This window comes from Dyadobacter linearis, from assembly GCF_907165045.1.
Lineage (GTDB): Bacteria > Bacteroidota > Bacteroidia > Cytophagales > Spirosomataceae > Dyadobacter > Dyadobacter linearis.
Genome location: NZ_CAJRAU010000003.1, coordinates 230,687 through 288,357, shown reverse-complemented (window position 1 = coordinate 288,357; position 57,671 = coordinate 230,687). Strand labels below are relative to the sequence as shown.

Sequence of the window (57,671 nt, the reverse complement as noted above, 5' to 3'; positions counted from 1 at the left end):
ATGCCGCCGGACTTTCCTGGCAGGAAGGGCATTTGCTGAGCCTGAACGAAAAGTCAGAACGTTTTAACGGTTGTTTTGCAGGGAGCGACTGGTTCCATATTTATAGTGTGCCTCTGCTTGCCGGCACTCCGAAAACTGCATTGAGCGCGCCGGGAAGTCTTTCTATTTCCCGAAAAGTGGCTGAGCATTACTTCGGTACGCCGGCTGCCGCACTTGGAAAATCCATTCAATTTGATAATTCAAAGAACTACCAGGTTACTGCGGTTTTCGAAAACCTGCCAGCCAGTTCTTCCGACCAATACGATTTCCTGTTAAGCTGGGACCAATTTATTGCGCGCGAACCCTGGCTGAAAGAGTGGACCAATGCGGGACCGAAAACGAGATTAATGTTGCGTGAAGAATCAGACAGATCTGTGGTGGATGCGGGGCTGAAATGGTTTCTGAAAGGCAGGAATACTGATTTTGGTAAAACATTTCATATTAATCTCTTCCTTCAACCCGAGACCGAGGCTTACCTCTATTCGAACTTTAAAGACGGATACCTGCACGGTGGCCGGATCGATCACGTAAGGCTGCTTGCCATTGTAGCCGGTTTTCTGCTGCTCATCGCCGTGATCAATTTTATGAACCTGGCAACCGCAAGGGCGGGCCGCAGGGCACGGGAAGTGGGCGTGCGAAAAGTAGTAGGCGCTGGGCGACCTTCGCTGATCGGTCAGTTTATGGGAGAAGCAATGCTGCTCACCTGTCTCGCCATGCTGCTCGCTATTTTGACGATCATACTGGTACTCCCGTCGTTTAATCAATTGACAGACAAAGCATTGGTATTGCCTTTTGAGCAGCCTTATTTCTGGGTGATTTTGGTGGGAATGCTTCTTTTTACGGGCATTCTGGCGGGCAGTTATCCGGCATTATTTCTATCTGCCCTCAATCCGCTCAAAACGCTCAAAGGTATGTTGGCTGTCCCCAGGAGCAACTCCGGGGCGCATTTGTTCAGGCGTGGGTTGGTTGTATTCCAATTTGTAATGTCCATGTTACTCATAGTCGGCACGACGATCGTGTACCAGCAGCTGGAATTTATCCGGAATAAAAATCTGGGATATAATCGTGAAAACCTGATCATTCTTACCTCAGACGGTGAGCTGCCGAAAAATTACCAGACGTTTAAGCAGGAATTATTGAAAACGACAGGTATTCAGTCTGTTACGAATATGTTTACCAATCCGGTAGGCAATGGAAATACGACCGAAGGTATCAAGTGGCCAGGCAAGGATCCGCAGGCGGCGATTTCTTTCAACAATACGGCGGCAGGTTATGATTTTGCGGAAACCATGAAAGTGAAGTTGATCGATGGTCGCGACTTTTCTCCCGAATTTGCTTCTGATTCAAGTAATTACCTCATTAATGAAGCTGCTGCGAAGAGGATCGGGTACAAGAATCCGGTTGGACAGCCGCTGACTATGTGGGACAGGCCCGGTAAGATCGTCGGGTTGTTGCAGGATTTTCACTTCAATTCCCTGCACGAACCTATCCGCCCATTGATTATCCGGCTCGCCCCCGGCCCCTATGGTAATATCCTGATCCGCACCGAGCCGGGGCAGACAACCCAGGCACTGGCAAGCGTGGAGCGGCTTTACAAAAAGATCAATCCGAATTTCCCCTTCAAATACAGTTTTGTTGACAGCGATTATGAGTACGTGTATAAGAGCGAAAACATCGTTGGAATGCTTTCAACGATATTTTCCGGCCTCGCGATATTTATTGCCTGCCTGGGTCTCTTCGGCCTGGCGGCATTCACGGCCGAGCAGCGGATCAAGGAAATTGGGGTCCGCAAAGTGTTGGGCGCGTCGGTAGCCAGTATTGTTGCATTGCTTTCGGGTGATTTTCTCAAACTCGTTTGCGCCGCTATCCTGATCGCCACGCCCGTTTCATGGTTTGTGATGAATGAATGGCTGACTACCTATGCCTACAAAATCGAGATCGGATGGTGGGTATTTGCGCTAGCGGGAGTGCTTTCGCTGGGTATTGCGCTCTTTACGATCAGCTTTCAGAGTATCAAAGCCGCATTGGCGGATCCGGTGAAAAGTCTTAAAAGTGAATGACGAAATTTCAATCATTATTGATTTAATAAGCTGATAAGCAGTGATATGTCTCTAAAAATAACATTGCGGAAGCTGATCAGGCAGCGGGTGTATTCGGCTATCAATATCACCGGCCTGGCCGTGGGAATGGCGGGCGCGATCATTATTTTTCAGCTGGTTTCGTTTCACCTCGGTGTAGACACGTACCATCGCAATGCAGACAGGACATACCGCGTTGTGGTGGACCTGCATCTTGAAGACGGTCAGGTTGAAAAGGAGCGAGGCTCTGCATTTGTGCTCCACCAGACTTTGAAAAAAGAATTCAGCTACGTGGAAAATGCTGCGTATCTGGCCGGTAAGGAGCTCACGATCGACATCAAAAACGCCAGCCAGTCGACCAAGTATCTTGAAAAAGAGCACGTCGCATTTACTAATTCTGATTTCTTCAACATATTTGATTATCAATGGGTTGAAGGAAATGCAGCTACTCTGAACGCGCCTAACCAGGCGGTAATCACCGAAAGTTATGCACTGAAATATTTCGGAAATGCAAATCCGGTCGGGCAATTCCTGCGCGTTGAAAACAAAGAAAATATACGGATTGCGGGCGTAATCCGCGATTATCCGCAACAAACGGATTTTAAGAAAGATCTGTTTATTTCTCTTCCTACCATCCGGAAAATCATTCCGGAATATGGTTACGAAGATTGGGGCTGGATCGACTCGGGACGCGAAACTTACGTGACGCTCCGCTCGGAAAAGGACAGGGAAACTTTTGAAAAGCAGATGCCCGCATTTGCCCAAAAATACTATGGCGCCAACGGAAAGATTTTCCAATATCATTTGCAGCCGCTCTCCGACGTCCATTTCAATATCGATTACAATGGAAAGATCAAATATACCACGATCGCCATCCTGGCTACGGTGGCGCTGCTGATGGTACTGATCGCCTGCTTCAATTTTATCAATCTATCCACCGCGCAGGCATTCAAGCGGAGTAAGGAAGTGGGTATCCGCAAAGTGCTGGGCGTATCGCAAATGCAGGTATTTTGGTCTTTTATCCGCGAAACGGCCGTTCTGACGCTGGTATCCGCATTGTTTGCGCTGGTACTTTCTATTCTGTTCTCTTCAATTCTGAATAACTGGCTTGGATTGCAGATCGAGGTAAATTATCTGGCTGACTATCGCCTTCCTGTTTTTAGTGTTCTGTTGATCCTGCTGATCCTCGTACTGGCGGGCGTATATCCTGCATTGATCGTATCGAATTTCAATCCGCTGCGGGCTATCACGGGTTTATTAAGAGAAAATAACCGGAACCTGTTTTCTGTGAGAAAGGGACTGGTCGTGGTACAATTCAGTATTTCGTTCGTGCTCATCGCGGTCGCATTGCTGATCATGCTGCAATCCGACTACATCAGTAAAAAGGACCTTGGAATGAACCGCGACCTGATCATGCACGTGCGGTTGCCGGCGGCGGAAACCGATAAGATCGCAGTGATCAGAAACGAGATTGGCGCGTTGAATGAAACGGAACATTTTGCCCTTTTACGCGGCGCGCCTTCGTCCCAGGAAGGTTACGGTGGTAGTGTGAAATTTGAAAACCGGGATTGGGAAAAGTTTGCGGCAAGATCGAAGGTGGCAGATGAAAATTACGTTGCAACTTATGGTTTGAAGCTGGTTGCGGGCAGGAATGTTACACAATCGGATACAGTTCACGAACTGCTGATTAATCAGAAAATGGTGCGTGCACTTGGATTGAAATCGGCGGAAGAGGCACTGAATAAGAATCTAATGATTGGAGAAATAAGCAAAACTGGTCGTATTGTGGGTGTTTTGGCCGATTTCAATAACACCGATCTCTATTCCGCAATCGAACCGACTGTGATTTTTCAAAGCAAAGCATTTTACCGGTATGCGGCAGTCAAACTAAATCACCTGGATAAATCGACTGTCAAAAACGTCGCTGCGATCTGGCAGCGGCAGTTCCCTGCCCATGTATTTGAATATAGTTTTTTCGATGAAGAGCTGGCCGGTTTCTATAAAAGGGAGGAACTGGCTTCGGGCCTGATTTCCTTATTTGCCGGCGTTTCGGTGTTTTTGTCTTGCCTTGGACTTTTTGGTTTAGCTATATTTTCTATTGAACAACGCACCAAAGAGATCGGGATCCGCAAAGTATTGGGCGCTTCCGTGGCCGGGATCATTGGCCTGTTGTCTGCCGATTTCCTGAAACTGGTCCTCATCGCCGCGGTAATTGCCACTCCGGCCGCCTATTATTTTATGGATAAGTGGTTACAGGATTTTGCTTACAAAGTGGAGATTCAATGGTGGATATTTGCCTCCGCCGGCCTCACAGCCGCAACCATCGCCCTACTCACGATCAGTTTTCAAAGTGTAAAAGCAGCATTGAAAGATCCGGTAGAAAGTTTGAAGAGCGAATAGGGGAATGGCTTTTAGCTATTGGCTGTTAGCTATTAGCAATAGGCTGTTAGTTACGACTATTGACAATTGGCTATCTTTTTCTAATAATTCGATTTCGTTGATAAATGAAAGAACGACAGCTAACGGCTAAAAGCCAACAGCTAACAACCAATTTAAAAACCTGAGGGAGTAAGCTAGCGTTTTTGCGAAATGCTGCGATAATTATCTGCCGCAAGGTCTTATCTTGCAGTATCTTACTTCATCTTCCGGAAATGCCGTTGCCCAAAACCTTTACGTTTCTTGCTTTACTAATTGTCTGTATAGCTTCCGCCCCTTCCTTCGCGCAGAAAAAACTGATCTCCGGCCTGGAAGCGAAAGCAGAAGTGGGAGGACTTTTTTCATCCAATGAGGACACACCTTTCTGGCTTCGTACCAATCAGTTTGGTATCATTCCCACCGAATCGCCGGCTGGGATTTTATCGGCAGGAGTTCGCAAACGGTACGTTTTCTTTGATAGCTTAAACAACAAACGCCGCAATTTCGACTGGAATGCGTCGGTAAATCCTGTTCTTACCTACAACAAAACCAACTCGGCAAGAGTATTGCTTCCCGAAGCCTACGCGAGTGTCCGGTTCAAAAATGTGGAACTGTATGCGGGCAGGCGAATGGAATTAATGGGCCTGGGCGATTCTACGCTCACTTCCGGCTTTTATTCGGGTTCTGGAAACGCATTGCCTATCCCCAAAATACAGATCGGAACCATCGGATTTACGCCACTCCGTTTCACCAAAAATTTCGTCGCGATACATGCAGCATTTTCTCACGGCTGGTTTGGTACCAATTACCTCGACGGTGTGCGCCTGCATCAGAAATTTATCTATATCAGGCTGGGCAAGCCTAAGTCTGCCAGCAAGTTTTATTTTGGTTTAAATCACAATGTACTCTGGGCGGGCGAGGGAGAGTATTTAAGAGAAAATCCCACGCTGGCGATCAATGGTAAATTGCCTTCTTCCTGGCGCTTTTTTCCTAATGTTGTCCTCGCTTATACTTCTAAAAACTGGTACGAGAAAAACGGTTACGGCGGATTTGACAGTTACAGGCTCGGCAATCACCTCGGGAGCTATGATTTTGGTTTTGAGACAAAAATCCGGGGACACAAACTCTTTGTTTACCACCAGCACCCATTTGAAGATGTTTCCAGTATGATTTTCCTCAATCTTCCTGACGGATTATATGGGGTGAACTTTAAGCCGGCAAGTACAAATAACACAACCGGTCTCAGACTTACACATCTTACACTCGAATTTTTAACGACGAAAGATCAGTCGGGTCCAACGTTCTACATTCCAGGCAGCAAATTCCAGGGTGCTGACAATTACTTCAACCATTCGCAATACATTCAGGGCTGGTCTTACCAGGGCAGCGCAATAGGGACCCCATTCATTGCTCCTGCTGCGGATATGGATCAGAGTAAGTTAAAAAATCCTCGGTTCTATCCCAATACACGGGTGAACGTTTGGTATGCAGGTGCACTGGGAAAATTAGGTAAAAGCTGGGAATTTGGGCTGAGAGGTTCGTTCAGTCGGAATTTCGGAATGCCGGGCGCGCGCTTCAATCCAGTCCGCAGCCAGCTGTCATTAATGGCATCTTCACAATACCAGTTGCCAAAGCTGCAAAAAACGAGCATTATCCTTCGCCTGGGCGGCGATCAGGGCCAGGTTTTCACTGGAAATTTTGGAGGTTACCTTGGGATCAGTAAGCGCTGGTAATAGTGCGTTTATACCTTTAAATGATAATGTCCAAAGGTGGACAAAACTTGTCCGCTTTCGGACATTTTTTGTTTTTACACCAGCTTAATATCCTGTGAATCAAATGGTTCGTCTGGGTGGCATAAATTTGTTATTTCGAGTTTCGACAAGCCTCTCTACTTTCTCCTATGCTAAAAAACTACCTTAAAATCGCCTTTCGAAACATCTGGAAAAACAAGGTTTTTTCAGCCATCAATATAGTCGGGCTTGCCGTGAGCATGGCCGCCTGCATTGTCATTATGCTTTTTGTTTCCTACGAAAAGGGTTTTGATAAAATACACACTAAAAATGTGTATCGCCTCGACGAAGTGCAAAATTACGAAGGCATGGTAGCGCCGCAGAAAGTGGCTCTTTCCATGTTTCCGATGGGGCCGACTTTGAAACAGGATTATCCCGAAGTACTCAATTTCGTTCGTATCAATGCGTGGAACGATATGATGGTCGTAAAGGAGGATAAGAAGGTAGAACTTTCGACGATCCTGTGGGCAGATCAGAGTTTTTTTAACATTTTCGACTTTGAGCTGAGCGAAGGCGACAAAGCAAATGTGCTTAAAGAACCAAACAGCGTCGTTTTATCACGCGAAAGTGCTACGCGTATTTTTGGGCAACAAAACCCTGTGGGAAAAACGATCATGCATTACGGCACTGATACCCTCGCGCTCAAAGTGACCGGAATTATGGAAAATGTGCCGGCCAACTCTCACCTGAAATTTGACGCGCTATTCTCTTTCAGTACCATCACCCGCCCCGACTATATGAATAACTGGGGTGGAAACTGGGTGGTGACCTACCTCGAACTGGCGAAAGGGACTAACGTGGCGGCCCTTGAAAAGAAATTTCCTTCGTTTTTGAAAAAACACATGAAAGGCGACGGCTGGAAGTATTATGAATTGTTCCTGCAACCTATCAAGGATATTCACGCCCGCTCCACCGACATTACGCACGACTATATTAACTATCAGAAATTCGACCAGAAATACACTTATATCTTCTCCATTATCGCAATTATCGTGCTGGTGATCGCTTGCGTTAATTTTATGAATCTTTCTACCGCGCGCTCGGCCGGGAGAGCGAAAGAGGTGGGGATCAGGAAATCTATTGGCGCGCAGCGGTTCCAGTTATCCGCCCAGTTCATCGGCGAATCGATTTTGCTGTGTTTTATTTCTCTGATATTGGCGCTGGTACTGGTACAACTCTTGATCTCGCCCGTGGCCGATTTCAGTCAGCGGAAGCTCGAATTTTCATTGTTCTCCAACCCCTTACTGTTTCTTGTCATCCTGGCGGGCACGGTGCTCATCGGAATTTTCTCAGGCTTATATCCCGCCGCATTTCTTTCTTCTTTCGAGCCTATCAAAGTACTGAAAGGGACTTTACGCACCGGAAAAGGCACATTCAGGAATGTTTTGGTGATTACGCAGTTTACAAGCGCGGTGTTCCTGATCATTGCGACGGGCTTTGCGGTGAGGCAGTTACGTTTTATGATTGATAAAAATCCGGGGTTCGACAAAGAACAGGTGGTGATCATTCCCCTGAATTCTAAATCGGATAAGAAATACGATGCGCTGAAACAGGAATTACTGGCTACACAACAATTCACTGCCGTGACCGGCTCGCAGCAGCGGCTCGGAAACAATTTTCACCAGACTGGAATACTTTTTCAGGGAACAGGCCCGGTTAAGTCGATTGCATCGTCTCAGGTCGTGGTGGATGCAGATTACCTGACTTTGTACAAAATCAAACTGGTAGCCGGGCGGAACTTTACAAATAGTGTAGCGGATAATGCAAAAACGTATATTATTAATCAATCGCTCGCTAAAAAACTGCTTGAAGAAGAGCCGACTTTAACAATGCAAACCCTGATCGGCAAGCGTTTTGGATTTGCCGGCATGGATTCGCTGTCGACTATTATTGGTATATCGGAGGATTTTAATTTCAACTCGCTGCACCACAAGGTCGAAACGCTTTGTCTGTTCAATCAGAAAGACTGGGGTTACTCGGAAATGTCGGTGAAAATCAAAGGCGCGCAGACGAAAGAGTCGGTTGCCCTGATCAAATCTATCTGGGAAAAGACCGTCCCTGATCAGCCGTTCAGCTATTCATTCCTCGACGAGCATTTTGCAGATCTCTACCGCGCCGATAGTCAGGTGAGTGAAATAGTGGGTATCCTGGCTGGCTTGGCCATTTTTATATCCTGTCTTGGACTGTTCGGACTTGCCTCTTATTCTGCCGAAAGAAGGTTTAAGGAGATTGGGGTCAGAAAAGTGATGGGCGCATCCATCGCCGGTATTGTCGCATTATTGTCAAGAGATTTTATCCGGCTTGTAGTGATATCCATTCTAATCGCCTCGCCGATCGCCTGGTGGGCAGTTTCTACCTGGCTGCGGGATTTTGCTTACCGGATCGATATTGAGTGGGGCATTTTCCTGACCGCCGGTTTGCTGGCTATCGCTGTTGCGCTGCTTACGATCAGCTTCCAAAGCATCAAGGCGGCGCTGATGAACCCGGTAAAATCGCTGCGATCAGAATAACACCGACGGTCGCGGCCTTTCCTGTATGCCGGAAATTTTAGTAACAAACTTTAATAAAACGATCTCATGAGCCACATTGCCATTCCTATTCCACCGCTTCCAGGTAAGCAGGAGATTAAAGTTGAGGTGACTATTAATGGAATCAAACAAAACCTGTTCTATCGGGTCGAGCTGTTTTATTGGGAAGACTGCTCAAACCCCGTAGCTCACCGCGCCGATTGTATCAGCGAAATGTTGTCCCACCACGATCCGGATTGGACAGTTTACTATATCGGAGCGCCTACTGATGAGTTTGTTCCGATCACATTTGTAAAAAAAGAAAGCAGAAACTTTTTACGGGAAGCTATCGCCTGACAACTATACTACTGAAAATCTATTAAAATCTTTATTTGCATCATTGTTGCATTTTTAATCTTCGGGATTATATTTGCAACGTTGATGCATTTAAAGATTTTTTTATGAAAAAGTATTTATTAAAAACAATTTTGATCACCGCCTTTGCGGTGACAGCCTGCGACAAGGACAAAGAAAATCCCATTGAACCGGTAGCAGAGCAGGAGTTCACGTTCATTCGTATTCTGGTGAACGATGAGCTCACCAACGAACTTTCACTCATCGATCCGCAGAAGCTTTCCGCTGAAAAGTTTGAAGCTAAATTTCCGAAATCTGCATTGTACGGTACTGAAGCCGGTCGTTTTGGTGCGCTGGTGAACGGAGCAAATAATAATTTGCAGCTATTCGATACCGGCCTGGAAGGACACGGTGACCACGTGGACGTGAAAGGTACCCCGAAGTTCGGCGCGCTGATCGGCGACGGTAACCGGCCGACGCATTTCAAAAGCAAAGGTGACGAGATCATCACATTCAATGATGGGGATGGAACTTTGAGCACAGCAGTGCAGGCGGATTTTCACACTGCCGGCGCGAAAATGAAACTGATCAATGCAGGTAATGTGGCGCACCACGGCGCGATGACCAAATTTGATAACGGTAGTTACGCGATCACCGAAAAAGACGGTTCTGTTGTTGGTACGCTGCCCGAGCGTGTTAAAATTATAGATGCTTCCGGCAAGACAATCCACGCCTCGACCATTCAAACCAAAGGAATTCACGGAAATGCAACGAACGGAAAAGTATCCGTTTTCGGCTCAGCTAGCGGGATTTTAGTGGTCGACCAGAGCGGGACCCAGAAGCTGATCCCGCATCCGGCTGATTTTGGAGATGCGTGGTTCGGGTCTATCCTGGAAGCTGGCGCAGCCGGGAAGTTTGTCGGGTATACAGCAGCCAAAGGAGCGTATGTGATTGATATTGAGAAAAGTACCGTCACTCCGGCTGTGCAGAATACGGATATTATGCAGGCAAAAGTGGATTATGCAGGCAAAAACCTGATCGTGCTAATGCATTCCGGCGAGGTACAGGTGATTGATCTGGTAAGTAATTCTGTGACCACAAAAGGCTCGGTGATTTCAGCGGTAGCAAAAGAAGAAACGCAGAAACCGCAGCTGGAAGCGACTGCCAGGTACATTTACATTACCCAACCAAAATCGGGCGAAGTATTACAGATCAGCACGCAAAACCTTTCCAAAAAGCAAACAATCAAAGTTTCGGCGACGCCTTACCGGCTTGCAATATTGGGTCTGGAATCCAGCGAGGGACATTGATTCACGCAGCATTCTTTCCGGGACTTGTTTCCGGAAAGAATGTTCAAAACCAGTACTTATCAGAGCCAGCGGCAGGCGTCCATTTATTTTTCGGTTCAAAATGCTCCCAGATAATCGCCGAAACCTTCCTGATCACCGAATAGCCTTCATTCTGCCGCTGCCAGCTCTCATCCTTTTGATTTTTGGTAGTAATGCAAAAAACATATTCTCCGTGCGGTGCATGCACAACCACTACTTCCGACCTCGACTGGTTTACCGCCCCGTTTTTCGCGGCGGTACTGATATATGGAGGGATTTGGGAAAGCGCCTCTCCGTCCCAGAACTGCATTCCCAGGTAGCGGTACATTCTTGCGCTCACAATCGGGTCGATCGCTTTTCCGGCGCGGATCATCGCCACCAGTTCGGCCATTTCCCTCGGAGAGGTCTGTCCCCAGCCGTATTTCGCTTGCCCCTCCTTTCGTCCAGGTGTTCTCGAATTGACGCGGGTTATCGCAAATCCATTATTTGAAAGCCACTCGTTGATCGCCGCGCCGCCGCCAGCCATCGCCTGCAACCAGAGGCTGCCCGTGTTGTCGCTGATCGAGATCATCAGGTGTACGATTTTTGGCAGGGCGATCTTGGTGCTGTCGCGGAAAGAGCCCACTATACCATTGTCGTATTTGAGCGAATCCCGGTAGATAAGTTCCTGGTCAAACCTGATGTCTCCCTGATGGATCTTATTGAACAGCCCGCACAGGATAGGGACTTTGATCATGCTGGCGGTAGGGAATATGGAATCCGCATGGACAGCAGCTGAACGGTTTGTTTTCAGATTTCTCACATAAACACCCACATCGCCGTTAAATCCTTCCAGCGCTTTTTCCAGTTTCGCAGTTAGCTTCTTGTCGGTTTTTGTGTTGCCGATAGCGCCGGGTTGTGCTGCTACAAAAGCAGGCAGCGCGAGGAAAAGTAGGAGAGACAGGATAATTTGCTTCATATTGACTCAGTTTTGCAGTGTTTCAAAATCCTTTGACTTGCCGACCGGCTTTGCTTTAAAGTGCAAATAGCCCCAGTATTCAGGGTAATGCATATTGATAATGCCCTGCGGCGACCACACCCAGTTGTATTCAGGAACCACTCTATTCGTTTCTGGATCACGTTTCCGCGCGTACTTTCCGTCGGTAGCAACTGTATGCTGCCAGTTGACACGCGAGAAATTGATCCGCCACTGTGAGCCGTTTTGAGGAATAAGTGCAGGGACGTTTTCTGCTGAAAGACTTGTAAAAGGAATCGCGATCTCCACGGTCCAACGCTTGTCCCGATCTGCTGCATTGTTGATGGTACCGTCGATGCTTACAGCCGATTTCAGCCCCGCGATATCCCACTTGATCTGCGCTTTTCCACCTTTTTTGTAAGTTTTTGGTAAAAAAAGATCGAAGATCGTATTGCGTGCATTGATTTCCAGCTCGTAATAATTTTCAGTATCTCCATCGGGATCAATGAAAATTTCGAAATCATTTTCCAGGTACACGATCTGGTCTTTTTTGTCCTGATACGCCCAGATATGCTCCTCTTCGATCACAGCGGCAACGTAGAGATATTCGCTGTCCCACAGCATTTTAGCGCGCGTCAGCTGCGTAGGTTTTGGTTTTTTATCGCCTTCAATATCTTCGAATGGAGTAGTCCACGCAGCTTTTTTCCAGGAAGCCTCACTCAGTTTCCCGTCGATGGTTATTTTTTTATCGGGCTGATAGCAGATATAGCTTTTGGGCTGCGGCGGGGCTTGTGCGGAAATTTTTCCAAAAGCAATAAAATAAATGAAAAGCAACAGGAACAGATACCTTGAAAAAAGCAAACTGTAACTGCCGTAAATGTGCTGAAATCGGATTGAATAATAATTTTTCAAGGTCAGGAAGGGCTTTTTTTGAATATCCTCAATATAACCCTAACCTGCGAAAATCGAAAAGAAGGTGCTTGAAGTTTGTCAAAGCTGCTTTTCGAAATACAATATCCCTTCGTGCGGATTAAAATTGTACGGGGCCGTTTCCACAAAGCCAAATGATTTGTAAAGCTTCACAGCAGCCGGCATTTTGGGGCCGAGCGTATCCAGCTTAACGGTTTTGTAACCCAGCTCCCGCGCTTTTTCGATCAATGCATTCAACAGTGCTTTTCCTATTCCCGCTCCCTGAAATCCCGGCTGAATATACATGCGCTTCACTTCGCAGGTAGCATCGTCCTCGATCCTGCGCAGACCTGCAACACCAATATATTTGCCTTCCTTTTCAACCAGTAGCAACGCGCCGGTGGGCGGGCCGTACATTTCAGGCAATATCTTTAATTCATCTTCAAAACTCTGGAAAGACAGTGAAAAGTCGAGTGAGGACGCATATTCGTTAAACAACTGTCCGCCGGCGCGGTAATCTTCTTCTGTGGTGGCTTCGGTAATAGTAAACATACTTTTGGTTTAATGCTTTTTCAGCAATTCGCTTGCTCTGGATTGTTTACTTAATAACTCTTCAAAAAGTTTCCACCTGCGCTCCGGCGCGTCGGCCGTTCCTCCCTGCGACTCAATATATTGCTTCACCAGATCCTGTCCATAATTGTAGTTGATCACATAGCTGCGGTATTTTTTGATAAACCGTAAATAGTCGCTTGCGCCTTTGCTGGTGAGCAGACAGTAATCCGTAAGCCAGCGAAGTGCCTCTTTATCATCCATTTTGCTGCTCAGTAAACCACGCGCAACTTCATTTCTGGCATAACCAAGACCGGATTTAATAGCTAATATCCTGAAATATGCGCTGGTTCCGGTTGTATCCAGTCTGGCCAGCGGCAGCAGCGTTTCTTTACAAAACACCTCCTGTTCATTCCCCGGAAAAGCAACCGAAATACCGTAATTTGCGCTGCCTTCCGCGATAAGCGACTGCGGACTAAATAGGGGATAAAGTGAAATCTCCACCCAGCCGCGATCGCGAAAAAGGGTTTTTTCCAGCATTGCATTGTAAACGTGGTGGCCCGGGTACCCCTCATGACAAGCGAGGTCTATCGCGCGCTCGATGAATATCGGCTGGCTTATGTTGATCTGGATCAGGCTGTTATAGTTTCCTTTGTACCAGTTGTAGCCCGACCAGGGTTTGTCTTTCACATATTCAAGCCTGAAAGTTTCATTAGCCGGAAGCTGGTAATGCGCCAGCGTTCGTTTGCGCGCCTCCGCGATCGCGGTTTGGAAAACGGTGTCAATCTTATTTTCAGGAATAATAAACCGGCTCGCCAACTGCTGATAACGTTCAGGCAATGGTCCTTTTCCCGGAAGCAGATGTTCCAGTTTTGCTATCAGTTCTTTGAAATGCTGCTCTGTATAGACAGGAGCGGTAGCGTCAAAAAGTTCTTTCGATTCCTGTTCAAACGGCGCATTCTCCCCAGAAAAAACCCTGATCCTCCTTTCAAATGCAGTCAGTTGGGAATTGAGCCAGTCGGCGCGGGCTTTCGTCGTATCGTTTACCTGGCGGGTGGAAAGTGCTGCAAGTTGTTTTTTTAGGCTATCAGCTTTTGCGAGCAACTCATTTTTGGGAAAAGAATCGGATTTGGAAGCGGCCGGTTTGAGTGAATCCGGACCATAATATGCATCCACAAAGTCACTGTCGTAAACGCCGATTTCTAATCCAAGTCGCACATAATCCTCAGCTATTTTATCAATAGCTTGGGTATTTTCAGTTTGCTCGTCGGCAGTCGAACATGCTAACATAAATAGCGATAGAAGGACGGGGAGCACGTTTTTGCAATACATACTTGTAACCGGTTGGTGCTTAAAACATTGTTTCTCAGTCAGTCCCAGGTTGTGGAAAAGCTTCTGACGGGATGAAGATCCGAAAGTGCGGAATCCCCAATATGTGCTTAAAATACACAAAATTTTTAGCACAAAATACTGGAATGAAATTGATATTCAGAGGCTGTAACCCTAACGAATCGCTGCGCGGTAATTATGACAACGAAGAAAGCCAATGTATTTAAGAAGGCTAAATATGCAGAGCACCAACTGGTTCATCTGCTGAAAAGTAACAATCGCGAGGCATTCGAATTTTTGTACGATAATTATTCACCTTCACTGTACGGGGTTATCCTTAAGGTTGTAAAAAGTGAAGAAACTGCGGCAGATGTTTTGCAGGATACATTTCTGAAAATCTGGAAAAACATCGACACTTACCATTCCGAAAAAGGCACATTGTTCACCTGGATACTGAATGTAGCCCGCAATACGGCAATCGACAAGCTTCGGGTTGAAGTGAAATCGGAAAAGCTTGTCAAGTTGCATTCGATAGACGAAGAAGTATATGCATCCCTGTCATTTTCTCCTGCACACATTACGATGGACCTCAAAACCATTGTAGAGGGGCTGCTTCCTGAGCGCCAGGCGCTGATTGATCTCGTTTATTTTCAGGGATATACGCATGAGGAAGCCGCAGAATATCTCTGCCTGCCGCTCGGCACTGTCAAATCCCGGATCCGCAAGGCATTGCAGGAACTACGGGAAGTTTTCGCTGTTCAGAATCTCAATCTGAATGCAGCCTGATTAAAATAATCTTGTATCAAATTTTTCGTCCAGCCCGCAATCCGCTTCTCATTGAGTTCAAAATTCTGTGTATCAGAAAGTTGAAAAACTAAAATTTAAATCGGGTATTGCACAATAAAACCGTGTAATAGTTGTAGAAGTGGGGATTTTCCGAAAAAAAGATTTGTCGAAATTCTTCAGTGCTAAATTATGGTTCTCCACATCGTATAGTACATAAAAATCCATGTTAATTACAATGCGGATTTGTATTTCCAGCCTGTGTTCTTCGGCCGGTTCAACCAGTCACGCTTGAAATTATTTTACTTCGAATTATCATACTTATTCTTCGCAAACTGTACTGCCGAATCTGCAATGGGGGCGAGCTGGCAGTGACTGTGTATGTTGAGCTCTTAAATCCAGTGAATTAACTCTCATCATAACTGCCTTTCAATGCTGAGTATATCGGATCAGTCTGAGTATTACATTTGAATAGTTATATTGGTAATTGTAGAGATTGAATAGAAGTAAGTAAGCTCTTAAAGAGCAATTATATTTAGTTAAAGTGCTGATTTGTAGCTACTTATTTTTCTAAACTTTATAATAATAACTTCTATCATTTGTGTAATAATAATTCAATTTTTGAAGTAAACCTAGTTGAATTTTCATTGTAATATAAAAATAGTGATATTTTTGAAAGGATAGCAATGGTACATTTGTCGACATTTTATTGACTCACGTATCAAGCTAACCGATTAAAAATCAATCACGTTATGAAAAACTTTACAGTACTGGTTATGTTATTCCTACTAAACCTGGCGGCAGTAAGCCCCGGGTTTGCTATGACCGGGGGAGACTGCGGTTGTACGGATTCCGAAAATGGCCTGAAAAATGGAAGTTTCGAGTCCGGGACTAACAATTGGAGTAAAACCGAGGGGACAGATTTTCAAACTAATAGGTCGTACAATGTATGTGGCGACAAAAACGGAGTGATCAACGGGTCAGGTATCGTCTATCAGGTTGTTGATCTCGCAGGAGGCAGCCAGGTGAACCTGTCCGTATATGGAGGAACGCACAACGCGGCTCGCAATCACCAGTTCAAAATCAATTTCTATACAAGTGACAATCGTTTGATAGAAGGAAGAGATAACCGGGTGGAGATTGATATGAATTACCAGGTGACGGATAGCCGGCTCAGACAATACAATGCTTCGATCACTGCGCCTGCCAATGCAGCGAAAGTTGTGTTTTCTATCGTATCAGGTGGTGATTATTTCAAATTCGATGTGGCTTGTCTAACGATCACGCCGCCCGAACCATCGGATTGCGGCTGCCCCGACGATCAGAATGCGGTCAAAAACGGAAGCTTCGAGTCAGGCACAGACCACTGGTCTAAATCTGAGGGTACCAACTTCATCAGCGAGCCTCCTTATAGTGTATGTGGTCACAAAAACGGTTTGATCACTGGTCACGGTACTATTTTTCAGGAAGTGAACGTAACGCAGGGTAGCGTGGTGAACGTAAAAGTTTTCGGCGGCACGCACGATACTGGTCTCAACCACCAGTTTAAGCTTGAATTTTACAACAGCGCTGGTGCATTGGTTGCAATCGAAATTAACGATGATAATACCAGGCAAATGGATTACCGCGTGACCCAGCTGCATAAGTTGCAGGAATATAACCTGTCGGCTACCGCGCCGCTTGGTGCAGTGAAAGTTCGTTTCTCGGTGATTTCGGGCGGCAATTACTTCAAAATTGATGGTGTTTGTATGGGCATTACGCCTCCTCCAACGCCGGTTTGCGAAACTTGCAACAACAATAAGCTGACGAACGCAAGTTTTGAAGAAGATGCAGCTGGCTGGGAAACTACTGGTAACGTCATTGCAAACAATGCGATCGCAAACTGCGGGGAGAAAAGCCTGATCCTGTCCGGCTCGTCAACTTTCCGTCAGGATGTACCCATGCTGCCGACTTACGGCAATACGGTGACGCTTATTTTCTGGGGAGCTGTGCTTGAAGACAGAGACCAAAAAGTTGAGATCGTATTCCTGGACGGTTCTTCGAAAGTATTGGGTACCCTGACGCAGCAAATCGACAAACTGGTCAATTCTAGTCCCTGGGGATTACAGCGTTACACTTTGAGCGGCGCTGTTCCGCAAGGCACGGAGGTTGTGCGCGTTCAGGGATCTCAGTCGGATAATTACCTGGCCATAGACGGAACCTGTCTTACTTTCGCAGGCCCTCCGCTTCCGGTGACATTGGCTTCTTTCAATGCTAAAAAAGAAGGAAATACTGCTTCATTGGTGTGGACAACGACATTTGAAAGCAATTCTGATCACTTTGATGTGCAGCACAGCGGCGACGGGAAAAACTGGACGGTACTTACCTCTATCCAGGCCCAGGGCGAGAGTGCCGACGATGTTACTTACACCTATACGCACACTAATCCTTTCGCTGTCAATCTGTACAGACTCAAAATGGTGGACGCAGACGGTACGTTCGCTTTCAGCGAGATAAAAAGTCTGAATTTCGATGCAGCTGAGCAAATGAATATCTATCCAAATCCTGCGGTGGATCGCATCAAGTTTGAAGGTGCCCAGCTGATCAACAATGTGAAGGTTTACAACCAAAACGGTGTGTTGATCCTGAATACCAAACCGGATGCAGCCAACGAAGTGGATTTGACCAGACTGGTTCAGGGAACCTACTTTGTGAAAGTGAACGATGGCGCAGTGACCCGGAAAATCCTGGTTGTCAGATAGTCAAAATCGAAGGTTCTTATTTGAAAAACCCTTTGTCCTGCTCGGGCAAAGGGTTTTTTATTATATGTTTATACCTTTTAGTAAAACGGGTTACATTTTGGCAGCAGCTACAACGCATATCTCCGGTATTTCAGAGCAGGATGAAAGTCAATTTTGCCGCGCCGATTTTGGTGCCGAATTTAAGTGGGGAGTCGCTACTGCTGCCTACCAGATCGAAGGCGCTGTGAATACCGACGGGCGGGGCGACTGTATCTGGGATACTTTTGCAAAAAGAAAAGGCAAGATCAAGCTGGGACAAAATGCGACCGAAGCCTGCGATTTCTATCATCGATATGAAAGTGACCTGCAACTCGTCAAAGAACTGGGCTTCAAGCAATTCAGGTTTTCCATTTCCTGGTCACGCATTTTGCCGCAAGGCACCGGCACTGTTAATGAGGCCGGGATTTTATTTTATAATAATCTCATTAATAAATGCCTTGAACTTGGAATAGAACCCTGGATCACACTTTATCACTGGGATCTGCCGCAGGCGCTGGAAAACCGGGGCGGTTGGATGAACAGGGATATTGTGAGCTGGTTTTCGGAATATACTGCCGTTTGTGCCAAAGCATTCGGCGACCGCGTGCGCTGCTGGATCGTATTAAATGAACCGATGGCGGTAGCAGGGCTCGGTTACACAACCGGCCTTCACGCGCCGGGGAAAAAGGGTATCTGGAATTTCCTCCCAGTGATGCACCACCTTGCATTATGTCAGGCGGAAAGCGGGCGTATTTTGCGGGCGGAGGTTACCAATGCATATATTGGAACAGCCGTTTCGTGTTCGTATGTGTATCCGAACAGCAGCAGCGCCGCCGATGTGCGGGCCGCAAAACGGGCGGACGCATTGATGAACCGGCTTTTTGTAGAACCTGCATTGGGGCTGGGATATCCTGTCGATGCATTTCCTTTTTTGGCCAAAGTGAAAAGGTATATGCAGCCCGGCGATCTGGAAAAGCTCAGATTTGATTTTGACTTTATCGGTTTACAAAACTATTTCAGTGTGGTGGTCAAGCACTCTTACCTCGCTCCGGTTCTGTGGCTGAAAGAAGTACCGGCAATTCTGCGGAACGTGCCTGTGACGAGTATGGGCTGGGAAATTGATCCTGACGGAATGTTCAAAATCCTGAAACAATTTGCTGCGTACCCGGGTGTACGAGATATTATAGTCTCTGAAAACGGGGCTGCTTTTGAGGATATTCGGAGAGAGGACAAAGTCGATGATCCCGATCGCACGGTTTATTTTCAGCAGTATTTAAAAGCTATTTTGAGAGCGCGGAAAGAAGGGATCAAAGTAAAAGGCTATTTCGCCTGGACTTTGATGGACAATTTTGAATGGGCAGAAGGTTACCTTGCGCGATTCGGATTGGTATTTGTAGATTTCAAAACCCAGCAACGCATTGTAAAAAGCTCCGGTCGTTGGTTCAGTCGATTTTTGAAATCTTAAATGCTAGTGGCTCATCTACAAGTGATTATTAGTTTTAACCTTACAAATTAAGAATGTCCTTCGCTTCCTTTTCCGAATAATAGGGGGCCAGTTCTGCTTCATCAATAATTTCCTGAACCTGCTCTTCTGTGGCAGGTGTCGCTTTTTCCGCATCGACGTGATCCCCGGTTTTGAGTGTGATCAGTCCCCTTTGTTCGAGTGTTTGCAGGATTTTCCATACAAGATCATTATCGGCCTGGTCGACTACTTCAATCTGATACATATTCATTGGGTTAATAATTGGAATAATGGAAGTTCAAAAACCGTACCTGTACCCGGTAGTCACAGCAGTTCTTATTTGCGGTTTGTACCAAATGTCCGTAATTGAACAAGATGTTATATTTAAATAGCTGATAATCAGTATTAAAACTTCTGGCTTTATTCTTTCTAACTATTTCACGCAACCTAAGCTTTTATTTAAGCATCATTAAAAAAACAAATTCGACCGATCATGAAAACAAGAACTTTACTATTAGCTGCACTGAGCCTGCTGTTGCACACGGCGGTGATTGCCCAGTCCGACGATGAAAAGCCTTACGTTAGCAAGAAATTTACAAATGCATCTTTAAAAGAACTGAAAGTTGAAACATCGGGCGGCTCTATTGCTGTAACAGGCGGCCAAAACGATGGTTTTCGGGTGGATATGTACGTGCGGCCTAATAACTGGAATGGAAAAAAAGAATTGTCGAAAGAGGAAATAGAAGATAGGCTGGAAGATTTCGATATTCTGATCGGGACAGAGGGGAACAGGGTAGTGGCTACCGCAAAGCGTAAAAATGGGGTGAAATGGAATGATAAAAGCGTTTCTATCGGCTTCAAGGTTTTTGCGCCAAGAAATATCGCTACCAATCTTAAAACGAGCGGCGGCAGCATTAAAATCGCTTCATTGACGGGCGAGCAGAATTTTGCTACCAGCGGCGGCAGCTTGAAGGTGGACGATCTGAGCGGGGTGATCCGCGGCCGCACATCTGGCGGGAGCATTGACGTCGCAAATTGCAGGGATGAAATTATCCTGGAAACCAGCGGCGGAAGTATCAAGGCGCTGGAATTGAAAGGGAAAATCGAGCTGAATACCTCCGGTGGCAGCATTCATTTGAATAATATCGACGGGGAAATTATGGCGCATACGAGTGGTGGAAGTGTGAAAGGCGAGAATATCAGCGGCGCATTGGATACCGGCACTTCGGGCGGTTCTGTGCGGCTGGCCAACGTTTCGGGCAGCATAAAGGCAAGTACGAGCGCAGGGAGTGTGGAAGTGGAGTTGACGAAGCTGGGCAAGTATGTTGATATTTCAAGCTCGGCCGGCAGTGTGCGCGTGACGATGCCGATGGACGCAGGTATGGATTTGAATCTGAGAGGAAATAAGGTGAATATCCCTTTGAGAAATTTCAACGGTCGCGCAGAAAAGGAACATGTAAGCGGAACGATGAATGGCGGCGGAATTCCTGTCACTCTTTCAGCCAGCGCAGGCAGCGTTTACGTCAATCAATAAGTTTTTTGAGTACCGGGAAAGCGTTGCGTGCATGCGTGACGCTTTTTTTATTTGCAAAAATCTGATACTAAATCGGGGAAGTGACGTCAAAAGAGAAATTCTCACTCTTTTGACTCATGTACAAAAAACTGACAGCGCTTTTCCAGGACTACTTTGGTGTTTCCAAAAAAGAAGCGCGGGGCGCGTTGGCGCTCATTCTAATTTGTGTGGTGCTGATCTGGACACCTTTTGTGTTCCGTCGTTTCATTTTGCCACTAATGCCGCCTTCCACTGAGCCGCTGACCGCGCAGAAGCTGGATAGTATTGTCGCGGGAATTGAGACCGAAAATGCATTGAAGCGTGAAAATGACCGCGGATTTTCAAAAAGAGGCTTTGAACCGAAAAGCAAAAAGCCGGTCAGGCTTTTCCGTTTTGACCCAAATACTGCCTCTGTGGAACAGCTGACGGAACTTGGTATCCCAGCTTTTCTGGCAAAAAGGATTGACAAGTTCAGGTCAAAGGGCGGCAAGTTCCGTAAGAAGGAAGACCTGCTCAATATCTACGATTTCCCATCCGACCTGTACCAAAAGCTGGAAGGTTACCTAGTACTGCCGGCTTATGAAAATGCGCAAGCCAATACAAAATTTGGTGAAAGTACAAGAAGACCAAATGCGACCGGAGCGTTACCCAAGTACCGGACACCTACAATAACTGCGTTTGATATTAACACTGCGGACACGACGCAATTGGTAAGACTCAGAGGTATTGGAACAAAATTGTCATTAAGAATTTTGAAATTCCGGGATGGACTCGGCGGTTTTCACTCCCAAAATCAGTTCTCTGAGATATTCGGCCTCGATTCGCTGGCTTTGGCGGAACTGAACAAATACACATCGATATCGGTGCCGGTTACGAAAATCAATATCAATGTCGCGACGGCGGAGGAACTGGGCAGACACAGCTATCTGAAAAATAAAAAGCTGGTTTCGATCATTATTAATTACCGAAACCAACATGGGAACTACCGGAATAGCGACGATTTGAAAAAGGTAAAAGCGATCGACGAGGAGTTGCTCCGGAAATTGGAACCTTACCTTTCGTTTGACTAATACCAATCAAAAGTTCGGTTTCAGCAGATATTTTGAATAGAAATTGTCAATTACCTGCACCGCCTCGTCGGGCGTATCTACTACGCTGATCAGTTTCATATCTTCCGGATTGATGTTTTTTTCTGTCAGCATCGTTCCTTTGATCCAATCGAGCAGGCCGGTCCAATACGAGCTGCCCACGAGCACAATAGGAAAGCGGCCGATTTTCTTGGTTTGAATCAGCGTCATCGCTTCGAACAGTTCGTCGAGTGTACCGAAACCACCGGGCATTACGATAAAACCCTGTGAATATTTGACGAACATCACTTTGCGCACGAAGAAGAAATCGAAGTTGATGCTCTTGTCGTGGTCGATGTAAATATTGCTATGCTGTTCAAAAGGCAGTTTGATATTCAATCCGACGGATTTACCGCCCTGCTCGAATGCACCTTTATTACCCGCTTCCATAATACCGGGGCCGCCGCCTGTGATCACACCATATCCGTGACGAACCAGCTTGGCAGCGATTTCTTCGGCTGTTTTATAATGTGGATTATCAGGCAATGTGCGCGCCGAACCGAAAAGGGAAACGCAGGGGCCGATTTTCGCAAGCTTGTCGAAACCTTCTACAAACTCGGCCATTACCTTGAATATAACCCATGAATCCGCACTTTTTATCTCACTCCAGTTTCTATCTTCAAATGCTTCTTTAATCCTTTTTTCATCTTCCGGAACAGCCGGATTGAGAAGGGATACATCGACTAATTCTGCATTGGTTGGCTTATTTTCTTCACTCATATTCTCTTGCTGCATTTAATTGTTAAATGAGATAGTGGTATTTTTGTAATACTAACGTCCAAAACAGAGAACGTTTTCTACTAACTTTCCGTCCTAAACCAGACGGGCCTTAATTAACAGAAAAGTAATGAGAAAAATTGCTATCGGCTCAGATCACGCCGGATTTCCATATAAAGAACCTATTGTTGAGTGGCTGAATGCTAACGGTTTCGAAACCAAGGATTTCGGGACTTACAGTGCAGATTCTGCCGATTACGCCGATTTCGCGCATCCGGTTGCGAGTGCTGTCGAGAGTGGGGAGTATGAAAAAGGGGTATTGCTGTGCGGAAGCGGTCAGGGCGTTTGCATTACCGCCAATAAGCATCAGGGAATCCGGGCCGCACTGGTTTGGGATTTGCCGCTCGCTGCACTTGCGCGCCAGCATAACGATTCGAATGTGATCTGTTTTCCTGTACGTTTCATTGAGCTGGAAACTGCATTGGCGAGTCTGGAAGCATTTTTGGCGACTGAATTTGAAGGCGGCCGCCACCAGACGCGGGTTGATAAAATATCCTGCTAGTTGATCCGCTGATAAATACCTTTCCAGGGGCTGAGCTCGTATTGTTCTTTCAGAGCCGGCACCCTGCTCAACAATTTCGGCATCATATTGACCTTGTCGATCACATAATCCGGCGGGTCTTTCTTGAAGTTGTCGTACACGTGGATCACGCTGTCGAAATTGTCGAGATTTCTTAAATCGTAACTGGCGAGCTCCCAGTTGAGGTACGGTGTAGCGGTGAAATTATTCATGTATTCCCCGCTGTGACTGCCCAGTACCAGTATCCTTTTCCCGTTGATCTGCTCGGGAAGGTTAGCCTGTTTTGTCCTCAAATTTTCCAGCTTACCCATTGAAAGACCAGGGATAATACCCCTCAATCCCTGGTATTGGATCATTATGATCACTGCGCCCATCAGCGTAAATTGCAGCTCATCGGCCCAGCTGTTTTTCTTAAAACTTTGAAAATAATGCGTGGCAAAAAATGCGGCAGGCGGTATGAAGATCACAAACTGCATTGGCGCCAAAAACTGCATTAAGGGTATTGTAAAAACTGCTACTATAAACCACAGCGCCATAACCTGCTGAATGCGAGTCTGATAGTTGACAAACCGCAGGGTAGTGAATATCCTCATAAAACCCATGATCCCAAACCCAAGCGGCAAAAGCAGCGAGGCCAGGAGCGACGAGAAATCGTTGAGGTTATATTGTTTTACCTGAAATACAGAAGTGAGCAGGTTTCTGTTGAGACTTTCCATTCCATTATTTAAATAGAAAAAAAGCACGACCATCATCAAAGGAAATATCGAACCGAAAAGCCCCAGTAAATGGTGGCGGAATGTAGAGCCGGTGTAAAAAAGCAAAGCCAGAAACGCCCAGACAACAAAAAGGGAAGCAGGTAGATAGAATAGTGTGGCAATACCTACATACAAGCCCATTTCAAAAACCTGCGTAGTAACCTCGCGCCTCACGAGGATTTTAACGATTGAACCAAAAGCAAATAGCAAAAAGGTATTCGCCATCAGCATCGGCGAAAGCGTTCCCATATCGAAGGAGATATTGAGAAAAAGCGCATACAGCGCACCAGGCAGGAAAGTGCGTTCCGGAAAAACTTCCCGTGAATGTATTACGTAGTTGAAATAAAGGATCTGGACCAGGGAAACAGTGATAGCAGCGATCTGATAAACCCATTGCGTGCGGCCGAAAAGGCTGTCGATCAGCCAGTAGGTAAGTCCCGAAAACGGGCTTACGTTGTCCCACACGTCCCTATACAGCATAAAGCCGCGACCCATTTGCTCGCCCACCAGCATCCAGCTCAGTTCGGGGATCAATAGGGGAGATCCTCCCAGGAAAAACGGCAGGCGCAGCAGCAGGAAGAATACGACCAGGCTGATCGTCTGATACCTTGCGTTGACTCGGAAAAAACTAAGCAAGAAGTATGCGGATTATGTAACTTACGGGATAACTTTTACGAAATTACAACGCTGTATTCTACAAAAACAAAATAAGTACGGATATTTGTATTTATTGGAAAACGTGGAAGGATGATTTGGGAATGTAAGTTTGCATATCCTAAACTGAGAAGCAGACAAGCCGATAAGTAGCGTGCGAACCCTTCTCCGATAATGAAATAACACATGGAATCGAAAAGACAACAGAAAGTAGGCAGGCAGATACAAAAGGACCTGGGTGAAATTTTTCAGAAAGATGCGCAGCATCTGATCAGCGGGTCGATCGTGACGATCACCGCCGTGCGCGTCACTCCCGACCTGAGTATTGCGAGGGCTTACCTGAGCTTTCTGCCCGAAAAAAACAAAACCATTTTACTGGACACGATCAAGGAGAATACGCGTTTTATCCGTCAGAAACTGGCTGAGCGCGTTCGTCACCAGCTTCGCATTGTTCCACATCTGCAATTTTATATGGACGATACTGCTGAATATGCTGCCAAAATGGAGCTGCTATTCTCGGATATCGTCATACCTCCCCCGACCCCGGACGAGGATGAAGAAAATTAATTTCTAATCTTCCCGTCATGGATCTTTCGTACCGAATCGCTGTTCGATACTTTTTCTCGCGTAATAAAAGAAGTTTTATTAGTCTGATAGCCCGCATTGCGATGGCGGGAGTAGCGGTTGGTACGATGTCGATGGTGGTTGTATTGTCGGTTTTTAATGGAATGGAAGAGCTGAACCGGCGGATCTTCAAGACTTTCGATGCGGATGTGAAAGTAACGCCGGCAGAAGGTAAGCGATTCAATGTGACCGATGGTATGCTCACAACCATAAAAAAGGTAAATGGGATCCGGGGTGTGACACAGATCATCGAGGATAATGCATTGGCCCGCTACGGAAATCAGCAGACAATTGTGCGTTTGAAGGGTGTAGACAGGAGTTTTGAAGCACTTGGCCGACTGGATACTGCGCTCATCGAAGGTTCGCTGCGATTGACCGGAGCCAACGGAACGCCCTATGCGATCGTTTCGGAAGGTATCAGGAATGCACTTTCAATTGCATTGGAAGATATTACCGTCCCGCTCGAATTTTTATACCCCAGAACAGACACCAAGCAGCTGAATCTCGCTTCGTCTGATGCATTCAATCACCTTGCATTGCGGCCGGGCGGCGTTTTTTTTATTGAAACCCGCTACGACGATTACGTGATCGCGCCGGTTGCGCTGGTGGATTCGCTCATGCAATACCGCGGCGACCGGTCGGCGCTGGAAATCAATATCGCGCCGGGATTTCGGGAACAGGATGTGAGTAAAAAATTAGCCGAAGTGCTTGGCAGTAAATTTGTAGTCAGAGATCGCGACTCTTTGAATGCGGATTTGTTGCGGGCGATCAAAATGGAAAAGCTTTTTGTGGCGGTAACCCTTTCGCTGATTATTTTAGTTGCTGCAATCAATATCTTCTTTTCACTGAGTATGCTGGCCATTGAAAAGAAAAAGGATGTTTCCATGTTGTATTCGCTCGGTGCGCAACCCGCTCTGATAAGACGGATATTTCTTGCGGAGGGTGCAATTGTAGCCCTTTCCGGTGCTGTCGTGGGTCTTTTGGGTGGAGTTTTGATTTGCTGGTTACAGATAAAATATGGTTTCGTTTCAATGGGAATGACAACCTCGCTGGTTGATGCATATCCCGTCAAATTAATATGGGAAGATATACTCTACACAGGCATTATCGTCGTTATGATAACTATGGTGGTATCCTACATTCCAGCCCGCCGCGCCGCAGAAGCGGGATTGATCCTGAAAGTGTAACCAAAGGCGGGGCAGCCAGACATCGTTTATTTAAACCTGACAATTTGATTAACTTACTAGCACACAACCTTAAAGCGGATATGGCCGGTCACAATACCAATGTTTTTCGCCGATTGGTCTTCACCTTTTTCGGATTAATACTTTTACTACCCTTCAACTCGGGATCTGCCGCCAGCTTTTTTCAATCCGACACCCTTTACAGACGAAATCCCGGCACGGTCACCAAGAAAGGACCTTACCGCCCCGAGCGTACCAAAAAGTCCGATATTCTCTACACGCGGCTGGATGTGCAGTTCGACTGGGCGAAGCAGCAGGTACCCGCCTCTGCGATCGTCATGTTCAAGGCGCATTTCAAGCCCCAGAATACCCTCGAACTGGACGCGAAAGGTTTTGATATCAAAAGCGTTTCACTGCTCGATACAGTAGGTGACTACGGTTCACTCAACTCCGAAGAAATCGCAGCGAAGATTACCAAAAAGCTCAATTTTACCTACGAAGACAAACGGAAGCTGATCATCAAGCTGGACAAGGATTTTACAAGAAATGATACCCTTTTTGTAAAAATCGACTATGTCGCCAAACCAAACGATGTGCCGCGTAACAAGCCAGACGATAGTCAGACCGACAAAGGATTATATTTCATCAATGCAGATGGTCTCGATGAAGGCAAGCCGCGCCAGATATGGACGCAGGGCGAGACCGAGGGCAGTTCCTGCTGGTTTCCGACGATCGACTCACCTAACCAAAAGTTCACGCAGGACATTTACATTACTGTTGACAGTACATTCAAAACGCTGTCAAATGGTCTTTTGATCTCGCAAAAAGAAGGTAAAAAAGGAATGCGGACGGATCATTGGAAACAATCGCTGCCGCACGCACCATACCTGACGATGATGGCGGTGGGTGATTTTGTGATTGCCAAAGATATGATGCCGAACGGAATGGAGCTGAGCTATTATGTGGAGCCCAAATACGGCGCTGACGCACACGCGATCTTTGGCCGCACGCCCGAAATGATGGGTTTTTTCTCCAATATCTTCGGTGTAGAATATCCCTGGGAAAAGTACGCGCAGGTGGCTGTGCGGGACTTTGTGGCTGGCGCAATGGAAAATACTACGGCTACTGTGCACGAAGAGGGCGTTCAGAATGATGCTCGCTCACTGGTGGACGGAAACTCGGATGCAATAATCGCACACGAGCTCGCGCATCACTGGTTTGGTGACTATGTTACCTGTGAAGAATGGGGTCAACTACCTTTGAATGAATCTTTTGCAAACTATTCTGAATATCTGTGGAGCGAATATAACGACGGGAAATACGAAGCCGACTGGGGTAATTTGCAGGAAATGAAATCGTATTTGCTCGAATCGGAAACAAAACAGGTTCCTATGATCCGCTATTTTTACAAGGATCGGGAAAATATGTTCGATAGCCACTCGTATGCAAAAGGCGGCAGGATCCTGCACATGCTCAGATCTTATGTAGGCGACGACGCTTTTTTTGCTTCCCTGAAACATTATCTGCGTAAAAATGCATTCGGCACGGCTGAGATCGACGATCTGAGAACTGCATTCGAGCAGGTTACCGGCGAAGACCTTAACTGGTTTTTTGATCAGTGGTTTCACCGGCCGGGCCATCCTTCTTTGAAAATACAACAGGAATACCTTGCGAATGCAAGTAAGGTGGTTTTAAAAATAAAACAGGCGCAGGATACATTGGCTACCACGGTGTACCGGTTGCCGGTGAAAGTGGATGTCTGGGTAAACGGAAAGAAAAATCAATACAATGTCGTGGTCGATAAAGTGAATCAGACACTTGAATTTCCGGCTACAAAAAAACCTGATCTGGTAGTATTCGATTCCGACGCGCAGTTACTGGCTGTGGTTGAGCATGAAAAGAACAGGGTCGAGATGGAATATCAATACCAGCACAGCGACCGGTTCTTGCATAAATATGATGCTTTATCGCAGCTGGAAGGGGCTCTAACGGACACTACCGTCAAGAATATCCTTGAAAAGGCAATGGACGATCCGTTCTGGAAATTCCGTCAAATGGCAGTAAGTAACTTCTCGGAATATGCAGGAGCGGGTTTTGTGGATATTGAGAAGAAAATTCAGAGTCTGGCGCGAAAAGATCCGCACCCGCAGGTAAGGTCAGAGGCAATTATTACGCTTGCTTCTTTCGGGGACAATAATAGTGACTCGATTTTTAAGGAGGCTTTGACGGACAGTTCTTACCAGGTAGTATCGGTTGCGATCGAGAAATATCTGATGTCGCAGCCAAATGATGCAAGCGAGATCGCAGCTGAATTTGAGAATTCACCCAACGACGCGATCGTAACTTCTGTTGCAAACTATTACGCCGGCCTGGCACAGCCTGAGCGGTTTAGCTGGTTTCTGGAAAAAATGAAGGCGATGAAACCGACCGACAAATACAATTTCTTGCAGGTTTTTGGTAAGTACCTTATTAAATCCAAACAGGATGTCCAGCGGCAGAGTATTCCTGTTTTAGAAGGTTTAGCCCGCGACAATTCTTCTTATTTCGTTCGTTTCGGCGCATTCCAGGCACTTGGCCTTCTGACCGACATTCAAGGCGTATCTGCACTTAGAAAAGACATTCGCGCAAAAGAAACCGAACCTAAGCTGAAAGAAATGTACAGCCAGTTTGGCGATTTGTAGCAAACCAATTCCTATTGCGGATCGAGGTAGTAGTCCAGATTTTCCTTTGTAATAATATCCAGAGGCAAAAACTTGATCGCGGCCACTTCTTTTTTGAATACCAAATGATTGGCGAGCTGGTGAATACCCCAGTAACCCTGCCCCAGCGGGTTTTGGTTGATCAGGAAGTGGATCACCTCTTTGTTGAGAAAATGCAAATTTCGCTCGACCAGATCGTATCCTACCAGCTTAATATCCTTCAACTTGCGCTTTTCGAGATAAGCAGCTACTTCAAATGCTTTCGAATTAGTAACATAAATCGCATTAAGGTCTGGATATTGCTTCCTGATTTCATCCAATCCAGCATCGGGGCTGGATCCTTCCGCGAAATGAATTTCCTGACTGACGATATTGAAGTTCTTTTCGCCGCTATGGTGCTTGAAATAGTCTTTAAAACCTTCTTCTTTCGTGATCAAATGCGCTGAGTTCGAGATATCCTCATTGATGTGCGCAACCAGAATAGTACCCGACGATTGCAGTCCAAAACTCAGGATCTTCGCAACAAGCGACCCGCTCCTGTACGAATCCTGGCCAATATAGCACAGTGGATTCACGTGTTCGATCTGCGTATTGAACAGCACATAAGGAATTTCCATTTCAAACCACTCCTTAAAAAACGGAAGTGCCTCTTTATAGAAAACCGGCGCGATAAGTAATCCGTCGGGCTTTTCTGCTGTCACATCCTTCGCGCGGGCGATGAACGACTGGTCGTCGTGCGGGTCAAAATTGAATTGCGTAATGGACACGCCATATTGCCGCAGCTCCTTCTCAGCCTTTTCAAGTCCAATCTTGGGAGCCTGCCAATACGGATCCAGCTCGGGATCAGGGACGAGGACAGCCAGATTGTAGGTTTTCTGCGATTTGAGGGACTGCGCTATAAAATTCGGCTCGTAATTCAGCTCTTTAATAATACCCAAAATACGCTCCCTAACATCGTCTGCCACGCGCCCACGGTTATGAAGTACCCGGTCAACTGTTCCTTTGGAGGTTTGTGCCTTTTCAGCTATGTCTTTTATTCTTACAATTTTCTTTTTCACAATCTTTTGGAGGTCATTGCTTTTTGCAAAAGCAAGCAAAAGTAATAATTACCATCACTTGCCAGAATAATACTTACGGAAAGGATAGTCGCGACAATACTATTCGAAGCTTATTTATAATAAATTTTATATTGGTTGATAGCTACATCTGTTCTTGTGAAAGGAATGTTGGCTCTGTTTATTAAATCGTGTACGATAACGTTAAGCAAATTCTAATGCGTGTTCGAACACTTTTTGTGTAAAATTGCTTTGTTAATTTAATTTTCCAACTAATTTTGTAAAACCTTTAAGCAATGAAAGATTATTCTAGTCTTTTAATCTTTCACAGTAGAAATTTCAGTCCGAAAACCACCTTTAACCTTTTCCAGTTTTTTTAATTCAAAGTACCCACTAATCCTAAATCCTGAAAAAGCGTACGCATTGCTGTGTGCGCTTTTTCGATTTTACTGATACGGGATCTCAATCACTACATCGTCACTGTCCACGTAGGACGAGCAGGTCAATATCCAGCCTTCCGCAAGATCTTTGTCAGTAAGTACCTCGTTTACGCTCATGTGCACTTTGCCATTCTTGCAAATGCCCGCACAAGTCGAGCAGCGGCCTCCTTTGCAGCTGTAAGGCAATTTAATACCCTGGCTGAGCGCAGCGTCGAGAACAGTGAAATGCGCTGGAACGTGCAGGCGGTGCAGCTGCCCGCCAAAGTTTAATAGGATATTGTGCGGATGAGAATCGGGTGGCGGCGGGGGAGGTGAGGTGATCACAAAGTTTTCCTTGCGTATCTGATCTTTCCTGAATCCCATGAAATGCAGCGTGATCTCTGCCGAGCGCATTAGGTCAAATGGCCCGCAAATGAAAAATCGCGCGTGCGTTCTGTCGAATTTCAGCGATTTTGTGACGAGTTGTTCCAACCGTGTATTGTTGATCCTGCCGCGTATCCCATTCCATTCGTCAGTCGGCTGGCTGTGCACGTGAATTACATGGAACCGTGTGGGGAAATTGTCTTGCCATTTCAGTATCTCATGCCAGAAGAGGGTATCTCTGATATTCCGACTGGCGTAGATCAGCGTGATGTGCGATCTTTCGTCTTTTGTAAGTGCCTGTTTTAAAATAGAAAAAAGGGGCGTAATGCCGCTTCCCGCTCCGATCAAAACTATATCACGTTCAACAGGAAGCGAGTCTTCCAGCACAAACCGGCCGGAAGGTTGCAGTGCGGTAAAAATCTCTCCTTCTTGAACCAGATCAATCCAAAACCTGGATATCTCTCCGTTCGGGACGCGTTTTATGGTAATTTCAGGATATTGATCCACCCCGGGCGCGGAGCTCATGGAATAGGAGCGGCGCACCTCGTGACCGTGCAGGTTGATCAGAAAGGTCAAAAACTGCCCGGCCTGGTACACCAGCGGCTGTCCGTCGGTTCTTTCAAAGACAAAAGTCTTCGCATCGTTAACCTCGGGGATAATTTGTCGAACCTGTAACGATATGGTTGAATCTGCCATTTTCAATACTGCTTTGTTTCTGTTACTGCATTCACATTTTCGGATATTGCCCACACCGTTTCATATTCAGCCAGCAAGGTCCAGCAATGGGCTTCACACAGCCAGTACATGTGAAAAAGCGGAAGCACCGAAAGTTTGTAAAGCAGCGGATTTTCGTAGGCCGTAAGCAGGCCTGCTATAAAAAAAACGAACCCGTCGAAATTTTTGGCAGTGAAATTTTCCACCGGCACGCGCGCGGGCTTTTCGCCCAGCCGGAGCAATGCGGTACTCAGGATCACTTTGTCCATGTCAGAAGTCGTGGTACTCAGCAAATGCTGCGTGTCGCGGATCAGTTTCGCTTTCACAGACTCCAATGCAGGCGGCGAAAACGCAGCGATCAGGCGGGCGACGTGGTAGATAATTAGTGGCGTGCGGGGATATTGGTGCGCACAACGGAAAGGTACCTGACGATAGCGATCAGTCGCAATAACAGACCGGATATATTCCAGGCTGGCTTCATCGTGTTCATTCAAAGGTAGTTGTGAGTCAAACAAACAGTATAGCATATTGCTCAGCACACAAACATCGAACTCCACGTACATGTTTTTCCCAAACCAGGTAGAATACGCTTTCAGTCGCCGGTACTCGGGGTAGGTATTGCGGATCCACTGTTTCGCCCCGTTGGAATGCATTGCCAGCTTCTCTTTCAGCCACACCAGCTCCTCCTTCGAACGCTCCGTAGTGAGGTAAATGAATGCAGTATCGTCAATATCGTCAGGAATGCGGAAGTGCTCGTAACGGTGGAAAATATGCCCGTTGGGGAAGTGCCTCGAAGGTTTTGTTTTCCAAAAATTATAGGTGGCTAAACCGTCCTTGTTCCGGAAATCAGGATAATTAGCAATGATTTTATTGCAAATGCTGTCTATCAGCTCCTGGGTTTGCCGGTCTGCATTTTTCCGGATGGATTTGAGTGTAAAACAGCTGATCGCCGAGAAGAATATCGTCGTATCCGGCCGCTGGTAACCGATCAGCGGGTTAGTTCTTTTTGCTGGAAAAATGCCGGGCGGAAAGAGTTGGTCGCCTTTGGATTGCAGGCTTTCTATCTTTTCAATAAATCGTTGCAGCAGCGGCTTCATATCCCGAAACTAATAAAAAAATAAAACCCTGTCTCTCGGCAGGGTTTATATAACTATCGTATTTGAACGCTTAAACTCCTTCTGCAACCACTTCCTTTACATCAGGAACCATTCTGGTGAGCAGGTTTTCAATACCTGCTTTCAATGTCAATGTAGAAGATGGGCAGCCGCTGCAAGAGCCTTGTAGCAATACCTTAACCCTGCCTGATTCTTCATCAAATGAATGGAAATTAATAGCGCCTCCGTCAGATTCTACCGCCGGGCGAACATATTGGTCGAGCGCAGCTTTGATCTTCTGAACCGTGTCTGAATCGCGAGAGTCGACGATTACTGTATTTTTATCAATAGTTCTTTGTTCAAAAACAGGATGGTTTTCTTCAAAATAGATCTTGATAAATTGCTTTGTATCTCTCAAAACCTCTTCCCACGCAATACTTTCATCCTTAGTGATCGTGATGAAATTGCTCGCTATGAAAACGCGCTTCACGTGTGGGAACTGAAACAGGTCGGATGCGAGTGGAGACGCTTTTTCTTCTTCCAATGCAGCTTCCAGCGAAGGGTAATCAAATGAAAGTCCGTCGGGTACAAGCTCAAAGTTCAGAACGAACTTCATAGAGTTTGGATTCGGGCTTAGTTCGGTATATACAAAAACAGGACGTGTTAACATGTCAGTTGAAATAATGGAAATAAGGGATATAATGGACAAACAAGCAAAGTGTGCTTTTGGTTTTGCGGGCGCCGATTATATAAATGAAAAAACCCGTAAGACACTGGGTCCAACGGGCTTTTTAAATGCTTTCAGCTGAAATTATGCTTCCGCCGTAGCTTCAACAGGAGCAGCAGCACCTGCGATCGGTTCGATGTGAACGTAAGATCTGTTTTCACGGGTTTTGCGGAAAACCACATTACCTGCAACCAATGCAAACAAAGTATGGTCACGACCGATACCTACGTTTTTGCCTGGGTTGTGCTTGGTGCCACGCTGACGAACAAGAATGTTCCCTGCTTTGGCAACCTCACCACCGAATAATTTTACTCCAAGACGCTTGCTTTCTGACTCACGTCCGTTTCTCGAGCTACCTACACCTTTCTTATGTGCCATGATATCTTAACTTTAATTGTTATTTCCTGATTGATTAAACACTGATTTCGTTGCCGAAAAGAAACGAAGCATTAAGCTACGATATCGTCAATGCTGATTTTGGTCAAATACTGACGGTGACCATTTTTAACCCTGTAACCCTTACGTCTCTTTTTCTTAAAGACGATCACTTTTTCACCTTTAAGGTGTTCAAGAACAGTTGCTTTTACTGAGGCTCCTGCCACCAGGGGCAGTCCTACCTGTACTGTGCCTCCGTTATCAACGAGAAGGACTTTGTCAAATACAAGTGCAGCGTTCACGTCACCTTCAAGCCTATGCGTGAAGATTTCGCGACCCTTTTCAACCTTAAATTGCTGACCTGCGATTTCTACGATTGCGTACATGTTAATAAATTAAGTATTCTGATTTTCTAAAATGAGGTGCAAAGATAATCAGCTAATCACAGAAACACAATCTTTTAGCGAGTTTATTAGGCAGATATGCCGGTTCTTTTCTGTTTAATTTGAATGCTAAATAGGGAAACGGACGCATTGATTGTCTTTATGTTAAATCTGTGGATCGGCCCGGAATACGGCTCGCCCGGTGCGACAGATCGTACTATTATATAATTACGGGGTGGGTAAACGTTTTGTCAAAGCAAAGATTTATTAGCTTAACAAACTTTAACTTCTCAGATTGTTACTTTCATGCCAAAATTGCGTCTAAGCATAGAATGAATACTAAAACGAACAATATGAAAATTTGTTTATGGGTTTCTCTGATTCTATGTATAGGATTAGTCAATATCTCAAATGCCGGAATAGTGCCCGATCCTAAGAAAAATGAACTGCTGCAAAGCCAGGGCGGGTATCAGATAGGGGATGCGGTTGCGAGTTTCAGGTTGAAGAATACAAATGGCGGAATGGTTTCCCTGGCGGACTACGGCAGTGTGAAGGGCATTATAGTGGTATTCACCAGCAACCATTGTCCTTTTGCGAAAGCTTATGAGGACCGTATTATCGCATTAAATAACAAATTCTCTTCGCAGGGATTTCCTGTCGTCGCCATCAACCCGAGCGATCCTGGCACGCACCCTGACGATGCTTTTGAGAAAATGAAAGAGCGGGCGCTGGCAAAAAATTACAGTTATCCATATCTTGTTGATGATTCGCAGCAGGTTGCAAAGGCATTTGGTGCGAGCCGAATGCCGCAGGTTTTCGTGATCCAGAAAACCGGCGCCAAATTTGTGGTCCGGTATATTGGAATGATAGACGATAATCCGCAGGACGCTGGCGGGGCAACCAAATTTTATGTGGACGAGGCAGTAAGTAATCTGACCGGTGGAAAACCGGTGGTTACTACCATTACCAAACCGGTGGGCTGCGCGATCAAGTGGAAAAACTAGTAACTGTTTGTTTTCAAATATTCCGATGAATAAATCTCTCCCTCTGCTCATTTTCGTGTCGCTGGTAGTTTTGCAATCAGCTTTTGCTCAAACTAAAAGCAAGAAATTTTCTAATGAAGGCGAGTTTACCAGTAATTGCGAAGGCCCGGCGGTAGATAGTGATGGAAATGTATATGCTGTCAACTTCGCCCGCGACGGTACCATTGCGATCATGAGCAAGAAAGGCAACGCGAGTTTTTTTGTAACACTACCGAAAGGCAGTACGGGCAACGGAATCCGGTTTGCCGACAAGAATACGTTTTTCGTAGCCGATTTTACAGGCCACAATATTCTCAAAGTCGACCTGATTACCAAAGACATTTCGGTGTTTGCGAATGAACCGAAAATGAACCAGCCAAACGATCTGGCCATTACGGCGGGCGGACATATATTCTGCTCCGATCCTAACTGGAAAGACGGAACCGGCCAAATCTGGCACGTTTCACCCGACGGAAAAACCCGGCTTGTGGCTAAAAATATGGGGACCACAAATGGTATCGAGGTCAGTCCGGACGAAAAGAAATTGTACGTAAATGAGAGTGTACAGCGTAATGTGTGGTCATTTGACCTTGCCGCGGACGGTACTTTGACTAACAAAAAGCTGGTGCATCAGTTCGCAGACGGTGGAATGGATGGAATGCGCTGCGACGTAAACGGAAATCTCTATATTGCCAGACACGGAAAGGGAGAAGTTGCGATACTTTCACCGGAAGGCAAGATTATCCAAACTATTCAGACAATCGGCAAAAAGGTATCCAATATCTGTTTCGGGGGTAAAAATGGCAAAACCTGCTACATTACTTTGCAGGATCGTGGCTGCCTGGAAACCTTCAAAGCGCCTACTGCTGGCCGCGAATGGGCTATGATGAAAGCCTTTGAGCAGAACAACAAAAAATAATTTTACGGATTTCAAGAGTTTGCGTGCGTAATGCATGGAGAGTTCACTTTTTGTAACTTACTTTGTGTCTCAAAGTACTTTATAAAAATCATTTTTCAATGGAGAAACTGGCTCGCTACCTTCAAAGCAATCAGAAAGTCGCATTGCTTGCATTTGTTTCATTCGCCGCGATGACGCTCCTGCTCATCAGAATGCTGATCCACGACTGGGATTTCATTTTTCTCGCCTGGAATTTGTTCCTTGCCTGGGTACCGCTGATCTTCATCAAAGCAGTCTGGGAAATGGAACGCAGGCAAAACGCACCGTTCTGGCTGCTGATTATTTGTTTGTTTGTCTGGCTATTATTCTTCCCCAATGCGCCCTACATCATCACCGACTTGAAACACCTTCGCGGCATTGCCGACAATATGATCTGGTACGATTCGCTGATGATCTTCACGTTTTCAGTTGCCGGTTTTCTGACTGGCTTGTACAGTATCAGGATTGTGCACCGCATTGTAACAAAACGCTGGAATGAACAACTTGCCTGGGCCTGGATCCTGTTCGCGATGATTTTGAGTGGATTCGGCGTATACCTCGGCCGGTACGGAAGGTGGAACAGTTGGGATATTCTGACGCAGCCAGGCTCGCTGCTCCGCGGTATTTTAGAGAGTGCACAGAATCCGCTTGCGATAAAACACACCCTCTCGTTTTCGTTCGTGCTGATGTTATTGTACTTTGCGTTCCACATTTTTGCAGAATTAAAACAAAATGAAAGGACCCGTAGATATCCGTAAAGCGTTGCGGAGCTTCACTTTTGCTGGCGCTGGAATCTTTAATCTGTTCAGGTATGAGAACAATGCGCGGATCCACCTGATTGCCTGCATCGCAGTAGTGATCGCTGGTGTGGGTTTTCACATATCACCGATGGAATGGATAGTGATCGTGATTCAGATTGCGCTGGTTTGGGCCGCAGAAGCATTTAACACTTCCATCGAGAAGTTAGCCGACCTGGTATCGGCTGATTATCATCCGGTTATTAAAGTTGTAAAAGATACTGCTGCGGCCGGGGTACTTATCCTGGCAATATCCGCAGTAATAACAGGCGGGATCATTTTCGTGCCAAAAATCATATTATTGTTCTGACTATCAGCCTAGTATTCTATACTTCTAAGCCTTTATGAACTCCAACCAGGACTCATTACATACGCTCCACGAGATCCGCGATTTGATGGAGCGATCTTCCAAATTTCTGTCGCTGAGTGGATTAAGCGGCGTTTTTGCCGGAATTTTCGCATTGATAGGAGCGGGCGCAGCTTACCTGCGCTACAAAACGGATTGGTTCGCAGAGATTTTAAGCCCTCTGGGCGCATACCATGGTACTTCCAGAGAAGGTCTGATCGGATTTCTGTTCGCCGACGGGCTGATCGTTTTAATACTTTCGCTGACGGTCGGTATTGTAATGTCGGTTAGAAAAGGCAAGAAAAGGGGCCTGACGCTGTGGAATGGCAGTTCCAAGAGGTTACTCGTCAGTATGCTGATCCCATTAGGTACAGGCGGGGTATTCTGTCTGGCGATGCTGCATTACGGGTTTATCTGGCTGGTATTCCCGGCTACACTCTTGTTTTACGGACTTGCGCTCGTGAATGCGAGCAGATTTACTTACCCGGAGCTATTTTATCTGGGCATGTCGGAAATAGCAATTGGTTGCCTTGCGCTATTTATGACAGGCTATTCACTTGTCTTCTGGGCGATCGGTTTTGGGGTGCTGCATATCGTTTACGGATTAACGATGTATAATAAATATGATAGAGAGAAATCAGGCGGCAAACAAACTTTTGTCAAATGCCTATTAATATTGATTTTGTTTGGATCGGCTTCTCAGGTAAAAAGTCAGGTCGTGCAGGACAGCGTCACCAGGCAGGCGGTGAAATGGTATGATAGAGAGACCATTTATTTGCGGGGAGGAAATAGTTTTGTTAAAAATAATGTAGTGTACTCGGGACAGCGGGCGCTGGCGAAGGAATTTCTGGTTTCGGAAAGGGGGCTAAATCTTTATTTGAAATCTCGTCGTATCCGTAGTATCGGACTGGTAATATCGCTTGCCGGCTCGGCGGGTTCGGTTATTTCGTTGCTTTCGGGTAACCGGGATAACTGGAAGACATTTTTTTGGGTATCAGTCGGGACAGGAGTTGTGTCCTCGATTATGACAGTACAGGCGAATAGTCTGCGTGACGAGGCAGTATGGACGCGAAACCGCGATGCAATGCAATTTATGCAGGCTAATTAGTAGCGGAGGAGGGAAACTGTAAATATGGACTGGTTAGAAAAGTTTAATAAAGTTTTTGAAAGTAAAATCAGACTTGGCCTGATGTCGGTACTTGTTGTGAATGATTCTGTCAGTTTTAATGAATTGAAGGACCTTTTACAATTGACCGACGGTAACCTTGCCTCTCACCTAAAAGCGTTGGAGGAGGCTAAATATGTAGTATTCCAAAAGCAGTTCTCCGGCCGGAAGCCACTCACCACCTACAAAGCCACCGACCAGGGACAGAAAGCATTCTCTGAACATTTGCAGGTTTTGGAGAATATGATACGAGAGAATTTATAGCAAAAAAAACCGGAAGCTGGGCTGGCCAACTTCCGGTTTTTTTATTTGTATTAAAATCCTCAGAACTTCACAGGAACCGAAAATCCTTCTTTATCCCACTGGAAATCAACTGAATTGTCTTTCACCATGAATGTCAGTTTTTCTTCTGATGTCGGGTATTTCTTAGCAGGTACTGTTACTTTCAAAACATCTTTGCCTTTGTTTTTTTCGTAATCATAAGCGCCTGATTGTTCCAAAACAGAGTTCAGGATGATCGACCATTCTTTTTCGCCAGGAATTGTAAACAGGCTGTAAGTACCAGCTTTTACACTTTTACCAGCAAACATTCCGTCTTTTTTGAAAGTGATCTCAGTGGATTTGTTTGCTCCTGTTCTCCAAATCTTGTCATATTTTTCAAGGCTTTCGCTACCTTCTTTTCCAAACAGAACGCGGCCCTTTTTAGATGGCTGACCGTAAGCGACGCTCACATTTTTGCCTTCGGCTGTAACTCTCGGGCTTTGTGCGCAGGCTGTCGTCAATGCGATCAGGGATACGAAAAGTGCTAAGAATGTTGTTTTCATAAACTTAGATTTTATTAAATTGAATTTGGTGATTGGGAAACTTAAATTTCAACGAAATACGTAAATCAAATGTTGTTAACCAAGCCGGTCAGTCGAGAAAGTAGCGACATCGTGCGACATTAACTTTGATTAACATATTGCGCCTTGTTAATCCGCGTTTTAACAGTTTTGGCGTTATATTTGGACAATGACGCCAGACACTATCTCATCAGTAAGAACCCGTTTCTTCGACACCAAGATCGAATTTTTAAAAGGTGTCGGTCCGCAAAAAGCGGCCTTGCTGAATCAGGAACTGGGTATTTTTACATTCGGCGATCTTATTCAGCATTATCCTTTCCGCCACGAAGACCGTACTGTTTTTCATCAGATCTCGCAGCTGAACGAACAGCTTCCGGCCGCCCAGATCAAAGGCAGGCTGCGGGAAATCACTACCGTTGGGGAGGGCAATAAGAAACGTTTGGTAGCCTACTTTTCTGACGGTACGGGCTTGATGGAACTCGTTTGGTTTCAGAGTATTAACTGGTACGAGAAAAGTCTGCGGGCCAATACGGAATATATCGTCTACGGCAAGCCGCTGTCTTTCGGAGGGCGGTGGAGCATTACACATCCCGATATTGACCTGCTCACGAATGAGAATCAGGGAGGTGGATTCTGGCAACCTATTTACCCGCTTACAGAGAAACTAAGGCGGAAATTCGTCGATAGCCGCGCGATCAGTAAAATGATGCGGAGCCTGCTCGAAATCTCCCGATCGCATATCCGGGAGACGCTTCCGGAAGATCTTACCCGGAAGTACCGGCTCATTTCCAAGGCCGATGCACTCTGGCATTTTCATTTACCTGAAAGCCAGAAATCGCTGCACCAGGCGCAGCGGAGGCTGAAATTTGAAGAGCTGTTCTACAATCAGTTCCGGCTGATCAAGAACAAGCTTTTGCACAAGACCGAATATCCGGGAATGGTATTCAGTCTCACGAATCTGGTCAAGATATTCTACGATCAGTTTCTGCCTTTCCAGCTTACCAATGCGCAGATCCGGGTACTTCATGAAATTCACGAAGACCTAAAAACGGGCAAGCAGATGAACCGCCTGTTGCAAGGCGACGTAGGTTCTGGAAAAACGATCGTGGCATTTATCAGTATGCTGTTTGCATTGGATAACGACGCACAAGCCTGCTTAATGGCGCCGACGGAAATCCTCGCCGATCAGCATTACCAGGGTTTAAAGAAATTTGCAGAACTACTCGGTGTTAACATTGGAAAACTCACCGGATCAACCAAAAAGAAGGAAAGGGAGGTTATTCACAAGCAATTACTCGACGGTTCCATGCAGATTATCGTCGGTACGCACGCGCTGCTGGAAGATATTGTACAGTTCAAAAATCTGGGACTTTGCATTATCGATGAACAGCACCGTTTCGGCGTAGCACAACGCGCCAGGTTGTGGGCCAAAAACAGCCGCATTTACCCGCACATGCTGGTTATGACAGCTACACCAATACCAAGAACACTAGCGATGACGCTTTACGGCGACCTGGATATTTCTGCGATCGATGAACTTCCCGCAGGTAGGAAACCAATCAAAACAGTACATCGGTACGATGCGCACCGGACTTCTGTTTTTGGTTTTATAAAAGAAGAAATCGCGAAAGGCCGCCAGATCTACATGGTTTATCCATTAATAGAAGAATCCGAAAAAATGGATTTGAAAGATTTGATGGACGGATATGAAAGTGTTTCAAGGTCTTTTCCCGATGTTCCGATCAGTATCCTGCATGGGAAAATGAAGTCGCAGGATAAAGACTATGAAATGGGCCGTTTTGTGCGCCATGAAACGAAGATCCTGGTCGCCACGACGGTTATTGAAGTAGGTGTGAATGTGCCTAATGCTTCGGTGATGGTCATTGAAAATGCAGAAAGATTTGGCCTTTCCCAGCTGCACCAGTTACGAGGCAGGGTAGGCCGGGGAGCCGAGCAATCGTATTGTATTTTGATGACGGATTATAAAATCTCAAAAGATACAAAGCTGCGGATCGAGACGATGTGCCGCACCAATGATGGTTTCGAAATAGCAGAAGTTGATCTGCAATTGAGAGGGCCGGGGGATATTTCGGGCACGCAGCAAAGCGGTCTGGTAGATTTGCTAGTAGCTAATCTGGCACAGGATGGGGAGATATTAAAAGCAGCGCGACTTTCGGCGGAGGATATTCTGGGAAGAGATCCTGATTTACTCCAGCCCGCTCATAAGCCCATCAAATTGCATCTCGACAATCTGAAAAAGGAAGAAACGAACTGGAGTAGGATCAGTTAACAGGCTTAGACAGCTATTTCCCTAATTTCTTCTAAAAACTCAAAAGTCTGTGGTCTTGTTACGTGCAAAGCTGCTCCCAGCGAAGTCGCATAAGGCAGGTCTGTCGCGTACACTTTGTGTTTAGGATAATGCCGCGCGATCAGTTTAGAAAAAATCTCATTCCTCGCAAATCCGCCGTCAATATAGATGGACTGCACATCGTTCACCGCAACCAGGTCGAGTGAAATGAACAGCAGTTCTGTAAGTCCTTTCAGTAAATGGTGGTAAGCAATCTCAGCCGAAGCAAATGCGCTCACCTGCCATTCCTGCGTATTCGGTTCGGGGGATGGACCATTTCCGGTCATGCAGGCAGTGTAAAATGGCGGCGTATCCATTGCCAGCAAGCTTTCATCGTAGGCAACTCTCTTATAAAAATCAGTATCTACCCGGAAATATTCCGCGATTCTTGCAGTTTGAAAATCGTGTTCACGACCCAGGAACAGCCTCGAAGCAGTTACCCCGCTTCCTTCCGGCGTGAGATAGTTCATGCAATCGCGTTCCAGCTGGTAGGAGGTAAGTGGTTTGGATGCAAAAGAATTGAAGTTAATACACCAGGTGCCCGTCGACAAGAGCACAAAAGGCTTTTTAACCGCCATCCTGTAAGGAATTAATGCGGATGAACTGTCGTGCAACCCGAATCCCGACTGAATACCTTTATCGCCGTGACGGTAAATGAAGGAAGACGAAGCCAGTACCGGCGCCAGTTTTTTGTGAATACCTTCTGCTTTAACCCACTCGTGATAATCCCACATTTCAAAGCTCCAAAGACCTGTGTGACAGCCCAGAGAAGTGTAATCACTCACTTTGCGGCCGGTTAGCAGGTAAAGGATATATTGGGGAAGATGGAGCGTTGTCGCGATTTGTTTGTAAATCTCGGGGCGGGTGTGTTTCAGCCAATAAAGCTGCATACCCGAATTGAGCATTCCCATTGCCGGTGAGCCTGTTTGCAGCGAAATTCGCGTCGGGTCTCCGTAAGTACTGTAAAACTCTTTCAGCAGGTCTTCCGGGAAAGGCTTTAAATAGGAATACAGCGGAGTAAGCGGCTTATTGGAAGCGTCGAGATGGACGAGGCTCGCTCCGTAACCGGCTACATTGACAGCTTTGATATCGTAAGCAGGATCAGCGAGCAGCTCGGCCCAGCGATCCTGGACCCATTTAGTCAGCAAGTCGCAATCCTCTGTCGGGAATCCGTCCTCGTCCGTCGTTTCCGGCAGCGATTCGGCAAATTCCTTTACTATCTCGTACTTTTCATTGAAAAGTACGTACTTTTTGTTAGTCCTTCCAATGTCAAAAACCGCTGTTACTTTCATTATTCAAAGTTGTGTCACTTTTTTACCGGAATGTATTTTTTCGGTTAATATAGTGACTTTACGTTAAAACCAATACCCTTAGTTGTTGTTTGTAAAATGTTTGACATATCCCTCAATATGCGCAAACTAGGCTGTTTTTTGAAGGATCGGTTTAAAAACCTGCGTCCATCTGCGGTAACCTTCTTCGTTCATGTGCAGGCTGTCGCTGGTAAAAATACTGCCATCGGGGCGGCCATTTTTCAGCATCACCGGCCACACGTCGATATACTTATGATTTTTGTCTGATCTGATAAAATCCTGAATCAGCTTATTGGCCCTGATCACCTCGTCTTTTTTGTCCCAGCGGGAAGGCGATGGTTTCAGGGAAACGCCGTAAAGCAATACATCGGGCTGCTTGTCGCGGATCTTTTTGGTAAGTGTTACATAAGCGTCGCGCACCTGTTCCGGCGTTTTCTTTTTCTTGCCGAACATATCGTTTTCACAATAGATCACGATCGTTTTGGCCTGATATTTAGTAACTGCGCGGTCGGCATAATGGATAACTTCCGGCAAAGTAGAACCGCCAAAGCCGCGGTTAATGATCGGAAGCGGCGCCAGATCCTTGGCGGCATCCTGCCATTTGGTGAACGAAGAACTTCCTGTAAATACGATCCCACCGGGGGCAGGCATTTTCTCGGCATCCTCTTTCTCAAATTTCAGTATTGCATTTTCAGATCGGTCTACCTTGTAATCAGGCTCCCAGGGAGCGCCAAGGCTGGTATAGTTGGGCTTGTGGCAGGCCGAGAGTCCGACGATGAAAAGGAGCAGGAAGTGTTTTTTCATTCTAACTAAAAAGTGGATATGCCCAAAAAAGGCATATCCACTGCGTTTTTAATGTATTTGCTGCAATTATCTTTTTTTATTTCCCTCCATAAAAATAACGGAACCCTAACCCTATACTACCGGATGAAAGGTTCGGAGAAAAAGCATAAGTGACCGCATTTCCCGTCGATTTGACGTTCTCGCCATTCGGATATTTGTTCTGAAAATTTTCTGTTTTTGAGAACTCGTAGCCAATACTAATAGGGTTCAGAAACGCAAATCCGCCGTATAACGCCCATTTTGGTGATACCCGCCAAACAACCCCGGCGCTAATGCCCGCACTTATGCTGATAGTATTGATTTTGCTTTCGTACACCACCAGATTTTGCTCGACGGCATTGCTATTTTTGAATGCGTACCCCAGGTTCAGGGCCGGGCGTGCATATAATGCAAACTTATCATTCAGTGATTTGTAATATTCTGCAAAACGCTCAATCCCAAAGCTTATATCTCTCAATAGCGTCGGCTCAGGTTGTAACGCGCTATTGCTTGCCGTCGACAACGAATGCGTCAGTCCCCAGCCAAGCGCCCGGTTATCGCGGACAAACTTTCCGACTGAGAGATTGATATAATGGTTATATGCATTAAAACGAGGCGTGTTATCGGTCCGACTTACGCTATTTAAATTGTTAAAAAAGCTTCCGCTGACGAACGATTCCCCTGACTGAAATTGGGCCGTTGCGATATTTGTCAGGAAGATTATGAGCAGAAATGTGAGTATGGAATTTTTCATGGCTATCAGTTTTTAGGGAAGATGTATTTGGCGATACGGAGTGTGATCAGGTTTGGAAAGCTTGTCGATATGCCGGTATTAAGCATAAACACACGTCCCGCATCATCTTTGGAAGGAACGTAATTGGCGCTCAACGAAAGAATATTCGCATAACCTTCAACAGCCCAGCCATTTCTCTTTGAAACATACGCAATACCCGGCTTGATGCTCAAACCATACTGCCAATACTCTCTTTTTTGCGTAACCGGCGTGCTGCCCTGCGTTGAAGTCGTTTCTACAGATTGAAATTGTGGCCCTATTTCGCCGTGAAGAAATACGGACCAGTTGCTGCTTCCCAGCGTTTTATACTGGCGGATAAATGGCAGCAATGCGATCCCCTGAGATAGCTGTGTATTTGTGAGATCGGCGGCTTCATACCTGTAACGATTATATTGCAGGTTGTATCGTACGCCCAGGCCAAGCATGGTACGTTCGCCGATCATTTTTCCGAACTGGATCTCTGGCGCAATGCTTTGCACCCAGTTGCTGGAAGTATTCAGTGCTTCGGCCTTTTCCTTGTCCTTTTTGGTTTGACCTTCGAAACTGATCGTGCCGCCCACATACCCGGTTCCCTTTTGTATTTGTCCATAAACATTCCCTAAGGAGAGCCAGGTCCCCAGTAAGGCAAATAGAAGAAGTTGTTTCATGACTGTTGTATTTAGTTAGACAGCGGCAATATACAGCGCAATAAGTAACCCCCGAATTATTTAATTTTTTTTAACAAAAACCATAAAAAAAGAGGCGGCCCCAGGAAGACCGCCTCTTAAAAATTACCGATACCAAATTTAACCTAACAAGATTTTGAATGTTATTTTGCTGTTGGCTATTAGCCGTTAGCTATTAGGATTAATGCCTGTTGATATTTAAATTAACAGCTAATAGCTAACAGCTAACAGCCCCTCAAAACACCCCTTCCCAGTTTCCCTGGCGGTAATATTTTAGCAATTTCTGCTGCATTAGAAAATCATATTGAGCCTGAATGGCATTTGCCTGCGCTTTGCCCAGGTTGGCTTTGGCCAGCGTGTATTCGAAACTGTTTGCTATGCCTGCGTTCAGCTTGCTTTCGACGATTGCGAACGAGGCGGTGAGCGATTCTACCTGCTGCTGGGCTGCGAGATACCTGTCTGACATTGCACTCAGGTTCAGTACCGCCACTTCGATCGCCTGCCGCAGCGCCTGATTCGTCACGTCCAAAGTATTCTGGGCCTGCCGCTCCTGCACTTTGGCCAGCTCCACCCGCGGCCGGGTTACCCATCGACCCATGATCGGGATATTCAGGCCGAGGCTGATGTAACCGTTCCTGGTTGCGTTCAATTGGTTAAAGTAGCTCAGATCTTTGTTAGAGGTTGCATAAAATGCCCGCATATTGCCGCCCAACGAAAGCGAGGGAAAATTGTCTGCTTTGATTGACTTCACCTGATAAGCGAAACTTTGCCGGTATAATTCTGCACTTTTGATTTCAGGAAATGCCTTGCGTGCGTCTTCATAAAGTGTCAATGCATCCGAGGCGGGAACAACAGCATCTTTGGAAATAAGCGTCTCGAATTGAATATTGTCGTCTGGCGGGATATTGATCCTTTGAAACAATGCAAGGCGGGCTGTGCGATAATTGTTCAGTGCCGTCACTTCTGCAAATTTGTCATTCGCCAGCTGAGCCTTGATTTCATAAAGTAAGTTAGCGCCGATCATACCTGCATTGACCTGCTTCTCAGTCCGGTCTACCTGTTCCTGGGAAGATACTACCAACTGGCTCGCCGCTTCGAGCAGCGCTTTTGTTGCCAGGATATTCACGTATCCCTGCATTAATAATATGGTTTGATTATTCAGGATCGCAGTGCGGTTGGCGAGTGCTGATTCTTTCAGAAGTGTACCCTGGCGGATCTGATTCTGCAATTTAAAGCCCTGAAAAACGGGCATCTGGAAACCCACTCCGAGGATATTGTTAGCATAAACCTCATCTATATACGCATTGGTATATTGGTCGATACTCCGGCCGACATTGATACTCTGGTCTGCGCCGATGGAGATTTGCGGCAGGATTTGCGACCGCGTTTGCCGCAACTGGGCCTGTGCCGCCTCCGCTTGCAGGTTTCCTGCCTGGTAAGTCAGGTTGTTTTTGATCAAAAGATCCACGCACTGGGACAGAGTGAGCGTGTTCTGCGCCTGGACGAATGCCGGGAGCAGGCAGAGCATTATGATGATACGTTTCATGGCTAATAGGTATTTTCAGGCTAACCAGCCGTCTTTCAGGCGGACAACCCTGTTGCCGTACCCGGCATTCGTTTCTGAATGAGTTACCTGTACAATTGTTACTTTATCTTCCTGATTGAGTTTTTGAAATAATTCCATAATCTCGATCGACTGTTCCGAATGCAGGTTACCGGTCGGTTCGTCGGCGAATATCACTTTCGGATTATGCACAATTGCCCGCGCTACACCTACCAGCTGTTGCTGGCCTCCCGATAACTGGTGAGGGAAAAGGTCCTTTTTGGCGACCATATTAAAACGGTCCAGCAGCTCTGCAACCCGACTTTTCCGCTCCGAAGAACCGGTTCCTTTATACAAAAGCGGCGTTTCGATGTTTTCATAAACCGTCAGCTCGTCGATCAGGTGATAAGCCTGAAACACAAATCCGATATGGTGACGGTGCAGCTCAGTACGTTTCTTTTCAGAAAGCTTCTGAACAGGTTCGTCGAGAAAAAGATATTCACCTTCCGAAGGTTCTTCCAGCAAACCTAGTATATGTAGCAGGGTAGACTTTCCGGAACCCGACGGGCCCATGATCGAAACGAATTCACCTTCTTTAATATGTAAATCAATGTGACGCAAAACGTAGGTTTTGCCAAATCCTGCCGGGTAATACTTTGATATCTTTTCTAGCTTAATCATAAAAGTTTTGGATTTGAGATTTCGGGTTATAATTACGGACAAGCTGTTTGAAAAACAAAATCCGATCACCCGGCATCTCTTATGCCAATCCTATTTTAAAAAGCCTTGCCAAGAATGTAAGGTGTTGATTTTGAATAGGATATTTATTGTTCCCAAGTAGTGACCGTTCAAAAACGTACAAATGTGTACGGTTTCGGACGAAGCATTGGAACTCTGAAAAATGGTTTGTGATGATTACTCTGAACGTAGCGCGAGTACCGGATTAGCAGCGGCCGCGCGTGCACTTTGGATACCTACTGTTATAAAAGTGAATAGGATCGCCAGGATTCCATTGCATGGTAGCGTCCACCAGGGAAACGGAATGTGATATGCGAAATCAGACAGCCAAAAATTCATTATGAAATAGGCAGTCGGACAGGCCAGCATTAGGGCAATTGCAATAAGCCGGATAAAATGCTTTGAAAAAAGGATAACAATTTCTGATACAGTCGCACCGAGCACGAGCCGGATACCTGTCTCTTTTCTGCGCTGCATCAGTGATAAATGTGCGAGGCCGAACAGGCCAAGACAACATATTAACACGGAAATAAAAGTCGCAAAGCTGATCATTTTTTCCAACCGTTTTTCTTGCTGATATTTTTGAGAATTCAGGTCATCTAAAAAATAGTAAGTAAAAGCGGCATCCGGCAAAAGTTGCTGAAATGCGTGCTGAATATCGGAAACAGCCGCCTGTCTGTTGGTGCGATCGGTTTTGAATAGGAGAGTACCCCCGCCGAATTGGTCGCTCATGGGCATTACTAACGGTTCAATGCGCTCTTTCAGGGAATTGTAGTGGAAATTGCCGACAACTCCGATAATCGTCAAAGGCTGTGCGCCGAAATGCGAATCCGGAAAAAACGTGGCTCCGATTGGGTTTTCAATGTTTGCGGCCCTTAAAAATGCTTCATTCACAATCACCCCCTTCTTTTTGTCGGACTGCGAAAGTGTCGAGAAGTTTCGGCCACTTTTCAGCTTCATTTCAAGCATATCCAGGTAATGCTCATCAATTGTAAGGTAGTAGCTGTTAAACTTCCGATCGCCAACCCTGGCTTGTCGGTAACCGAAATCGCCGATAAGAGAAAGCTGCCGGACCTGCGGTTTATTTCTCAGTTCAGATTCAAAACCGGATTTAACGCTTTGAACGTCATTCGCACCATTATTATTGATGTGAACCTGGACCACTTCCTGCGGATTATAACCCAGGTCTTTATTTTGAATAAAATACATTTGTTCCCGAAATACTAACGCCGCAATGCCCAGTGTGATAGCCGTCGCAAACTGAAATACAACCAAGACGCGCCCGGAAATAGAGCGACCGGTTAGATAGCCTTTTTCGTATAAAACCTTTATTGGTGTGAGACCTGATAAAAGGTAGGCCGGGTAAGCGCCGGATAATAGGGTGTTGAATACTAGAATAGCGGCAGACCATACCAGCATCCTGGGTTGGAAAATGCTTTCCGGAAGTATTTGCTTTCCCGATAACTGATTGAAAACAGGCAATAGTACCAGGGCTGTCAGGAATGCGAATACAAAAGCAATCGCGCTAATAAAGGCAGATTCGCCGATAAATTGCAGGAAAATGTCGCGGCGCCTCGATCCCGTTACTTTTCTGATGCCTATTTCTTTGGCCCGGCGGGCAGAATCGGCGATGCTGATATTGATAAAATTAATGCTGGCCATGAAAAGTATGAAACCTGACACGGTTAAAAAGAGGATTGAGTAAATCGGCTTGCTTCCGTTAATCACGCCGGCTTCCCGGTTCTGATCTGCGATATCCTGCGGATTAAGGTGGATGTCAGTAATCGCCTGCAGATCATAGCTGATTTTTGGCATGGAAGCATGTTCCTTTTCAAAGGCGGCAAGCTGGTCTTTGGAGGAAATCTTTGCAATTTGATTGAATTTGCGGACGACTGTCGGAAGATCGGTGCCGGGCTTTAGCACGACGAATGTGCCCAAATAGGCATTCAGCCAATTGTTGTCTTCAAAGGACAATTGCAGAAATTGAAATGGAAACAGCAGGTCAAATTGAATGGACGAGTTTGACGGAGGGTTCTCTACAACACCAGTAATGACAAGCGGCCTGCCCAACCGTTTCGCCGACGGATCGCCCGCCATTTGCAACACTTCGCCAATCACATCAGTCCTGTTGAAGAATTTGAGGGCTGTTTTCTCCGTAACCACGACAGAACCGTTTCCTAATAGTGCTGTGGCTGGATTGCCAGAGCGCATTCTGAAAGAAAATACATCGAAAAAGGTGCTGTCGACAAATAGCATTTGCAACTGAAAAACCTTGTCCGCAGTTTTGACGTCACCATAAATGTCGCCTCCCATAATGCGAGTATAAGATTGTATCTCAGGCACTTGCGCCTTAAATGCTGGGCCCTGCACCTGGCCGGTGCCACCAACTGTTTCCGCTATTCCGTTTGTCTCCGTTCGCGTAGTGATTCTGTACAGGTTCGGACTGTTTTTATGAAAATTATCGAAGCTTCGCTCGTCGGTAATGTAAATGGAAGCCAGCAGTACGCAGGTTAGCCCGATTGCAAGTCCGCAGATATTAATAAATGCATAAATCCTGGTCCGCCAAAGGTGGCGTAGCCCGATTTTTAGAAAAGTTTGGAACATTGTTCAGGAATGAATTTCCATTTTGTACCCCACCCCGTGAATGGCTGATATTTTGATACTGGAGTCGGTGGCGAGCAGTTTTCTTAGTCTTGACACAAATACATCCACGCTCCGGCCAACCGTAATTCCTTCATCTTCCCAAACCGATTTGAGGATAAAATCGCGTTCGAGTACCTGGTTGCGATGGCGCACGAAGAGGTCGAGCAACTTGGCTTCGCGGTAAGTGAGCTGGTGCTGGCTGTCCAGGGTTGTCAATGTGAGATTTTGGCTATTGAAAACCGAATTCCCAAAGCTGGTCTCAAATGCAGAAGTCGGTTTATCTTCAACAGGTAAGTTGCTGCTTTTTCTGCTTCTGGATCGTTTCCAGGCAAATAACCCCAACCCGGCGAGGCCGGTGCCGAAGGGAAATATCCACCAGGCGCTGAAAGGCTCGGCCGCTGCTTTTTGCAGATTAGGTTCAAAACTGACCTGTACGACAAAACAGCCAGCTTTTCCGTCGCGATTTTCGCAGGGCACGCCGCCCGGCTGGTTCAGGTCGAGCATATTATAACCCAGCTGCAGCGCGCCGGTTTCGCAGTTGAAGACCATCACATTATAACTCCGCTCTATCTTTTGAACAGTAAGTGACTGTTTCAGCAGTTCCGGCAACTTCCGGTACTCGGCAAGGTTTTCAATGCGGACAGAAAAGGTGTTGGCATCGATCTGGTTTACAGGAGGAATATTGGTCGACGAATCGCCATTTTGCAGCAATAAATGATGCGCAGTGCGGCGCAACGCCAGATTGACGTGTTCTGCAAAACGGATCGATTCATTATTTGCAAAAGCATTTTCTATACCCGACAACAGTACAACCGCCACACAGATGCAGACGCAGAGGCGTTTTCGCAGGAAGTTGAAACTGTTGCCGGATATGTCCATTAGCTGCATTCGATTAGCATTTGTCTTTGCCTAATGGATTTTTCTTGTTCAAAGACGGCCCAAACCAGTGGAATGTCGGAACGATCATATTAGTCTGAACCGAGTCTACGGCTTTCGCCGGCTCAACTGCCTTTGCGGGCATTACTACATTTTTTGCTTTCGGTTTGCTGATCTTCTTATCATCCGCATCGTCCGAAGGCAGCGCCGCAGAAGTGGTTACAACCAGCAAAACCACACAAATAAAACCCCATGCATTTTTCATAATTTCCGATGTTTTAGTGAAGGAAACAAATGTATCCGCCAATGGAGTTTTTGAGGTAAAACCGCTGTAAAACCTTGTTAACGAAATGTAAAAGCACGTTAACGACACAAACTTCATTAATTTTCCATTAAAACAGAACATAATACCCACGCTGGCGTGTTAGGTCAGCATAACACCACCACGTCCGATTTGAAAACAGTTTCTTCCCAAGATCCATACGCAGCGCTGCGTTACTCTGATTTTCGTTTTTATATCTCTAATACATTTCTTTTTTCCGCATCGATCCTCATTCAGGAGGTGATCGTGGCCTACGAATTGTATAAAATGACGCACGATCCGCTGGCTCTGGGGCTGGTTGGGCTGGCTGAGGTGATCCCGTTTGTTATGACTTCGCTGTTTGGCGGGCATATTGCCGATCAGAAGAACAAGATCACGATCATGCACATTAGTCTGGTCGTTATTTTGCTAGGGTCGGTGATATTATATGCCGCTTTTCAGCCGGGTATTTATAATTCGCTTTCGCAAACGGAGCATTTGATTGTGATCTATTCAGTTTTTGCCTTGATTGGTTTTGCAAAAGGCTTTTACTCTCCGGCATCCAGCTCGCTCAAACCGTTTCTGGTACCAAGAGCAATTTACCATAATTCTTCTACTTGGAGCAGTTCCTTTTGGCAGGCGGGCTCTATTACGGGGCCTGCAATCGCCGGATTTCTGTATGCGTATGCGGGACTTACAAATACGCTGCTGATCGTGATCGCCAACTTTGTGGTTTGCTGGATTTTGCTGGGAATGATCAAAACGCGACCTGAAATGGCCAGGATCACTACTCCTATCATGGAGAGTTTGAAGGAAGGATTTCGGTTCGTATTCCGTACCAGGATCGTGCTTTACGCGATTTCATTGGATTTGTTCTCTGTGTTATTCGGCGGCGTAGTCGCGCTTTTGCCCGTTTTTGCCGAGGATATTCTGAAAGTCGGGCCGGAAGGATTGGGGTTACTGCGGGCTGCGCCTTCGATCGGCTCGCTGCTTACCATGTTTGCGATGGCCTACTATCCGCCCACGCACAACGCCTGGCGTAATATGCTCATTGCGGTTGCCGGTTTCGGGATATTTACGATTGTTTTTGCATTGTCGGAAAACTTCCTGCTCTCCTGCGGCGCACTTTTCGCGACGGGGGTTTTTGATAGTGTAAGTGTGATTGTGCGGCAAACTATCCTTCAAATTTACCCGCCAGATGAAATGCGGGGCCGAGTCGCGGCCGTCAACGGAATGTTCGTCAGCTCCTCCAACGAACTCGGCGCCTTCGAATCCGGCGTCATGGCCAAAGCATTCGGAACTGTCCCCTCGGTAGTAATAGGGGGCGTTTTCACGATTGTAGTAGTCACCTGGATCTATTTCCGTTCGAAGGATCTGTTTTCGGTGAGGTTGAGTTAGGTGTTCTGGTTTAATAGTTAAATTGGCTATTTTCGTATTCTTAACATCAAGCTATGTACATCTACAAGAATATCATCAGTGTCGAAACTGGCAAGAGAAGCGGAAAGCCGTGCATTCGTGAAATGCGGATCACAGTTGAAGATATATTGCTTTGGCTCGCCTCAGGAATGTCTTTCGATGACATTATTTCCGATTTTCCTGAACTCACAAAAGAAGATATCAGTGTCGCTCTGGAATTTTCAGCAAGCAATCGAAAGCGGATTTTCTACGACGTAGCAGCATGAAATTGCTGAGTTAGTCACTCCAACTTCAAGCTCTTCACTGGATTCATTCGCGCAGCTTTATATGTTTGAATACAAACCATCAAGCCAATTAATATTGCGAAGCCGAAGCCGATCGCTGCGAATGTGACCCAGCCTGGCGTGATGCGGTAGGCGTAGTTTTCTAGCCAGTTTTTCATAATAAAAAATGCGGACGGGAAGGAGATCACAGCTCCGATCAGCATGACGATCAGAAATTCTTTCAGGAAAAGCATCACTACACTCATTTCCGAGGCGCCGAGCACTTTGCGGATCCCCAGCTCCCGCGTTCTTCTGGCCACATTCAGCGATACCATTCCTGAAATGCCAAGCAACACGATAATAGCCGCCAGAATAGTAGCCAGTTGCGAAGCCTTTTTTAGCTGAATTTCTGATTGATATAATTTCTGTAAAGTCTGGTCAATAAAGTTGTATTCAAATGGTGCGTCGGGCATTACTTCGTGCCATTTCTGTTCCACCGCCGCCATTGAGCTCACCATATCCGGGCCCAGGTGGAAAGTCAGGAACCGGTATGCATTACCTCCGCGGACGTGAAGAAATGCCAGCGGCTTGATCGCGTTATGCATCGATTCGAAATGAAAGTTGGCTGTAACGCCGCTTATGGTAAGAGGCTGAGGGAAATTATGGATCCTGATCTGTCTGCCGACTGCGTCGCCAGGATTCTGGTATCCCAATGCTTTTGTCAGTGATTCGTTTACCACAATGCGGTCGGTTTGTGGGGCGATATCTGATTTTTGGAAAAAATCTCCTGCAAGCAGCGGAATACCGTAAGTGCTCGCAAAGTGCTGATCTGTGGCCAGAAATTTGGTATGCGTGGCGCTGGCAGAATCCTGGCCAGCCTGATATACGCCATATTCGGCCCCTGAATTCCCATTTGGTATTTCGTACGAAAGACTTACAGAGCTCACTTCCTTCATTCGCCCGAATTCACTCCGGATCGCCTCCATTTTAGCCAATCCCTCCGGTGTCCAGTCGCGCGGCACAGCGACAGTCACGCGCGCATTTTTATTGAAACCCAGACTTTTATTAAAGAAATAATCCACCTGCTGAGAAACGATCGACGCGGCAGCAAATACGAACAATGCGATCGTGAACTGTACCGCAAGCAGCATTCTCCGAAATCCAATATTTTCCTTTACCGACTTAAATTTTCCCTTCATCGACTCCACAGAAGGTATCGCCGATAATACAAATGCAGGATAAGAACCGGCCAGTAAGCCTACCAGCAATGCAATTAGCGGTGCAATCACAAACGACCAGCCCGGAAGTTGCATCAGCGAAGCAAGTTCAGTACCGATAATGTTCCCAAAATAACCTCTGGCTAATACATAAAACCCAATAGATAACAGACTCGCAACTGCGGCCAGCAATACCGACTCCGCCAGAAATTGACCGATGATCTGCGTTTTCAAACTACCTAATACCTTTCTCACACCAATTTCCTTCAATCGCGATGCAGAACTGGCTACGGAGATATTAATAAAATTCACAACCGCCATCAGTAATATAAATGCAGTGATAGCCGACAAGGTGTAGATCATTTTTTGAACCAAACCATTATTGGCTTCCCGATAATAGCTTTTTAGCGGAGTAAGGTAGGCGCGCAGGTTGCTACGCAGCTGCGGCGGGGTATTTGTGGCAAGCAATCTGGCGATCGGCTTTTCAAGATCCGCTGGTTGTACGCCTTTTTGAAGTTGAATAAAAGTGAGCATGTACGGGAAATTCCAGTCGTTTTCTGCGCCTTTCCGGCCGTCGAGCGAGCTCAGCGGAATGAAGACTTCGCTGGTATTTCCTAACAAATGATTGACAGAGTTGTTGGGAAGATCGTCCAGCACGGCAGTTACTTCATATTCCTGCTTACCGCCGATGAAGTTATGCAAAGTGAGATTTTCACCCACAACGTCCGTCCTGCCGAAATATTTAAGTGCTTTTGCCCGCGTAATCACCACCGCATTCGGCTGCTGCATCGCCGTTTTTGCGTCGCCGTGAAGGAGCGGGAAACCGTACATCGTGAGCAGCGTAGAGTCGCCGGTTTGTACCTCTTCACGGAAATGTTTGTCGCCTTTGGAAACCGCTACCGTGATTCCGTCGTAACGATAATAGCCTGCAACCAGATTGGGATATTCGTCTCGCAAAGCTTTTCCGAGCGGGCCGAGGGTCGCCAGGTCGATCCCCATATCCGGATTTTTCCAGTCACTGCGGATAATGTACTGGTTATCAGCATTCCGCAAGTCAGCATTTACCTTTAACTCTCCATAAATGTAACTTCCCACCAAATAGGTGAAAGTGATCCCGACCGAAAGGCCAAATATGGTCAGTAGTGAATAGAACCTGCGTTTTAGCAAGTTGCGTAATGCAATTTTGAAGTAGTTATGCAGCATCAAATCCCGGTGTTAAGTCAGTGTGACAAAAATAGCCGGGATTAATAGAGGTGATTTCGCTTTAACTTTTTTTAACCTAAACCGAACAGTGAGCGCATATTATTCGCTCCGCAAACTTCTGACCGGGTTCATCATAGCCGACCTTAATGCTTGCGCGCTAACCGTCAATAGCGCGATAAAAATCGCGAGTATTCCGGCTGAGGCGAATATCCACCAGGAGAGGGTTTCTTTATATTCAAAATTTTTCAGCCACTCCGTCATCGCAAATATGGCGACCGGTGTTCCAATCACGATCGCTACCAGTACCAATTTGATGAAGTCTTTGGATAACAACAAAACCACACTTTGTACGCTGGCTCCCAAAACTTTACGAACCCCAATTTCCTTCGTCCGAGACTCGGCTGCAAATGCGGCGAGCCCGAATAAGCCGAGGCACGCTATCAAAACGGCCAGTACTGCGAATGAGAGCATTACATTTCCCTGTCGCTGCTCTGACCTATATTGCTGAGCGAAATTCGCATCCAGAAACTGGAATTCCAATGTAGCTTCCGGGTCAAATTCCCTGTAAGTCTCCTGCATAAATGCCAGGGCTTCTTTCGTTTTGCCAGCGCTGATGCGGACATAAATATTGTCGCGGTCCGAAGCGGCAGGCAGTTGCAGTACCAGCGGCTCTATTTTATGTTGTAATGAATAGATGTGAAAATCATTTACAACTCCCACAATCCGGGCTTCCTTCGTGTTACCCTGTCCGTCTATAAAATATTTTAGCCTTTTACCCACCGGATTTTCCCAACCCTGTTTTTTCACCAGAGCTTCATTGACCAGCACTGAGCCAAACCGGTCGGCTTCGGATTCTGAGCTGAAATTTTTGCCGGAAGACATCTTGATTTGCATCGTTTTCAGGAAATCGCTATCGACTGTAAATCTTTGGACTTTCTGTGTGTTTTCGCCCATTTGCCCATTTTCTTTCTCAAGAAACATGCCCGCAGACCCGATATAGTTAGTTCCGATCGAATTGCCGGAAGATGCTGCACTTTCTATCAAAGCACTTGTTAACAGCTTTTGTTTCAGTGCACTTACCTGCGTTCGAACTTCGTCTTTGTCGATATGGAATACCAGTACCTGGCTTTTGTTAAACCCGAGATCCTTACTATTTACATAATGCATTTGCCTGTAAACTACCGCCGAGCAGGCAATCATAACCACAGTCGCCGCAAACTGGAATACGACCAGCGATTTGCGGAAATAGCTGCTGCTGGTCTGGCTGCCGATCTGTCCTTTCAGGGCAGTGACCGGGCGAAATCCTGAAAAGCGCAATGCCGGGTACAAGCCGCTCAAAATACCAACAAGGCTGATAAATGCGATTGCAAAGAGCGCGCTGAACATATTGTTCCGGTACCCGATCGTCAGTGATTTTTCGGCCAATGCATTAAACAGCGGCAGTGAAATGACGACCAGGATATAAGCCACCGCACCTGCAAAAAGTGTCATGATCATCGATTCGGTCAGAAACTGGGCAACCAGCTGTGAGCGTTCCGAGCCTATTGCCTTGCGAACGCCAACCTCGCGGATCCTTTTCATTGACCGGGCAGTATACAGGTTTACGTAGTTAATGCAGGCGATCAGGAGGATCAGCGCGGCTATTGCTCCGAATACATAAACGGTATTGATATTACCGTTCGCGCTGATTTCAAATTCGAGGTCCGAGTGCAGGTGAATGGAGGTAAGAGGTTGCAGCTCCATTTGATAGGCCACATTACCCATCTCTTTTTTCAGGTATTTTGGGAAAAAGCCGGCGAGTTTCTTTTCAAACTTCTGACGGTCGGTTCCGTTTTTGAGCAACATATAAGTATAGAGCTCAAATTGCTGCCAGCCAGCTGTGTAATCCTTTGGTAAAGAACGTATCGCGCTGAATTTCAAATGTGAATTCGCAGGTACGTCGTCTATCACCGCGGTGACTACATTTGGATAATCGTTACTGAAAAATACCGTTTTACCCACCGCAGACGCAGGGTCTTTAAACAGACGCTCGGCCAGCGTTTTAGTGAGGACAATTTTCTGAGGTTCGCTTAAAGCAGTTTTCGCATTACCATATAATACAGGAAATGTAAAAACGTCAAGGATC

Annotated in this window: 49 protein-coding genes (2 of these 49 running past the window's edge); 24 read left to right on the top strand and 25 right to left on the bottom strand. The window is 46.2% G+C overall.

From position 1 onward, the window contains the following. From KOD92_RS11685 to KOD92_RS11660, 6 genes are all read left to right on the top strand, one after another. Positions 1 to 2,099 carry the 3' portion of an ABC transporter permease gene (locus KOD92_RS11685; protein ID WP_215233754.1) on the top strand. It extends 277 nt beyond the left edge of the window, so 2,099 of the gene's 2,376 nt are visible here — the last part of the coding sequence; the start codon falls outside the window, past its left edge; the stop codon is at positions 2,097 to 2,099. 45 nt (positions 2,100 to 2,144) lie between these two features. Continuing rightward, positions 2,145 to 4,517, top strand: a complete 2,373-nt coding sequence (locus tag KOD92_RS11680) for an ABC transporter permease (RefSeq protein ID WP_215233753.1) — start codon at positions 2,145 to 2,147, stop codon at positions 4,515 to 4,517. A 251-nt stretch (positions 4,518 to 4,768) separates the two neighbouring features. Beyond that, positions 4,769 to 6,265 carry a capsule assembly Wzi family protein gene (locus KOD92_RS11675; RefSeq protein ID WP_215233752.1) on the top strand — a complete coding sequence of 499 codons (1,497 nt, stop codon included), beginning with the start codon at positions 4,769 to 4,771 and terminating at the stop codon, positions 6,263 to 6,265. A 167-nt stretch (positions 6,266 to 6,432) separates the two neighbouring features. Then, complete coding sequence (locus tag KOD92_RS11670) at positions 6,433 to 8,832, top strand: ABC transporter permease (protein WP_215233751.1); 2,400 nt, start codon at positions 6,433 to 6,435, stop codon at positions 8,830 to 8,832. A gap of 66 nt (positions 8,833 to 8,898) precedes the next feature. Next, positions 8,899 to 9,186: a hypothetical protein gene (locus KOD92_RS11665; protein WP_215233750.1), complete on the top strand. Its 288-nt coding sequence runs from the start codon at positions 8,899 to 8,901 to the stop codon at positions 9,184 to 9,186. 104 nt (positions 9,187 to 9,290) lie between these two features. Further along, entirely contained in the window at positions 9,291 to 10,493 is a 1,203-nt protein-coding gene (locus KOD92_RS11660) for a YncE family protein (RefSeq protein WP_215233749.1), read from the top strand. 43 nt (positions 10,494 to 10,536) lie between these two features. Here the strand turns inward: KOD92_RS11660 and KOD92_RS11655 are convergent, their stop codons facing one another. The 4 genes from KOD92_RS11655 to KOD92_RS11640 form a co-directional block, all read right to left on the bottom strand. Further along, entirely contained in the window at positions 10,537 to 11,469 is a 933-nt protein-coding gene (locus KOD92_RS11655; RefSeq protein WP_215233748.1) for a serine hydrolase, read from the bottom strand. Positions 11,470 to 11,475: 6 nt separating this feature from the next. Beyond that, the gene (locus KOD92_RS11650; RefSeq protein WP_229254643.1) at positions 11,476 to 12,378 is read right to left on the bottom strand and encodes a carbohydrate-binding family 9-like protein; all 903 of its coding nucleotides are present in this window, start codon (positions 12,376 to 12,378) and stop codon (positions 11,476 to 11,478) included. Positions 12,379 to 12,456: 78 nt separating this feature from the next. Further along, positions 12,457 to 12,927, bottom strand: coding sequence for a GNAT family N-acetyltransferase (locus KOD92_RS11645; protein ID WP_215233747.1), 471 nt, complete (start codon positions 12,925 to 12,927; stop codon positions 12,457 to 12,459). Positions 12,928 to 12,936: 9 nt separating this feature from the next. Then, positions 12,937 to 14,214 (bottom strand): hypothetical protein, encoded by a 1,278-nt coding sequence (locus KOD92_RS11640; RefSeq protein WP_229254642.1) that lies wholly within the window; start codon positions 14,212 to 14,214, stop codon positions 12,937 to 12,939. Positions 14,215 to 14,451: 237 nt separating this feature from the next. On the opposite strand from KOD92_RS11640, the gene KOD92_RS11635 reads away from it, so the two are divergent. The 3 genes from KOD92_RS11635 to KOD92_RS11625 all read left to right on the top strand — a co-directional run bounded on the left by KOD92_RS11635 (position 14,452) and on the right by KOD92_RS11625 (position 19,260). After that, a complete protein-coding gene (locus KOD92_RS11635) occupies positions 14,452 to 15,039 on the top strand; it encodes an RNA polymerase sigma factor (protein WP_215233745.1) in 588 nt (195 codons plus the stop codon). 749 nt (positions 15,040 to 15,788) lie between these two features. After that, positions 15,789 to 17,777 (top strand): T9SS type A sorting domain-containing protein, encoded by a 1,989-nt coding sequence (locus KOD92_RS11630; RefSeq protein ID WP_215233744.1) that lies wholly within the window; start codon positions 15,789 to 15,791, stop codon positions 17,775 to 17,777. Positions 17,778 to 17,874: 97 nt separating this feature from the next. Beyond that, on the top strand, positions 17,875 to 19,260 hold the full coding sequence (locus KOD92_RS11625; RefSeq protein ID WP_229254641.1) for a GH1 family beta-glucosidase: 1,386 nt from the start codon (positions 17,875 to 17,877) through the stop codon (positions 19,258 to 19,260). Between the two features lie 40 nt (positions 19,261 to 19,300). On the opposite strand, the gene KOD92_RS11620 is transcribed toward KOD92_RS11625, so the two are convergent. Next, the gene (locus tag KOD92_RS11620; RefSeq protein WP_229254640.1) at positions 19,301 to 19,522 is read right to left on the bottom strand and encodes a hypothetical protein; all 222 of its coding nucleotides are present in this window, start codon (positions 19,520 to 19,522) and stop codon (positions 19,301 to 19,303) included. A gap of 228 nt (positions 19,523 to 19,750) precedes the next feature. Here KOD92_RS11620 and KOD92_RS11615 point away from each other — a divergent pair, with 228 nt between their 5' ends. Both KOD92_RS11615 and KOD92_RS11610 read left to right on the top strand, forming a co-directional pair. Further along, a complete protein-coding gene (locus KOD92_RS11615) occupies positions 19,751 to 20,791 on the top strand; it encodes a DUF4097 family beta strand repeat-containing protein (protein WP_215233741.1) in 1,041 nt (346 codons plus the stop codon). Positions 20,792 to 20,907: 116 nt separating this feature from the next. After that, positions 20,908 to 21,879 (top strand): ComEA family DNA-binding protein, encoded by a 972-nt coding sequence (locus KOD92_RS11610; protein WP_215233740.1) that lies wholly within the window; start codon positions 20,908 to 20,910, stop codon positions 21,877 to 21,879. A gap of 6 nt (positions 21,880 to 21,885) precedes the next feature. On the opposite strand, the gene KOD92_RS11605 is transcribed toward KOD92_RS11610, so the two are convergent. After that, positions 21,886 to 22,656: an LOG family protein gene (locus KOD92_RS11605; protein ID WP_215233739.1), complete on the bottom strand. Its 771-nt coding sequence runs from the start codon at positions 22,654 to 22,656 to the stop codon at positions 21,886 to 21,888. 127 nt (positions 22,657 to 22,783) lie between these two features. Here KOD92_RS11605 and rpiB point away from each other — a divergent pair, with 127 nt between their 5' ends. Further along, entirely contained in the window at positions 22,784 to 23,215 is a 432-nt protein-coding gene (gene rpiB, locus KOD92_RS11600; protein ID WP_215233738.1) for a ribose 5-phosphate isomerase B, read from the top strand. Here the strand turns inward: rpiB and KOD92_RS11595 are convergent. Then, entirely contained in the window at positions 23,212 to 24,624 is a 1,413-nt protein-coding gene (locus KOD92_RS11595; protein ID WP_215233737.1) for a hypothetical protein, read from the bottom strand. The genes rpiB and KOD92_RS11595 overlap by 4 nt on opposite strands. Before the next feature lie 204 nt (positions 24,625 to 24,828). Here KOD92_RS11595 and rbfA point away from each other — a divergent pair, with 204 nt between their 5' ends. From rbfA to KOD92_RS11580, 3 genes are read left to right on the top strand one after another with little or no spacing between them, the layout of a single operon-like run. Beyond that, positions 24,829 to 25,209 carry a 30S ribosome-binding factor RbfA gene (gene rbfA, locus KOD92_RS11590; protein WP_215233736.1) on the top strand — a complete coding sequence of 127 codons (381 nt, stop codon included), beginning with the start codon at positions 24,829 to 24,831 and terminating at the stop codon, positions 25,207 to 25,209. Between the two features lie 17 nt (positions 25,210 to 25,226). Further along, positions 25,227 to 26,453: an FtsX-like permease family protein gene (locus KOD92_RS11585; protein WP_215233735.1), complete on the top strand. Its 1,227-nt coding sequence runs from the start codon at positions 25,227 to 25,229 to the stop codon at positions 26,451 to 26,453. A 44-nt stretch (positions 26,454 to 26,497) separates the two neighbouring features. Then, positions 26,498 to 29,131 (top strand): M1 family aminopeptidase, encoded by a 2,634-nt coding sequence (locus KOD92_RS11580; RefSeq protein WP_229254639.1) that lies wholly within the window; start codon positions 26,498 to 26,500, stop codon positions 29,129 to 29,131. 11 nt (positions 29,132 to 29,142) lie between these two features. Here KOD92_RS11580 and KOD92_RS11575 read toward each other — a convergent pair whose 3' ends face one another. The 6 genes from KOD92_RS11575 to rplU all read right to left on the bottom strand — a co-directional run bounded on the left by KOD92_RS11575 (position 29,143) and on the right by rplU (position 34,303). Further along, positions 29,143 to 30,207 (bottom strand): LacI family DNA-binding transcriptional regulator, encoded by a 1,065-nt coding sequence (locus tag KOD92_RS11575; protein WP_215233734.1) that lies wholly within the window; start codon positions 30,205 to 30,207, stop codon positions 29,143 to 29,145. Positions 30,208 to 30,650: 443 nt separating this feature from the next. Next, a complete protein-coding gene (locus tag KOD92_RS11570; protein ID WP_215233733.1) occupies positions 30,651 to 31,703 on the bottom strand; it encodes a ferredoxin--NADP reductase in 1,053 nt (350 codons plus the stop codon). A gap of 2 nt (positions 31,704 to 31,705) precedes the next feature. Then, positions 31,706 to 32,818: a hypothetical protein gene (locus tag KOD92_RS11565; RefSeq protein WP_215233732.1), complete on the bottom strand. Its 1,113-nt coding sequence runs from the start codon at positions 32,816 to 32,818 to the stop codon at positions 31,706 to 31,708. Between the two features lie 70 nt (positions 32,819 to 32,888). After that, on the bottom strand, positions 32,889 to 33,485 hold the full coding sequence (locus KOD92_RS11560; RefSeq protein ID WP_215233731.1) for a NifU family protein: 597 nt from the start codon (positions 33,483 to 33,485) through the stop codon (positions 32,889 to 32,891). A 141-nt stretch (positions 33,486 to 33,626) separates the two neighbouring features. Next, entirely contained in the window at positions 33,627 to 33,920 is a 294-nt protein-coding gene (gene rpmA, locus KOD92_RS11555; RefSeq protein WP_215233730.1) for a 50S ribosomal protein L27, read from the bottom strand. 71 nt (positions 33,921 to 33,991) lie between these two features. Further along, positions 33,992 to 34,303, bottom strand: a complete 312-nt coding sequence (rplU, locus tag KOD92_RS11550; protein WP_215233729.1) for a 50S ribosomal protein L21 — start codon at positions 34,301 to 34,303, stop codon at positions 33,992 to 33,994. 350 nt (positions 34,304 to 34,653) lie between these two features. Here rplU and KOD92_RS11545 point away from each other — a divergent pair, with 350 nt between their 5' ends. The 6 genes from KOD92_RS11545 (at position 34,654) to KOD92_RS11520 (ending at position 38,831) form a co-directional block, all read left to right on the top strand. Continuing rightward, on the top strand, positions 34,654 to 35,304 hold the full coding sequence (locus tag KOD92_RS11545) for a thioredoxin family protein (RefSeq protein ID WP_215233728.1): 651 nt from the start codon (positions 34,654 to 34,656) through the stop codon (positions 35,302 to 35,304). Between the two features lie 25 nt (positions 35,305 to 35,329). Then, on the top strand, positions 35,330 to 36,241 hold the full coding sequence (locus tag KOD92_RS11540; protein ID WP_215233727.1) for an SMP-30/gluconolactonase/LRE family protein: 912 nt from the start codon (positions 35,330 to 35,332) through the stop codon (positions 36,239 to 36,241). Between the two features lie 98 nt (positions 36,242 to 36,339). Next, positions 36,340 to 37,017, top strand: coding sequence for a DUF1361 domain-containing protein (locus KOD92_RS11535; RefSeq protein WP_215233726.1), 678 nt, complete (start codon positions 36,340 to 36,342; stop codon positions 37,015 to 37,017). Then, positions 36,992 to 37,366 (top strand): diacylglycerol kinase family protein, encoded by a 375-nt coding sequence (locus tag KOD92_RS11530; protein WP_215233725.1) that lies wholly within the window; start codon positions 36,992 to 36,994, stop codon positions 37,364 to 37,366. The genes KOD92_RS11535 and KOD92_RS11530 overlap by 26 nt, the downstream gene beginning before the upstream one ends. Positions 37,367 to 37,400: 34 nt before the next feature. Next, positions 37,401 to 38,510, top strand: coding sequence for a hypothetical protein (locus tag KOD92_RS27605; RefSeq protein WP_215233724.1), 1,110 nt, complete (start codon positions 37,401 to 37,403; stop codon positions 38,508 to 38,510). A 24-nt stretch (positions 38,511 to 38,534) separates the two neighbouring features. Beyond that, positions 38,535 to 38,831, top strand: coding sequence for a winged helix-turn-helix domain-containing protein (locus KOD92_RS11520; RefSeq protein WP_215233723.1), 297 nt, complete (start codon positions 38,535 to 38,537; stop codon positions 38,829 to 38,831). 59 nt (positions 38,832 to 38,890) lie between these two features. On the opposite strand, the gene KOD92_RS11515 is transcribed toward KOD92_RS11520, so the two are convergent. After that, entirely contained in the window at positions 38,891 to 39,391 is a 501-nt protein-coding gene (locus KOD92_RS11515) for a DUF2911 domain-containing protein (RefSeq protein WP_215233722.1), read from the bottom strand. Between the two features lie 187 nt (positions 39,392 to 39,578). Here KOD92_RS11515 and recG point away from each other — a divergent pair, with 187 nt between their 5' ends. Next, positions 39,579 to 41,699, top strand: a complete 2,121-nt coding sequence (gene recG, locus KOD92_RS11510) for an ATP-dependent DNA helicase RecG (protein WP_215233721.1) — start codon at positions 39,579 to 39,581, stop codon at positions 41,697 to 41,699. A gap of 5 nt (positions 41,700 to 41,704) precedes the next feature. Here the strand turns inward: recG and KOD92_RS11505 are convergent, their stop codons facing one another. The 9 genes from KOD92_RS11505 to KOD92_RS11465 form a co-directional block, all read right to left on the bottom strand. Next, positions 41,705 to 43,048, bottom strand: coding sequence for an FGGY-family carbohydrate kinase (locus KOD92_RS11505; protein ID WP_215233720.1), 1,344 nt, complete (start codon positions 43,046 to 43,048; stop codon positions 41,705 to 41,707). 126 nt (positions 43,049 to 43,174) lie between these two features. Continuing rightward, positions 43,175 to 43,870 carry a GDSL-type esterase/lipase family protein gene (locus KOD92_RS11500; protein ID WP_215233719.1) on the bottom strand — a complete coding sequence of 232 codons (696 nt, stop codon included), beginning with the start codon at positions 43,868 to 43,870 and terminating at the stop codon, positions 43,175 to 43,177. 76 nt (positions 43,871 to 43,946) lie between these two features. Continuing rightward, positions 43,947 to 44,642, bottom strand: a complete 696-nt coding sequence (locus KOD92_RS11495) for a hypothetical protein (RefSeq protein WP_215233718.1) — start codon at positions 44,640 to 44,642, stop codon at positions 43,947 to 43,949. Positions 44,643 to 44,647: 5 nt separating this feature from the next. Then, entirely contained in the window at positions 44,648 to 45,328 is a 681-nt protein-coding gene (locus tag KOD92_RS11490; protein WP_215233717.1) for a hypothetical protein, read from the bottom strand. Positions 45,329 to 45,581: 253 nt separating this feature from the next. Next, on the bottom strand, positions 45,582 to 46,892 hold the full coding sequence (locus KOD92_RS11485; RefSeq protein ID WP_215233716.1) for a TolC family protein: 1,311 nt from the start codon (positions 46,890 to 46,892) through the stop codon (positions 45,582 to 45,584). A gap of 15 nt (positions 46,893 to 46,907) precedes the next feature. Continuing rightward, positions 46,908 to 47,570 carry an ABC transporter ATP-binding protein gene (locus tag KOD92_RS11480; RefSeq protein WP_215233715.1) on the bottom strand — a complete coding sequence of 221 codons (663 nt, stop codon included), beginning with the start codon at positions 47,568 to 47,570 and terminating at the stop codon, positions 46,908 to 46,910. 234 nt (positions 47,571 to 47,804) lie between these two features. Then, the gene (locus tag KOD92_RS11475) at positions 47,805 to 50,231 is read right to left on the bottom strand and encodes an ABC transporter permease (RefSeq protein ID WP_215233714.1); all 2,427 of its coding nucleotides are present in this window, start codon (positions 50,229 to 50,231) and stop codon (positions 47,805 to 47,807) included. A gap of 3 nt (positions 50,232 to 50,234) precedes the next feature. Further along, the gene (locus KOD92_RS11470; RefSeq protein WP_229254637.1) at positions 50,235 to 51,158 is read right to left on the bottom strand and encodes a winged helix-turn-helix domain-containing protein; all 924 of its coding nucleotides are present in this window, start codon (positions 51,156 to 51,158) and stop codon (positions 50,235 to 50,237) included. Between the two features lie 4 nt (positions 51,159 to 51,162). Further along, the gene (locus KOD92_RS11465; RefSeq protein ID WP_215233713.1) at positions 51,163 to 51,411 is read right to left on the bottom strand and encodes a hypothetical protein; all 249 of its coding nucleotides are present in this window, start codon (positions 51,409 to 51,411) and stop codon (positions 51,163 to 51,165) included. A 189-nt stretch (positions 51,412 to 51,600) separates the two neighbouring features. On the opposite strand from KOD92_RS11465, the gene KOD92_RS11460 reads away from it, so the two are divergent. Further along, positions 51,601 to 52,845: an MFS transporter gene (locus tag KOD92_RS11460; protein WP_215233712.1), complete on the top strand. Its 1,245-nt coding sequence runs from the start codon at positions 51,601 to 51,603 to the stop codon at positions 52,843 to 52,845. Between the two features lie 53 nt (positions 52,846 to 52,898). Continuing rightward, entirely contained in the window at positions 52,899 to 53,129 is a 231-nt protein-coding gene (locus KOD92_RS11455) for a DUF433 domain-containing protein (RefSeq protein ID WP_215233711.1), read from the top strand. A 14-nt stretch (positions 53,130 to 53,143) separates the two neighbouring features. Here KOD92_RS11455 and KOD92_RS11450 read toward each other — a convergent pair whose 3' ends face one another. Beyond that, positions 53,144 to 55,546 (bottom strand): ABC transporter permease, encoded by a 2,403-nt coding sequence (locus KOD92_RS11450; RefSeq protein WP_215233710.1) that lies wholly within the window; start codon positions 55,544 to 55,546, stop codon positions 53,144 to 53,146. 99 nt (positions 55,547 to 55,645) lie between these two features. Continuing rightward, positions 55,646 to 57,671, bottom strand: partial view of an ABC transporter permease gene (locus KOD92_RS11445; RefSeq protein ID WP_215233709.1) — the 3' portion only. The gene runs 368 nt beyond the window's last position; only the last 2,026 of its 2,394 coding nucleotides appear in the window; its start codon lies beyond the right edge, outside the window; it ends in the stop codon at positions 55,646 to 55,648.

Excerpts from the sequence above, each read along its gene's own strand:
- KOD92_RS11505 (WP_215233720.1), bottom strand. The coding sequence starts at position 43,048 with ATGAAAGTAACAGCGGTTTTTGACATTGGAAGGACTAACAAAAAGTAC.
- KOD92_RS11455 (WP_215233711.1), top strand. The coding sequence starts at position 52,899 with ATGTACATCTACAAGAATATCATCAGTGTCGAAACTGGCAAGAGAAGC.
- KOD92_RS11610 (WP_215233740.1), top strand. The coding sequence starts at position 20,908 with ATGTACAAAAAACTGACAGCGCTTTTCCAGGACTACTTTGGTGTTTCC.
- KOD92_RS11540 (WP_215233727.1), top strand. The coding sequence starts at position 35,330 with ATGAATAAATCTCTCCCTCTGCTCATTTTCGTGTCGCTGGTAGTTTTG.
- recG (WP_215233721.1), top strand. The coding sequence starts at position 39,579 with ATGACGCCAGACACTATCTCATCAGTAAGAACCCGTTTCTTCGACACC.
- KOD92_RS11465 (WP_215233713.1), bottom strand. The coding sequence starts at position 51,411 with ATGAAAAATGCATGGGGTTTTATTTGTGTGGTTTTGCTGGTTGTAACC.
- KOD92_RS11655 (WP_215233748.1), bottom strand. The coding sequence starts at position 11,469 with ATGAAGCAAATTATCCTGTCTCTCCTACTTTTCCTCGCGCTGCCTGCT.
- KOD92_RS11615 (WP_215233741.1), top strand. The coding sequence starts at position 19,751 with ATGAAAACAAGAACTTTACTATTAGCTGCACTGAGCCTGCTGTTGCAC.
- KOD92_RS11565 (WP_215233732.1), bottom strand. The coding sequence starts at position 32,818 with ATGAAGCCGCTGCTGCAACGATTTATTGAAAAGATAGAAAGCCTGCAA.
- KOD92_RS11630 (WP_215233744.1), top strand. The coding sequence starts at position 15,789 with ATGAAAAACTTTACAGTACTGGTTATGTTATTCCTACTAAACCTGGCG.
- KOD92_RS11660 (WP_215233749.1), top strand. The coding sequence starts at position 9,291 with ATGAAAAAGTATTTATTAAAAACAATTTTGATCACCGCCTTTGCGGTG.
- KOD92_RS27605 (WP_215233724.1), top strand. The coding sequence starts at position 37,401 with ATGAACTCCAACCAGGACTCATTACATACGCTCCACGAGATCCGCGAT.
- KOD92_RS11670 (WP_215233751.1), top strand. The coding sequence starts at position 6,433 with ATGCTAAAAAACTACCTTAAAATCGCCTTTCGAAACATCTGGAAAAAC.
- KOD92_RS11495 (WP_215233718.1), bottom strand. The coding sequence starts at position 44,642 with ATGAAAAATTCCATACTCACATTTCTGCTCATAATCTTCCTGACAAAT.
- KOD92_RS11490 (WP_215233717.1), bottom strand. The coding sequence starts at position 45,328 with ATGAAACAACTTCTTCTATTTGCCTTACTGGGGACCTGGCTCTCCTTA.
- KOD92_RS11585 (WP_215233735.1), top strand. The coding sequence starts at position 25,227 with ATGGATCTTTCGTACCGAATCGCTGTTCGATACTTTTTCTCGCGTAAT.
- KOD92_RS11645 (WP_215233747.1), bottom strand. The coding sequence starts at position 12,927 with ATGTTTACTATTACCGAAGCCACCACAGAAGAAGATTACCGCGCCGGC.
- KOD92_RS11470 (WP_229254637.1), bottom strand. The coding sequence starts at position 51,158 with ATGCAGCTAATGGACATATCCGGCAACAGTTTCAACTTCCTGCGAAAA.
- KOD92_RS11570 (WP_215233733.1), bottom strand. The coding sequence starts at position 31,703 with ATGGCAGATTCAACCATATCGTTACAGGTTCGACAAATTATCCCCGAG.
- KOD92_RS11520 (WP_215233723.1), top strand. The coding sequence starts at position 38,535 with ATGGACTGGTTAGAAAAGTTTAATAAAGTTTTTGAAAGTAAAATCAGA.
- KOD92_RS11535 (WP_215233726.1), top strand. The coding sequence starts at position 36,340 with ATGGAGAAACTGGCTCGCTACCTTCAAAGCAATCAGAAAGTCGCATTG.
- KOD92_RS11545 (WP_215233728.1), top strand. The coding sequence starts at position 34,654 with ATGAAAATTTGTTTATGGGTTTCTCTGATTCTATGTATAGGATTAGTC.
- rpiB (WP_215233738.1), top strand. The coding sequence starts at position 22,784 with ATGAGAAAAATTGCTATCGGCTCAGATCACGCCGGATTTCCATATAAA.
- KOD92_RS11640 (WP_229254642.1), bottom strand. The coding sequence starts at position 14,214 with ATGTTAGCATGTTCGACTGCCGACGAGCAAACTGAAAATACCCAAGCT.
- KOD92_RS11500 (WP_215233719.1), bottom strand. The coding sequence starts at position 43,870 with ATGAAAAAACACTTCCTGCTCCTTTTCATCGTCGGACTCTCGGCCTGC.
- rplU (WP_215233729.1), bottom strand. The coding sequence starts at position 34,303 with ATGTACGCAATCGTAGAAATCGCAGGTCAGCAATTTAAGGTTGAAAAG.
- KOD92_RS11605 (WP_215233739.1), bottom strand. The coding sequence starts at position 22,656 with ATGAGTGAAGAAAATAAGCCAACCAATGCAGAATTAGTCGATGTATCC.
- KOD92_RS11475 (WP_215233714.1), bottom strand. The coding sequence starts at position 50,231 with ATGTTCCAAACTTTTCTAAAAATCGGGCTACGCCACCTTTGGCGGACC.
- KOD92_RS11530 (WP_215233725.1), top strand. The coding sequence starts at position 36,992 with ATGAAAGGACCCGTAGATATCCGTAAAGCGTTGCGGAGCTTCACTTTT.
- KOD92_RS11450 (WP_215233710.1), bottom strand. The coding sequence starts at position 55,546 with ATGCTGCATAACTACTTCAAAATTGCATTACGCAACTTGCTAAAACGC.
- KOD92_RS11515 (WP_215233722.1), bottom strand. The coding sequence starts at position 39,391 with ATGAAAACAACATTCTTAGCACTTTTCGTATCCCTGATCGCATTGACG.
- KOD92_RS11560 (WP_215233731.1), bottom strand. The coding sequence starts at position 33,485 with ATGTTAACACGTCCTGTTTTTGTATATACCGAACTAAGCCCGAATCCA.
- KOD92_RS11665 (WP_215233750.1), top strand. The coding sequence starts at position 8,899 with ATGAGCCACATTGCCATTCCTATTCCACCGCTTCCAGGTAAGCAGGAG.
- KOD92_RS11680 (WP_215233753.1), top strand. The coding sequence starts at position 2,145 with ATGTCTCTAAAAATAACATTGCGGAAGCTGATCAGGCAGCGGGTGTAT.
- KOD92_RS11675 (WP_215233752.1), top strand. The coding sequence starts at position 4,769 with ATGCCGTTGCCCAAAACCTTTACGTTTCTTGCTTTACTAATTGTCTGT.
- KOD92_RS11620 (WP_229254640.1), bottom strand. The coding sequence starts at position 19,522 with ATGTATCAGATTGAAGTAGTCGACCAGGCCGATAATGATCTTGTATGG.
- KOD92_RS11480 (WP_215233715.1), bottom strand. The coding sequence starts at position 47,570 with ATGATTAAGCTAGAAAAGATATCAAAGTATTACCCGGCAGGATTTGGC.
- rbfA (WP_215233736.1), top strand. The coding sequence starts at position 24,829 with ATGGAATCGAAAAGACAACAGAAAGTAGGCAGGCAGATACAAAAGGAC.
- KOD92_RS11485 (WP_215233716.1), bottom strand. The coding sequence starts at position 46,892 with ATGAAACGTATCATCATAATGCTCTGCCTGCTCCCGGCATTCGTCCAG.
- rpmA (WP_215233730.1), bottom strand. The coding sequence starts at position 33,920 with ATGGCACATAAGAAAGGTGTAGGTAGCTCGAGAAACGGACGTGAGTCA.
- KOD92_RS11635 (WP_215233745.1), top strand. The coding sequence starts at position 14,452 with ATGACAACGAAGAAAGCCAATGTATTTAAGAAGGCTAAATATGCAGAG.